General features: G+C 48.4%; 48 protein-coding genes and 7 tRNA genes (1 of these 55 running past the window's edge). 12 read left to right on the forward strand and 43 right to left on the reverse strand.

Going from position 1 to position 57,671, the window contains the following annotated elements; translation table 11 throughout:
- The 4 genes from QNM19_RS10430 to QNM19_RS10445 form a co-directional block, all read right to left on the reverse strand.
- A partial coding sequence (locus tag QNM19_RS10430; protein ID WP_284026674.1) for a FimV/HubP family polar landmark protein occupies positions 1–4,341 on the reverse strand: 4,341 nt, incomplete at its 3' end.
- 325 nt (positions 4,342–4,666) lie between these two features.
- Entirely contained in the window at positions 4,667–5,683 is a 1,017-nt protein-coding gene (locus QNM19_RS10435) for an aspartate-semialdehyde dehydrogenase (RefSeq protein WP_049865004.1), read from the reverse strand.
- A 1-nt stretch (position 5,684) separates the two neighbouring features.
- Complete coding sequence (locus tag QNM19_RS10440; protein ID WP_284026675.1) at positions 5,685–6,818, reverse strand: 4-phosphoerythronate dehydrogenase; 1,134 nt, start codon at positions 6,816–6,818, stop codon at positions 5,685–5,687.
- A 62-nt stretch (positions 6,819–6,880) separates the two neighbouring features.
- Complete coding sequence (locus QNM19_RS10445) at positions 6,881–7,171, reverse strand: DUF6419 family natural product biosynthesis protein (RefSeq protein ID WP_125563472.1); 291 nt, start codon at positions 7,169–7,171, stop codon at positions 6,881–6,883.
- A gap of 209 nt (positions 7,172–7,380) precedes the next feature.
- Here QNM19_RS10445 and fadE point away from each other — a divergent pair, with 209 nt between their 5' ends.
- Positions 7,381–9,831: an acyl-CoA dehydrogenase FadE gene (gene fadE / locus QNM19_RS10450; protein ID WP_049865006.1), complete on the forward strand. Its 2,451-nt coding sequence runs from the start codon at positions 7,381–7,383 to the stop codon at positions 9,829–9,831.
- Positions 9,832–9,892: 61 nt separating this feature from the next.
- Here the strand turns inward: fadE and QNM19_RS10455 are convergent, their stop codons facing one another.
- From QNM19_RS10455 to QNM19_RS10470, 4 genes are all read right to left on the reverse strand, one after another.
- Positions 9,893–10,969 carry a DUF6136 family protein gene (locus QNM19_RS10455; protein WP_049865007.1) on the reverse strand — a complete coding sequence of 359 codons (1,077 nt, stop codon included), beginning with the start codon at positions 10,967–10,969 and terminating at the stop codon, positions 9,893–9,895.
- Positions 10,970–10,976: 7 nt separating this feature from the next.
- Positions 10,977–11,558 carry an ABC transporter ATP-binding protein gene (locus QNM19_RS10460; RefSeq protein ID WP_049865008.1) on the reverse strand — a complete coding sequence of 194 codons (582 nt, stop codon included), beginning with the start codon at positions 11,556–11,558 and terminating at the stop codon, positions 10,977–10,979.
- A 67-nt stretch (positions 11,559–11,625) separates the two neighbouring features.
- Positions 11,626–12,531 (reverse strand): SMP-30/gluconolactonase/LRE family protein, encoded by a 906-nt coding sequence (locus QNM19_RS10465; RefSeq protein WP_082225463.1) that lies wholly within the window; start codon positions 12,529–12,531, stop codon positions 11,626–11,628.
- Between the two features lie 95 nt (positions 12,532–12,626).
- On the reverse strand, positions 12,627–14,894 hold the full coding sequence (locus tag QNM19_RS10470; protein WP_049865013.1) for a DUF5916 domain-containing protein: 2,268 nt from the start codon (positions 14,892–14,894) through the stop codon (positions 12,627–12,629).
- Positions 14,895–15,168: 274 nt separating this feature from the next.
- Here QNM19_RS10470 and QNM19_RS10475 point away from each other — a divergent pair, with 274 nt between their 5' ends.
- Complete coding sequence (locus QNM19_RS10475) at positions 15,169–17,196, forward strand: winged helix-turn-helix domain-containing protein (RefSeq protein WP_049865009.1); 2,028 nt, start codon at positions 15,169–15,171, stop codon at positions 17,194–17,196.
- A 10-nt stretch (positions 17,197–17,206) separates the two neighbouring features.
- On the opposite strand, the gene QNM19_RS10480 is transcribed toward QNM19_RS10475, so the two are convergent.
- The 12 genes from QNM19_RS10480 to dnaQ all read right to left on the reverse strand — a co-directional run bounded on the left by QNM19_RS10480 (position 17,207) and on the right by dnaQ (position 24,044).
- Positions 17,207–17,977, reverse strand: coding sequence for a substrate-binding periplasmic protein (locus QNM19_RS10480; RefSeq protein ID WP_284026676.1), 771 nt, complete (start codon positions 17,975–17,977; stop codon positions 17,207–17,209).
- A gap of 114 nt (positions 17,978–18,091) precedes the next feature.
- Positions 18,092–19,012, reverse strand: a complete 921-nt coding sequence (locus tag QNM19_RS10485; protein ID WP_284026677.1) for a hypothetical protein — start codon at positions 19,010–19,012, stop codon at positions 18,092–18,094.
- The gene (locus tag QNM19_RS10490) at positions 19,009–19,695 is read right to left on the reverse strand and encodes a hypothetical protein (RefSeq protein ID WP_049866157.1); all 687 of its coding nucleotides are present in this window, start codon (positions 19,693–19,695) and stop codon (positions 19,009–19,011) included. The genes QNM19_RS10485 and QNM19_RS10490 overlap by 4 nt, the downstream gene beginning before the upstream one ends.
- Positions 19,696–21,009: 1,314 nt before the next feature.
- Positions 21,010–21,086 (reverse strand) — tRNA-Asp (locus QNM19_RS10495).
- A gap of 32 nt (positions 21,087–21,118) precedes the next feature.
- Positions 21,119–21,195, reverse strand: a tRNA-Asp gene (locus tag QNM19_RS10500).
- Between the two features lie 37 nt (positions 21,196–21,232).
- Positions 21,233–21,309, reverse strand: a tRNA-Asp gene (locus tag QNM19_RS10505).
- An 87-nt stretch (positions 21,310–21,396) separates the two neighbouring features.
- A tRNA-Asp gene (locus QNM19_RS10510) sits at positions 21,397–21,473 on the reverse strand.
- A 35-nt stretch (positions 21,474–21,508) separates the two neighbouring features.
- Positions 21,509–21,585 (reverse strand) — tRNA-Asp (locus tag QNM19_RS10515).
- Positions 21,586–21,612: 27 nt separating this feature from the next.
- A tRNA-Asp gene (locus tag QNM19_RS10520) sits at positions 21,613–21,689 on the reverse strand.
- Positions 21,690–21,716: 27 nt separating this feature from the next.
- Positions 21,717–21,793, reverse strand: a tRNA-Asp gene (locus QNM19_RS10525).
- A gap of 107 nt (positions 21,794–21,900) precedes the next feature.
- Positions 21,901–23,247 (reverse strand): TIGR03503 family protein, encoded by a 1,347-nt coding sequence (locus tag QNM19_RS10530; RefSeq protein WP_284026694.1) that lies wholly within the window; start codon positions 23,245–23,247, stop codon positions 21,901–21,903.
- Positions 23,248–23,333: 86 nt separating this feature from the next.
- Positions 23,334–24,044 (reverse strand): DNA polymerase III subunit epsilon, encoded by a 711-nt coding sequence (gene dnaQ / locus QNM19_RS10535; protein ID WP_049866155.1) that lies wholly within the window; start codon positions 24,042–24,044, stop codon positions 23,334–23,336.
- A 69-nt stretch (positions 24,045–24,113) separates the two neighbouring features.
- On the opposite strand from dnaQ, the gene rnhA reads away from it, so the two are divergent.
- On the forward strand, positions 24,114–24,581 hold the full coding sequence (gene rnhA, locus QNM19_RS10540; RefSeq protein ID WP_010382760.1) for a ribonuclease HI: 468 nt from the start codon (positions 24,114–24,116) through the stop codon (positions 24,579–24,581).
- A gap of 4 nt (positions 24,582–24,585) precedes the next feature.
- On the opposite strand, the gene QNM19_RS10545 is transcribed toward rnhA, so the two are convergent.
- Positions 24,586–25,338 (reverse strand): class I SAM-dependent methyltransferase, encoded by a 753-nt coding sequence (locus QNM19_RS10545; protein ID WP_284026678.1) that lies wholly within the window; start codon positions 25,336–25,338, stop codon positions 24,586–24,588.
- Positions 25,339–25,389: 51 nt separating this feature from the next.
- Here QNM19_RS10545 and gloB point away from each other — a divergent pair, with 51 nt between their 5' ends.
- Positions 25,390–26,169 (forward strand): hydroxyacylglutathione hydrolase, encoded by a 780-nt coding sequence (gene gloB, locus QNM19_RS10550; RefSeq protein WP_284026679.1) that lies wholly within the window; start codon positions 25,390–25,392, stop codon positions 26,167–26,169.
- A gap of 102 nt (positions 26,170–26,271) precedes the next feature.
- On the forward strand, positions 26,272–27,834 hold the full coding sequence (locus tag QNM19_RS10555; RefSeq protein WP_284026680.1) for a lytic transglycosylase: 1,563 nt from the start codon (positions 26,272–26,274) through the stop codon (positions 27,832–27,834).
- Between the two features lie 57 nt (positions 27,835–27,891).
- On the opposite strand, the gene QNM19_RS10560 is transcribed toward QNM19_RS10555, so the two are convergent.
- From QNM19_RS10560 to QNM19_RS10570, 3 genes are read right to left on the reverse strand one after another with little or no spacing between them, the layout of a single operon-like run.
- Positions 27,892–28,335: a flavodoxin domain-containing protein gene (locus QNM19_RS10560; RefSeq protein ID WP_049864920.1), complete on the reverse strand. Its 444-nt coding sequence runs from the start codon at positions 28,333–28,335 to the stop codon at positions 27,892–27,894.
- Positions 28,335–29,069 carry a tRNA pseudouridine(65) synthase TruC gene (gene truC, locus QNM19_RS10565; RefSeq protein ID WP_049864921.1) on the reverse strand — a complete coding sequence of 245 codons (735 nt, stop codon included), beginning with the start codon at positions 29,067–29,069 and terminating at the stop codon, positions 28,335–28,337. Before truC ends, QNM19_RS10560 begins: the two co-directional genes overlap by 1 nt.
- Before the next feature lie 6 nt (positions 29,070–29,075).
- A complete protein-coding gene (locus QNM19_RS10570) occupies positions 29,076–29,387 on the reverse strand; it encodes a YqcC family protein (RefSeq protein ID WP_049864922.1) in 312 nt (103 codons plus the stop codon).
- 134 nt (positions 29,388–29,521) lie between these two features.
- Between QNM19_RS10570 and QNM19_RS10575 the strand changes: the two genes are divergently transcribed.
- Together QNM19_RS10575 and QNM19_RS10580 are read left to right on the forward strand one after the other, a co-directional pair.
- Positions 29,522–30,553 carry a DUF3549 family protein gene (locus QNM19_RS10575; protein ID WP_049864934.1) on the forward strand — a complete coding sequence of 344 codons (1,032 nt, stop codon included), beginning with the start codon at positions 29,522–29,524 and terminating at the stop codon, positions 30,551–30,553.
- Complete coding sequence (locus QNM19_RS10580) at positions 30,550–30,852, forward strand: DUF3301 domain-containing protein (RefSeq protein ID WP_049864923.1); 303 nt, start codon at positions 30,550–30,552, stop codon at positions 30,850–30,852. The genes QNM19_RS10575 and QNM19_RS10580 overlap by 4 nt, the downstream gene beginning before the upstream one ends.
- A gap of 1,197 nt (positions 30,853–32,049) precedes the next feature.
- On the opposite strand, the gene QNM19_RS10585 is transcribed toward QNM19_RS10580, so the two are convergent.
- On the reverse strand, positions 32,050–32,706 hold the full coding sequence (locus QNM19_RS10585) for a GNAT family N-acetyltransferase (RefSeq protein ID WP_010382773.1): 657 nt from the start codon (positions 32,704–32,706) through the stop codon (positions 32,050–32,052).
- Positions 32,707–32,810: 104 nt separating this feature from the next.
- Here QNM19_RS10585 and QNM19_RS10590 point away from each other — a divergent pair, with 104 nt between their 5' ends.
- From QNM19_RS10590 to QNM19_RS10600, 3 genes are all read left to right on the forward strand, one after another.
- Complete coding sequence (locus QNM19_RS10590) at positions 32,811–33,038, forward strand: DUF2789 domain-containing protein (RefSeq protein ID WP_049864924.1); 228 nt, start codon at positions 32,811–32,813, stop codon at positions 33,036–33,038.
- A gap of 160 nt (positions 33,039–33,198) precedes the next feature.
- Positions 33,199–33,474: a hypothetical protein gene (locus QNM19_RS10595; protein ID WP_049864925.1), complete on the forward strand. Its 276-nt coding sequence runs from the start codon at positions 33,199–33,201 to the stop codon at positions 33,472–33,474.
- Position 33,475: 1 nt separating this feature from the next.
- Positions 33,476–34,249 (forward strand): Zn-ribbon-containing protein, encoded by a 774-nt coding sequence (locus tag QNM19_RS10600; protein WP_049864926.1) that lies wholly within the window; start codon positions 33,476–33,478, stop codon positions 34,247–34,249.
- A gap of 38 nt (positions 34,250–34,287) precedes the next feature.
- Here QNM19_RS10600 and syd read toward each other — a convergent pair whose 3' ends face one another.
- Positions 34,288–34,833 (reverse strand): SecY-interacting protein, encoded by a 546-nt coding sequence (gene syd / locus QNM19_RS10605; RefSeq protein ID WP_049864935.1) that lies wholly within the window; start codon positions 34,831–34,833, stop codon positions 34,288–34,290.
- A gap of 61 nt (positions 34,834–34,894) precedes the next feature.
- Here syd and queF point away from each other — a divergent pair, with 61 nt between their 5' ends.
- Positions 34,895–35,740 (forward strand): NADPH-dependent 7-cyano-7-deazaguanine reductase QueF, encoded by an 846-nt coding sequence (gene queF, locus QNM19_RS10610; protein WP_284026681.1) that lies wholly within the window; start codon positions 34,895–34,897, stop codon positions 35,738–35,740.
- Here queF and QNM19_RS10615 read toward each other — a convergent pair.
- Genes QNM19_RS10615 through QNM19_RS10630 form a run of 4 tightly spaced genes read right to left on the reverse strand, consistent with a single transcriptional unit; the run spans position 35,727 to position 42,946 of the window.
- Complete coding sequence (locus QNM19_RS10615; protein ID WP_284026682.1) at positions 35,727–36,620, reverse strand: peptidylprolyl isomerase; 894 nt, start codon at positions 36,618–36,620, stop codon at positions 35,727–35,729. The genes queF and QNM19_RS10615 overlap by 14 nt on opposite strands.
- Entirely contained in the window at positions 36,550–37,491 is a 942-nt protein-coding gene (locus tag QNM19_RS10620; RefSeq protein WP_284026683.1) for a substrate-binding periplasmic protein, read from the reverse strand. The genes QNM19_RS10615 and QNM19_RS10620 overlap by 71 nt, the downstream gene beginning before the upstream one ends.
- On the reverse strand, positions 37,488–41,210 hold the full coding sequence (tamB, locus tag QNM19_RS10625) for an autotransporter assembly complex protein TamB (RefSeq protein WP_284026684.1): 3,723 nt from the start codon (positions 41,208–41,210) through the stop codon (positions 37,488–37,490). Before tamB ends, QNM19_RS10620 begins: the two co-directional genes overlap by 4 nt.
- Entirely contained in the window at positions 41,210–42,946 is a 1,737-nt protein-coding gene (locus QNM19_RS10630) for an autotransporter assembly complex protein TamA (protein ID WP_284026685.1), read from the reverse strand. Before QNM19_RS10630 ends, tamB begins: the two co-directional genes overlap by 1 nt.
- Before the next feature lie 182 nt (positions 42,947–43,128).
- Here QNM19_RS10630 and QNM19_RS10635 point away from each other — a divergent pair, with 182 nt between their 5' ends.
- Positions 43,129–43,455, forward strand: coding sequence for a ribonuclease E inhibitor RraB (locus QNM19_RS10635; RefSeq protein ID WP_049864936.1), 327 nt, complete (start codon positions 43,129–43,131; stop codon positions 43,453–43,455).
- A gap of 39 nt (positions 43,456–43,494) precedes the next feature.
- Here the strand turns inward: QNM19_RS10635 and QNM19_RS10640 are convergent, their stop codons facing one another.
- From QNM19_RS10640 to thrC, 13 genes are all read right to left on the reverse strand, one after another.
- Complete coding sequence (locus QNM19_RS10640) at positions 43,495–45,231, reverse strand: DNA repair helicase RadD (RefSeq protein ID WP_197094308.1); 1,737 nt, start codon at positions 45,229–45,231, stop codon at positions 43,495–43,497.
- A gap of 137 nt (positions 45,232–45,368) precedes the next feature.
- Complete coding sequence (locus QNM19_RS10645) at positions 45,369–45,674, reverse strand: H-NS histone family protein (RefSeq protein ID WP_010382788.1); 306 nt, start codon at positions 45,672–45,674, stop codon at positions 45,369–45,371.
- A 196-nt stretch (positions 45,675–45,870) separates the two neighbouring features.
- Complete coding sequence (locus QNM19_RS10650) at positions 45,871–48,948, reverse strand: diguanylate cyclase domain-containing protein (RefSeq protein ID WP_284026686.1); 3,078 nt, start codon at positions 48,946–48,948, stop codon at positions 45,871–45,873.
- A 28-nt stretch (positions 48,949–48,976) separates the two neighbouring features.
- Positions 48,977–49,462 carry a phosphatidylglycerophosphatase A family protein gene (locus tag QNM19_RS10655; RefSeq protein WP_049866508.1) on the reverse strand — a complete coding sequence of 162 codons (486 nt, stop codon included), beginning with the start codon at positions 49,460–49,462 and terminating at the stop codon, positions 48,977–48,979.
- A 12-nt stretch (positions 49,463–49,474) separates the two neighbouring features.
- Positions 49,475–50,434 carry a thiamine-phosphate kinase gene (gene thiL / locus QNM19_RS10660; RefSeq protein WP_284026687.1) on the reverse strand — a complete coding sequence of 320 codons (960 nt, stop codon included), beginning with the start codon at positions 50,432–50,434 and terminating at the stop codon, positions 49,475–49,477.
- Positions 50,435–50,478: 44 nt separating this feature from the next.
- The gene (nusB, locus tag QNM19_RS10665) at positions 50,479–50,889 is read right to left on the reverse strand and encodes a transcription antitermination factor NusB (RefSeq protein WP_010382792.1); all 411 of its coding nucleotides are present in this window, start codon (positions 50,887–50,889) and stop codon (positions 50,479–50,481) included.
- A gap of 11 nt (positions 50,890–50,900) precedes the next feature.
- Positions 50,901–51,365 carry a 6,7-dimethyl-8-ribityllumazine synthase gene (ribH, locus tag QNM19_RS10670; protein WP_010382793.1) on the reverse strand — a complete coding sequence of 155 codons (465 nt, stop codon included), beginning with the start codon at positions 51,363–51,365 and terminating at the stop codon, positions 50,901–50,903.
- 115 nt (positions 51,366–51,480) lie between these two features.
- Positions 51,481–52,593, reverse strand: a complete 1,113-nt coding sequence (gene ribBA, locus QNM19_RS10675; RefSeq protein ID WP_049865139.1) for a bifunctional 3,4-dihydroxy-2-butanone-4-phosphate synthase/GTP cyclohydrolase II — start codon at positions 52,591–52,593, stop codon at positions 51,481–51,483.
- Positions 52,594–52,625: 32 nt separating this feature from the next.
- On the reverse strand, positions 52,626–53,282 hold the full coding sequence (locus QNM19_RS10680) for a riboflavin synthase (RefSeq protein WP_049865140.1): 657 nt from the start codon (positions 53,280–53,282) through the stop codon (positions 52,626–52,628).
- 6 nt (positions 53,283–53,288) lie between these two features.
- Complete coding sequence (gene ribD / locus QNM19_RS10685) at positions 53,289–54,407, reverse strand: bifunctional diaminohydroxyphosphoribosylaminopyrimidine deaminase/5-amino-6-(5-phosphoribosylamino)uracil reductase RibD (RefSeq protein WP_049865141.1); 1,119 nt, start codon at positions 54,405–54,407, stop codon at positions 53,289–53,291.
- Positions 54,404–54,856: a transcriptional regulator NrdR gene (nrdR, locus tag QNM19_RS10690; protein WP_010382799.1), complete on the reverse strand. Its 453-nt coding sequence runs from the start codon at positions 54,854–54,856 to the stop codon at positions 54,404–54,406. Before nrdR ends, ribD begins: the two co-directional genes overlap by 4 nt.
- A 166-nt stretch (positions 54,857–55,022) precedes the next feature.
- A complete protein-coding gene (gene glyA / locus QNM19_RS10695) occupies positions 55,023–56,279 on the reverse strand; it encodes a serine hydroxymethyltransferase (RefSeq protein ID WP_049865142.1) in 1,257 nt (418 codons plus the stop codon).
- Between the two features lie 255 nt (positions 56,280–56,534).
- On the reverse strand, positions 56,535–57,671 hold the 3' portion of the coding sequence (gene thrC / locus QNM19_RS10700) for a threonine synthase (protein ID WP_049865143.1). 150 nt of this gene lie beyond the right edge of the window; only the last 1,137 of its 1,287 coding nucleotides appear in the window; the start codon falls outside the window, past its right edge — the gene reads right to left on this strand; its stop codon occupies positions 56,535–56,537.

A 57,671-nucleotide genomic window follows, 5' to 3' on the forward strand; every position in this document is an offset into this window, starting at 1 on the left:
CGTCTCGGCGTCTTCTGAAGATACCGCTTCAGCCTCTGGCTCCGCGACTGCCGGCTCCGCCTCCATCGCTTCTAGCGCATCGTCTTCTTTGAACGCGGGGAAGTCTTCATCCGCCAGCGCGTCATCCGCGAGCAACTCTTCTGGTGTCTCGGCGTTTTCTGAAGATATCTCTTCAGCCTCTGGCTCCGCGACTGCCGGCTCCGCCTCCATCGCTTCTAGCGCATCGTCTTCTTCGAACGCCGGAAAGTCTTCGTCTACCAGCGCGTCATCCGCGAGCAACTCTTCTTGTGCTTCGATCTCTTCTGCCGCAGCTGGCTCTGCTTCCATCGCTTCAAGGGCGTCGTCTTCTTCAAATGCCGGGAAGTCTTCGTCTGCCAACGCCTCATCCGTTAAATCGTCGTCCAGGGAGGTTTCTTCCTCTACACTCTCTGCGACTGGCTCTGCGCTCTGCTCAGTATCCCCTTCGAGCTCTATTTCAAAATCAGGCCCATCCAGATCATCAAAGTCACCACCGAAATCCAGTAAATCGTCACCCTCTTCATCCAGTCCATCACCCAGCAAACCAGCGGCTTCATCTTGCTCCAGGCTTTGCGCCAGCGCTCTTTCCGTTTCGCTGATTGCCGACTCAGGATCATCATCCAGGGAGAGCACATCCTCCTCTAATTCGTCCATCTGCAATTCAGGATAACTGCTCAGCTCTTCACTGGGCGTTACAGGGTCAAGTTCTGCAAGCTCTTCATCTTCAGACAGATCTATGTCTTCATCGGCGAGCGGATCATCACCAAGGTCAATCTCAACGTCGTTGTCCAGTGCGGTGTCAAAGTCATCCGTTTCAGCCTCGAGCGCTTCAAGTAGCTCATCGACATTTTGTAACTGAGGCGGCGCCTGCGTTTCAGCTTCTTCTGATGGGTGAACCAGCTCCTCGGCAAACTCATCGAGTAACTCATCTTCTGTTTCGGCTAATGCTGGCTCATCCAACTCTGCAACTGGCTCAGTGACCTCCAGCTCTAGTTCAACAGAGCCCTCGGCCTTATCGTGCAATGACTGAAGATCTTCTTCCTCTTCAAGCATACCGTCCAAGTGGCCTGCACCAGTCGATGAACTAAACTCAGGCTCTTCTTCTAACAAACCGTCCAGGTCGTCCGGTTCTTCTGCCAGTAGTTCGTCTTCCGAAGCTACCTCTGGCTCTTCTTCTAACAAACCATCCAGGTCATCCGGTTCTTCTGCCAGTAGTTCGTCTTCCGGCGCTGCGTCAGGCTCTTCTTCTAACAAACCGTCCAGGTCGTCCGGTTCTTCTGCCAGCAATTCATCTTCCGGCACTGCGTCAGGCTCTTCTTCTAACAAACCATCCAGGTTATCCGGCTCTTCTGCCAGTAGCTCGCCTTCCGAAGCTACCTCTGACTCTTCTTCTAACAAACCGTCCAGGTCATCCGGCTCTTCTGCCAGTAGTTCGTCTTCCGAAGCTACCTCTGGCTCTTCTTCTAACAAACCATCCAGGTCATCCGGCTCTTCTGCCAGTAGCTCGTCTTCCGAAGCTGCCTCAGGCTCTTCTTCTAACAAACCATCCAGGTCATCTTCCGAAGCTACCTCTGACTCTTCTTCTAACAAACCGTCCAGGTCATCCGGTTCTTCTGCCAGTAGGTCATCTTCCGGCGCTGCGTCAGGCTCTTCTTCTAACAAACCGTCCAGGTCGTCCGGTTCTTCTGCCAGTAGGTCGTCTTCCGAAGCTACCTCTGGCTCTTCTTCTAACAAACCATCCAGATCGTCCGGCTCTTCCGTCAGCAGGTCATCTTCCGGCGCTATCTCAGGCGCTTCTTCTAACAAACCATCCAGATCTTCCGGTTCTTCTGCAAGTAACTCGTCTTCCGGTGCTGCTTCAGGCGCTTCTTCCAGCAAACCATCCAGGTCATCCGGCTCTTCTGCCAGTAACTCGTCTTCCGGCGCTATCTCAGGCGCTTCTTCTAACAAACCATCCAGGTCATCCGGCTCTTCCGTCAGCAGGTCATCGGGTTCTTCAACCAGTAGGTCATCTTCCGGCGCTGTCTCAGGCGCTTCTTCTAACAAACCATCCAGATCGTCCGGCTCTTCCGTCAGCAGGTCATCTTCTGGGGCTGTCTCAGACGCTTCTTCCAGCAAACCATCCAGGTCATCCGGCTCTTCTACCAGTAGGTCGTCTTCTGGCTCTGTATCAGGCGCTTCTTCCAGCAAACCATCCAGGTCGTCCAGCTCTTCTGTCAGTAGGTCATCTTCCGAAGCTACCTCATGCGCTTCTTCTAACAAACCGTCCAGGTCGTCCGGCTCTTCCGTCAGCAGGTCATCTTCTGGGGCTGCATCAGGCGCTTCTTCCAGCAAACCATCCAGGTCATCCGGCTCTTCTACCAGTAGGTCGTCTTCTGAGGCTGTATCAGGCGCTTCTTCTAATAAGCTATCAATATCATCTAGCTCTTCAGTCAGCACATTGTCTTCGACGGCTATATCCGCGGCGTCTTCTAATAAGCTGTCGATGTCATCCGGTTCTTGGACCAACACATCGTCTTCGACAACCGAATCTGCGGCTTCTTCAAGTAAGCTGTCAATGTCATCCGGTTCTTGGACCAGTAACTCATCTTCAACGGCTGTCGCTGAGGCTTCTTCTAACAAGCTGTCGATGTCATCTGGCACTTCGGCCTGCAAGTCGCCTTCGGTAGCTGTATCAGCGGCTTCGTCTATTAGGCTATCTATGTCATCAACATCGAAGTCGTCTTCTGCAATATCCGGTTCATCATCCAGCGCACCATCGAGTAAATCATCGATGTCGTCGGCACTCAGAATACCATCGTCTGTTGCTGCTCCCTCAGCCGCTGGGGACTTTGGGGGCGACTCCCCGACTTCGTCAATCAGACTGTCAATGTCATCAAGATCAAAGTCCTCGTCGGTCGCTGTATCTGAACTATCACCTTCTTCGAGACTTTCTTCAGCTAACTCCTCACTCAATGCTGCAAGGGCATCATCGCTGACATCCAGCGTATCATCATCGGCTTCATCCCCGACTTCATTGAACAGATCGTCAATATCATCAGCACTGAGTATGTCGTTGTCATCCTGCGTAGCTTCTGCGTCAACATCCAGCGTAATTTCATCACCCAGGCTGTCATCAGCTTCATCGAAATTCTGTTGCAAGAAATCGTCGAGGTCATCAGCACCGGCTTCTTCATTATTAACATCCGACTCATCGTCAAACACAATGTCGTCATTGAGTAAACTATCCAGCTCATCCTGTTCGAGCGTGTCATTACCCTCTTCAAACGCATCATCTTCGAGGCTGTCAAAAACAATTTCGTCATCAGGCAGAATATCATCATCTAGCTGCACACCTTCGTTTAAGGCGTCTTCAGCACTGTCTTGCGGCATATCCAAATCGAGCGGGTCAACCGCTGCCGTTGCTGCGGCGGCAGCTGCAGCTGGAGCAGGTGATTGAGGTAAGAACTCATCGTCTTCCTCCACTTGCTTAGCCTTGCCTTTGCGCAAGCGCATGACAACCGCACCAATGATCAATAAAGCAGGAATGGTCGCGAGTAAAGCAACCACCAGCGGATTTGCGAATAACTTTGCAATGCTGAATTCGGCTTCTGCCTGTGCCTGCATTTGCTGCTGGGCAATTATCTCATTCTGCATGTCAATCACAGCTTTCAGCTGCTGTTGAATTTCGCTGTCTCTGCCGAGCTGATCCTGTACATTTTTGAGCTCTTCAGAAATATTATTCAGTTTTCTCTCAAGCTCGTTATTTTCTTCAAGAATTTCCTCAACACTACGTACAGAGGTTTTAAACTGGGTTTGCAGTTCATGGAGCCGAGAATCTTGCTCCATCTTGAGCGATTTAAGCTCGTTAGTTAGCGCCTCACGCGCTTCTTCTACATCAACCTTACGCGCCTGCGTGACACGTTTGTCGGCAGCATCTATGGTGGCTTGGTCAAGCTTGCCGCTTTTTTTCAGCTCCCATAGTTCATCATCCTGATCTGACTTTTGTCTTGCCAATTGCGGATTAACACGGCGGATTTCGGCCAGTGTGGGAATTTTAAGGTAAGCGCCGTCGCGCATATGATTAAGGTTGTTGTCGAGAAAAGCCTGGGGGTTTTTCTCATACAAAGCTTGCATGACCTGGTAGATTGAAACCGAATCGCTCGGGCGGATTTTATGCGCGATACGCCACAAAGTATCTGTTGACTTGATTGGGCCAACCGATCGGCCCTGAAGACCAAGATCCACTCCTTTTGGACCTTTAAGAACGGTCCCATCCTGAGTGTGAACGGGCGCTGCAATAAGGGCCATTGCTAAGATACAAATAAAGGCTAAACCGCGCATGCTGTTCCTTTGTATACTCTTCTTGCGTTGCCCTGACGGCAACGCGACTACTGAATTGTGCTTAATAGGGCTTGTGCAAGCTCTGTTCCAATTGCCAACTATAAACCAGATAACAGCGAATATCCATCGCCAAAGTATTGAAAATTAACATTCTTATCATGCTTTTTGGTGAGTTAGTCATGCATTGTTTAAGCCCCTGAATACCCTCAAGGATAGTCGAAATACACCAACTTGGCGGGACAGAAATCAAAAGAGGCAAATTGCTGCCGTTCAGGGACAACCGGGGCGAAGCGGGTCTGCCAGAATAAACAGACCCAGACAAAGATTATAAGTAGTGCGCAATCAACTCTTCAGCGATTTGTACGCTGTTCGTTGCAGCACCTTTGCGCGTATTATCAGATACAACCCATAGGTTTAAACCATGCGGGTGAGAAATATCCGCTCTCAGACGACCTACATAGACAGTGTCATTGCCGCTGGCGTCACTGACCGGCGTAGGGTAATCCTGTTCGTCTTCAATCAGTTCAATACCCGGGGCATCATTTAACAGTTGCTTAATGTGCTCCAGGTCGTAAGGCATACGAGTTTCCAGGTGAATGGCTTCGGCATGGCCATAAAAAACGGGCACACGAACGGCCGTAGGGTTGACCATGACGCTGCTATCACCCAGGATTTTTTGGGTTTCCCACACCATTTTCATTTCTTCTTTGGTGTAGCCATTATCCTGAAACGCATCAATTTGCGGGATCACATTAAATGCGATTTGCTTAGTAAACACCTCGTTTTCTACTGGTCTGGCGTTCATCAGGTTAGCCGTTTGCTTTGCCAGCTCCTCAACCGCTTCTTTACCTGCACCCGATACGGCCTGATAAGTAGACACATTGATACGGTCTATACCATAAGCATCGTAAATCGGTTTTAATGCCACCATCATTTGAATCGTCGAGCAGTTTGGGTTGGCGATGATGTTGCGATTGCGAAAATCTGCCAGACTGGCGCTATTTACTTCAGGCACCACCAGCGGCACGTCATAGTCGTATCTAAAATGTGAGGTGTTATCAATCACAACACAGCCCGCTTCCGCTGCTATCGGAGCATACTGTTCAGACACGCTGCCACCGGCAGAAAATAAACCAATATGGGCCTGGCTAAAATCAAACTCAGCCACATCCAACACTGTGAGTGTTTCGCCGTTAAACTCTATTTCCTCACCCGCACTGCGGCTGCTCGCCAAAGGATACAGGTTGCCAACCGGAAACTTTCGCTCTGCCAGTGTTTCAATAATTTGCTTACCGACCAGCCCGGTTGCCCCGAGCACCGCCACATCGTATTTCTGCGACATATTATTCCTCATTCGAATTAACTACTTTAAAACCAAGCTGCTGTAACTGCTGCCCACATTGGGGTGCGTTTTGTACCGTAAGGGTATTGAACTCGCGGCGAGGTGGATAGTTTTTGCGCAACATATCAAACCCCTGACTGGCTATATTACTGCGCATCAGACCATCGTCTCGACGAATATCATAGACCAGATGCACCAGTCTGCCGAGCTCCTGTTCACTCAGCGTATGCTCTGCATAGCAAGACGTCAGTGCCGGAATAGGTAAAAACGACTCAAGTGATTTACTCGCCTCTACTCCTAACTGATTACACAGCGCCTGATATAACATTTGTGTACCGCGTGCCTTGCCTTCTAAGGTATGACCCGCAATATGTACCGAGGCAAACAAAGTATGTTCTAGCAGCGGCATCAGAATGTCTGGCTCGTTTTCCCAGACATCCAGAACCAGATCAATGTCCTGCCCCGCTTCAAGCGCATTTAACAACGCCTGATTATCAATCACATCGCCACGGCTTGCATTGATGACTAACATGCCTGATTTCAGGGCTGCAATACGCTGCGCATTGAGCAGATGACGAGTCTGATGCCCACCTGTTTTAACCAAAGGCACGTGGAAAGTAACGATGTCTGCCTGCGCCAACAAGTCATCAAGTGGCATATGCTGGTCTAAGCTACCGGTCTCATAACGAAGCGGATCACACAGCAATAACTCAATGCCGCTGGCAGCCAGCTTTTCACGTAAGCATTGACCTATATTGCCCACCCCGACAATACCCAGCTTTTTGCCTTGCAAATTAATCGCTTTGTGTTGTGCGTAGGCATACAATGCACTGATCACATACTCGGCAACGGCAACCGCATTGCAGCCAGGGGCACTGGCGAAACCAATATTACGCTCCGCCAACAAAGGCCTGTCGATATGATCAACACCTATAGTCGCAGTGCCAACAAACTTGAGTTGTGTAGCCTCTGCCAACAGCGCGCTGTTAACCTGAGTCACAGAGCGTGTCAGCAACACATCAGCATCTGCCAGCTGGTGTGGAGTCAGACTGCGGCCATCAAAGCGTTTTACTACCCCAAGATCAGAGAAAAACTCTTCAACCAGGGGCATATTCTGATCTGCAAGGATCTTCATTTATACTTCCCAAACGATACACGGACCTCTTATTGTACCGCAGCCATCGCCCGGACAACAGGCTAACGTTTGCTGACACCAATACTGATAGCCGCAAACATCACACAAAGTAAAAATATCACCAACACTTTAATACTGGGTTGCTCGGTCAGGTTAATCCATGGGCTGACTAAAAATGCCTGTACATTGCACCAGGCTAAAAACATGGCAATGATACTGGCCCCCTGGTAACCATACATAGCGCACAAAACGCAGCTGGCAAGATTAAGAAATACAGCGGGTTGGTAAAGATGTGCTGAAAGCAGCATCGAAAAAAAGGTCGCAGACGCGACGCACAATGTTCCATATTGCATGACTATTCCCTCCTAGAATCATCTCTTCAACTATAGAAGAAAACCTTAAAATTACAAACTCATTACATAAAAACAACACCAAGGTGGCTAACTCGCGTGGCAAATAAATAGCAACTAAAATAAAGATAAGATGCTATTTAGGCTTGAAATCACTGGTCCAACAAGCTAGCCTAGCCAATGTGGTCAGACCTCTTACAAGGAATAACAACATGACACTATTATTTACACTCGCTTTAATCGCATTGGTGAGCGCTGCCTGCTACCACCGTGCGAGCTGGAACACCTGTCTGGGTGTTGCTGCGGCGACGTTGCTGATCGGCACCTTTGCCGGGGCCTTTGGCGCGTTTGCCTGGTTAATATTCTTAGCCATTGCCGTTCCTCTTTCGATGACAAACGTGCGTCAACAGTATATTGTTGCGCCTTTGTTCAAGGCGTTCAAAAAAGTGACGCCAAGCATGTCAGAAACAGAAAAATCGGCGATTGATGCTGGTACAACCTGGTGGGAAGCGGATCTATTCTGTGGTAACCCTAACTGGAATAAGTTGCACCAATATCAGGCTCCGCGTCTTACTGCAGAAGAGCAGGCCTTTATGGATGGCCCAGTTGAAGAAGTCTGTGCGATGCTAAATGACTGGGAAGCAACACATGAGCTAACCGATTTACCGCAAGAAGTATGGCAATATCTGAAAGACAACAAGTTCTTTGCCATGATCATCAAAAAGCAATACGGTGGTCTGGAGTTTTCAGCGTACGCACAGTCTTGCGTATTGCAAAAACTGACCAGTAAGTCGACTTTGCTGTCTTCTATCGTTGGCGTGCCTAATTCATTAGGTCCGGGCGAATTACTACAACACTATGGTACACAAGAACAGAAAGAACATTACCTGCCTCGTCTGGCAAAAGGTGATGAGATCCCTTGTTTTGCACTGACCTCTCCGGAAGCAGGCTCTGATGCGTCATCAATTCCGGATTTTGGTATCGTGTGTAAAGGCGAATGGGAAGGTAAAGAAACCTTAGGTATTCGCCTGACCTGGAACAAGCGCTACATCACACTTGCACCAGTGGCTACCGTGCTTGGCCTGGCGTTCAAAATGCGCGACCCGGATGGTTTGCTGGGTGACAAGAAAGAAATTGGTATTACCTGTGCGTTGATCCCAACTAATACACCGGGTGTTGAAATTGGCCGCCGTCACTTCCCGCTGAACGTGCCATTCCAAAATGGTCCAACGCAAGGCGAAGACGTCTTTGTCCCTCTTGATTTTATCATTGGTGGCCCGAAAATGGCCGGCCAGGGCTGGCGTATGCTGGTTGAGTGTTTGTCAGTGGGTCGCGTGATCACTCTGCCATCTAATTCAACAGGTGGCATTAAGTCTCTGGCGCTGGCCAGTGGTGCGTACAGCCGTATTCGCCGTCAGTTCAAACTGCCGATTGGTAAAATGGAAGGGGTTGAAGAAGCATTGGCTAAGCTCGGTGGCTATGCCTACAGCAGTGATGCTGCCGTGAGCATGTCAACCGGCGCAGTCGACTTAGGTGAAAAACCGTCTGTTATTTCTGCTATTTTGAAATATCACCTGACTGAACAAATGCGTACCTCGACCATGCATGCAATGGATGTACATGGTGGTAAAGGGATCTGCCTGGGTCCAAACAACTACCTGGGCCGTGGTTATCAGGGTGCACCCATTGCTATCACAGTAGAAGGTGCAAACATTCTGACCCGTAATATGATCATTTACGGCCAGGGTGCTATTCGCTGCCATCCTTTTGTTTTGGCAGAGCTTAATGCCTGTACCATCAAAGATAAAGCGGAAGCCCTGAACAGCTTTGATAAAGCCCTGATGGGCCATGTAGGCTTCACCATTTCTAATCTGGTACGCACTAAATGGCTGGCACTGACGGGTGGTCGCTTCAGCAAAGTACCATTTAACGATGAAACAGCCGATTACTATCGTGCAGCCGCCCGTTTCAGTGCGTCACTGGCACTCATGTCCGACATCTGCATGGCAGTATTTGGTGGGTCTCTGAAACGTAAAGAGCGTATTTCTGCGCGTCTTGGCGACTTACTGAGTTACCTATATCTGGTTTCTGCAACGCTGAAACGTTATAACGACGAGGGTCGTCGCAAAGAAGACTTACCGTATGTTCAGTGGGCCTGTCAGGAACATTTATACCTGTGTCAGCGTGCACTGGCAGATCTGATCAACAACATGCCGTCAATGGCATTACGTGGCCTGCTTAAACTAGTCTTATTCCCATTCGGTCGTCCGGTTCGTAAACCAACAGATCAGATGGAGCACAAACTGGCGCAGCTACTGCAAACACCAAGTGCAGCCCGTGACCGTCTTGCCTCGCATATCTATCTGCGTGATGAGCCGCTTAACCTGATTGGTAAACAAGAGCAAACACTGAAAGACATTCTGGAAGTGGAACCGCTGTTCGACAAAGTATGTCGTGCCAAAGGGGAAAAGCTGCCATTTATGCGTCTGGATAAAGTGGCTGAAATGGGTCGTGAATGCGGCGCGCTTAACAACGACGAAGCCGATAAACTGGCCGCCGTTGAAGCGAAGCGACTCGCTGTTATCAATGTGGATGACTTTGACCCCGCTGATCTGCTGGCTGGTAAAGCCAGGGTGGTTGCAAAAGACGCGGACGCCGCATAACTTGTCTCTAACCTAAAGGCCAGCCATGCTGGCCTTTTTTGTATCTGGTCTTTTATCTGCGCTAAATAAATAGCACTTTGAACATCATCAGTGTCACGCTGATGCATCCCCATACGACCGCTAATCGCCGAGGTTGATAAGTTACAGTCCATACCAACAGTGGCGTGCTCACTAGCACTGCCAAATTAAACAGCTCAGCATTGAGCAACACAATAGCACCGAGCCAGCTTGCAAAGCACAAACCGTAAATCAATAATGACTGGCTGCGTACAAGTTGAGGATACATATCAAGGCTGCGCCAGAACTGCCTGCGCCCCGTTACGTGTTTATCGGTATCCAGATACAAACTGCTCCACCACAACTGATTAATCAGCAAGATCACTAACGTATAGTAATGCAGCAAATCAGGGCGTTCTTTGGCCATGATCAACCCTGCCCACAATGTGATCAGTGATGCGCCGGCACGCCACACAATCATCCAGGGAGACGTCTTGATGACGTAATACCAAAAACTAGCAGGGGTCAGCGAGGGCTGCGGCAAAGCAAGCTTTATTTCAGGCCTGAACCAGTCCAATGCCAGCCATAGTGCAATGACAGCCAGATAAATTGGCAGACTTGGCGCCAGCCACACGGCAGTAAAGGCAACCAGCAAGGAACTCACTAAAGCCTGAGGACGGTAAAGCAAAGTTAATGCAAAACACCACTGTAAGAGCATAAATGCAGGCAGCTGTGGTGCCTGCCAGAGCTTGTCAAAGCCAATACTCATAGCCAGGATCAGCGCAGCAACAAAGAGCACATGACACCCCAGCAAGAGTATCCAGTCTGCTGCAATTTGATGTAACCGGCCGCGCAGCAATGTGCTGTGATAAGCGCGATGTGCTGAATCCATGATTGCAGGTTTAAGTGCCTGCAACAGCAAGCTCTGTAGAAGTAAAAAGCCAAATGCCACTTTGATGGCAAGATGATGCGAATCAAACGAGACCAGCTTTCCCAAACCATAAAACACCCCAATGATCAGCTGGGGAATAAAAATAAAAAATAAGGTTATCAACATCATCGAGAACTGTTGCAGTTGCTTCATCAGCACAGCCAGCTGAACACGACATGCCCGATAACGATACTGATAATAATGTAACATTTGTACCTCACCGAAACAGTGGTTGTGTCACAAAGCCAATTTCCATAAAGGGCTGAGGTTCATGGCAGCTGATGATCACTTGTGCCGAATGATGTTTCAGCCAGCCTAACAACACATCCAGGCTGGCCTGATCCAATGCCGCACTCGGCTCATCCAACACCAGATAAGGCGTATTACGCATCATGGCGTTAATGAGCTGACACTTTTTCTGATTGCCGGATGATAACGCGCCGTAACGGGTATCCAGAAACGGGGTAAAGGCCAGTTGGTTTATCATCAGTTCGGGCCAGGGACATGCCCAGCTCTTTACCGTTAATTGCAGTAACTGCCTGGCAGTCAAAAACTCGGGAAAGGGAATGGACTCGCTGGCAAGCGCCACGACTTTCTGGGCTGCTGGCTGGGGTTGGCCGTCAAATAGTACTTCGCCATGAAAGGCGTCGTCCAGACCTGAAATGATCCTAAATAAGGTGCTTTTCCCCAGTCCGTTTGGCGCTTCAAGGCAGAGCTTTTGCTCTGCCAATACGGTACTATAGTCAGAGAAAACCGGGTCGTGCAGATACACTTTCGTCAGGTGTTTTATTTCTATCATACAGGTCCTTGTTCATTGCCTGTTCCGATATTAACAAAACACCCTGGCACCGCATATGCGCTCGTCGTTACAAAGTATGTCGGTTAAAAGCGCGCCCAGCATACTCAGAAATAAAAGTTTCTATAGCGCCACGCTTTTGCATCGTCACAAAGACCTGCTTACCATCTTTCCCACCAAAAGCAATATTGGTCGGATACTGGCCCTTGAGTGCAACCTTGCGCAGCAACTTGCCCTGCGCAGAGAGTATCACCACTTCGCCAGCGCCATAGCGCGCAACATAAAGGTTACCGGCTTCATCACAGCGCATACCGTCCAGGCCATGATCCTCAAACTCATAAAACAGCTCAGGCTTACCTATCATGCCCTGTTCATCGAGCGAAAAAGCCCAGATCCGGCGCTGCACACTCTCATTGACATACAAAGTACGATTATCCGGACTGACTTCGATACCGTTTGTGGTGCCCATATTGGCACGCAGCAACTGAGTCTGTCCGTCTGGTGAGATGCGCCAGAGTTGCCCCTGACCATTTTGCCAATCCGGGTCACTGGCGAAGAGCACGCCATTATCGCTGATCGCCAAATCATTGGGCTGGTGCATTTTCGGATTATGCGCCAGCACAGAAACTGACTTATCGGGGGCCACTTTCAGGACATTGTGACCCGTGTAGTCAGCGATATACATATTGTCCCGGGCGTCAAAGCGGATCCCATTGCCCGTGCTCCCCTCTGGTAAGGTCAGGTATAAATTCGCCTCGTCGCGTCCGCTCACCTGGCCGACAGTGCCCTGTTGCGCAAAATTAACAGCAAATAGTACCCCATTGCGGTTAACTGCCGGACCCTCTACCCCCTCGGTGAATACCCCATCCGCAACCCAGTCCTGTGACTGATATAACGCAGGTCCTGACTGAGAAGAAACACAGGCAGCAAGCAGGCTCAATGTCGCACCCAGGATAAAAACATGTCTTATTGGCATAGCTTTGTCCCTAAATATAAAAGTCTGAGTATGCGGTTTCGTCCACAGGCTGTGAATTGAGAAATATTCACGCAGAACTAAGGGTATAGTGCCCCTCAGAACTTATAGCGCACTTTTAACAATACCGAATCCTGCATTGGGGCTTGCCAGAGCTGCTTTGCACTCTCCAGCCAGGCCTCTGAGCCAATCTGGCTGCGGGGCAACCTGTCACCTGTCGCTGCGCCACGACGATAAACCAGAAACAAATCTGACAGCGCGCCCATCCGGTAACGGAGTTTAAACTGACTGGACAAGCGGCGATCTTCAAAGCTGGTGTCTACCCCATTTAATAACTGTCGCTGGTGGTCCTGTAGCGCAAAAACCTGGTCACTGCGCGCTTCCAGTACCGCCCACTCGAGGGTTGAGGAGAACTCCAACCTATCCGTTATCAAGCCACTGACCTGAATTTTATTAACGAAAAAATCCCGTTCATACTGTGTGACCTGATCCGTGTCGCTTGCCACCAGCCAGCCATCTCCGGTGCGATAAAAGTTATTAAACTTAAGCGTCCAGTTTGGATGTGGTAACCAGGTCAAATCAACAGCATACTGTTGCGCACTCCCCTCAAACCCTTCCTGATCATATTCAAAGCTGGCAGCCCACGAGAATTTACCTATGTAGGGACTGATATACATGACTCGGGTTTCCCAATTACCCGGCACTTCGAAAGCCTGGCTCTGGCGACCTATGTTGTCCTGCCAGCCACCGTTGATCCGGTCAATATGAAAGTCAACCTGACCCCCATTTGCCAGCAACCATTGGCTGAGATAGGCCTGCCGGGCCGGTAATTTCAAACCCTCACTGTCAGCTTCATAACGAACCGTAAGTGAGTGCTTAATACGTGCTAACCAATGACTCTGAGTATTGATTGCATGACTCAACTTCGCCTCACTATACTGCCAATTGTTCCGCTGAGAATATCCTAAATCACTGTTATTAAATCTTTTATTTAGCTTAAGGTAACGCCCTTCCAGACTCGTATTTGGCGAGAACTGATATCCCAGCTGCATCGAGGCCCCATTGCCCGTTTGTTCGCTCACGTGCTCAACCTGGCTTGCGAGTAACGCCCCCTGAAACGACCAGGTTGCACTTTGATATTGGCTGTCCCAGGCCATGGTTAATGCGTTGCGATCCAGCCAGGGTCGATCGGTATAAGTGGCCAGTAATCCTGACTGCCAGTGTTTTTGTCTATATTTAGCCCGGGCGGCATAAAAGCGCTTACCGGCATCACTGTCTAAGTCCTTTTCTTTTACTGCAAAGGCACCCATTTGCAACGTTTCGCCCTGATGCACAAACCGGGTAGCCAGATCTATGGGTGTAATAAACTCACTGCCATCATCGCTGCCCGCACCAATTCGACGGGTGTGGATAAGCTTAGTATCCTGCAACGCCTGAACATTGAATACCGCAATGTCCTGGGTAAAGAATGGTCGCTTGTCACTGCGGAGTGTTTCAACCGCGCTGTAGTTGATATCCACTTCATCACTGTCCACCTGACCAAAATCCGGGTTCACCGCCACCGACAATTTTTGATGATGATTGGGTTTATAAAACAAATCGAAACCCACGTCACTGTCGCTGTTGTCCGGGGCCTGGTCGGCAAAGTGTTGTTGATGACTAAAATACGGCACAAAACTCAACTGACTATGGCTGGGGATCGCCGATGCCAGCTTGGGCATGGCAAGGAAAAAATCGCTATTACTGGTCGTTTGTTTTTGATTTGCATAGATATAATTTTTACTCAGATCATAAAGCTGAATAGATATGCCGATTTCTCCCAGCTCACTGTCCGCATTATGTGCAGGATTATAAAACGACACCGTATGCCACGGGATGAACACCTCTGTGGACCAGTGATCTTCCGCTTCAAATGTTGCCGACTGCCAGTCTCCATCCCAGTCACTGTCCTTAGTCAGCTGCGGCGTGAGCACAGCATCCTGGGTCCCTCCGCCCAGGGTAACGGCAAACTCATACGCGCCACTGCCATCACCGGCAAAATCCACAACAATACGGTTAAACTCGGCCTGCATAAAGGCATCCTGAATATTAAACTGCTTCTGCCGACTTGCCTCATCCTGATAATTAATAATACCTATGTAAACACCTGACTGGTCGCTCAATACACGGGCATGCACCTTATCAGTATGCTCAGTTAAGGTTGCCGGAACCACCTGGTAAAACCGATTAAATTGTCGGGCGGTTTGCCACAATGCTTCGTCCAGACGACCATTAAGCTTGATGTGTGTGTTGTATGTTTGATTTGCCCATAGCGCCTGACTGCTCAATGCCCCACTGATGCACAAGGCGAGATAATACTGCTTCATATGACTGCTCCCGATATGAGTGACTGCACTCATTGCAACAGAAAGGCGCAACAGAAAAGCTGAAAGTTTCCTGAAGAAGCGTGATCAAGCTCTGATGATTATTGACTTTGTTCTGAACTAGGTTAGTTTCTGCTAATAATACGTGACCGGCTTAAGCTAACAGCTGCTGAGTTTTAAAAATAACAATGAATGCAATGAAAAAAGCCAGAGCCCAGAACCCGGTTACAGCGCCGATAAAGACTGCAGGCATGGAATCATCAACAAAGGATCCAATATGGAAACATCCACACGCGCTCAACATTATCACTTCCTGTCCTGGCAGTTTGATGCCAGCCAGGATGAATTGCGCGCGCCTGACAGCCAGGTGGCGGTAAAATTAGAACCTCAGGTTGCCAGGCTACTCGAGCTATTTGTCTCCACGCCGGATCAGGTGCTGTCACGCTCAACGCTGAATGAGGCATTGTGGCCAGACACCATTGTCGAATCTAACAGCCTGTATCAGTTGCTGACTAAATTACGCCGGGTGCTGAATGACAGCGCCAGGCAACCCCGTTTTATCAAAACGGTGCCCAAACGTGGGTACGTGTTTATTGCGCCAGTAGAACGACATCAGCCGACCGCTCAACTGAACGTGCATACTGATACTGAGATCCAGCGCGCCGCCGGGATCAATCCTCATATCAGATTCAAAAAGCGCGCACTGATGGCGGCAATACCAGTCGTCACCGCGTGCTTCAGTGCCATCGCCTACTTTTCCACAGTACCTGAGCCAATCACGCTTCCTCAGTATGAAGTCGAAGATATAACCTATGAACTGGGACTGGAATTTGATGTTGCAGCCCACACCACGCTGCCGCTATTGGCCTATGTTGACGATTTTAAAACCCTGGTCATCTCAGATAAACAAGGCAATGTCACTCAGCGCCTGCATTTTGACGACCGGGTCGCCAAACCAGCCTGGCACCCCACTAAAGACTGGCTGGCATTTTGGCAATATCAGGGAGATGGCTGTACCCTATTGATTGTCAATGCGCATGGGCAACAACTAAATCAGTCGCAGGCCATCCCCTGTTATCATATTCAGGCACCAAGCTGGCAATCAGACACCCTGCTTATTGCCACGGTACGCACCCAAGCAGGGACACTTCCTTATCAGTATAATATTGATAGTAATAAATATATTTCTATTCCACTCAAGCTGAACGACGATGAAAAGCTCATCACAACACTACGAGGCTGGGACAACCAGACCTACTACCTGATCAAAGATGCCAGTCAACACAGCCGCCTGGTTACCCTCGACGGTAAAGTTCAGATGCGCTGGTCTTACCCTGTCTGGTTGATTGCCTACGATCCTAAGCATCACAGCATGATCACCAATGACAACAGCAAGCACCATAATCTGATTGCCACCACCCGCGATGGACATGAATACCCGGTTATTGCCACGCCGCAGGGGATCTTCAGTAGTCTGAGTGTTGATGACGAGGGCAACATCTTTAGTGCCGCAGAAAGCTGGCAGGTGAATATTCGTGACAAAGACAATCTGCCAATTTTCTCGAGCTCAAGCCATGACTATCTGCCAGTTACCAATAGCCTCGGCGAAACCGCCTTTATGTCACGCCGCACTGGCGCCTGCGAGATTTATCTGCACAGTCATGATCGGGTTATTCAGCTCACGCATCACAAAGGCAGTGACTACGTGAACTTTGTCACCTGGAGCCCTGACAACGCTTACATCCTTGCCAATCGCGAAACACGATTAATACTGCTCGACCGCACCGGCGTGCAGAAAACCTTTACGCCTCAGCTTTCACTCCCTCTCAGACACTTTGGCTGGTTGGATACTGACACCCTGTGGGCCACAGATGGCCATGAGGTCGTTATTTACACCAAAAGCGGGCAATTCAAACGCCGTATTGCTATCGCATCCGATCTATTGCTATACGACTACCAAACTCAAAACTGGCTGATTTTTAAAGACTCGATGATTTATCGCACAGCAGATCTGGCAAGCACGTTTGAAAATGACATGCCGCTCACTACGCTTAAGCCTCAGGCTTATCATCAGGTGACGAACCCCAGGCTGAGAGATGGCTTCCTGTACTGGCAAAGTGCCTGGTCAAAGACAGATCATATCTGGCGCTTGTCACTCGATGGCAATACCCAGCCAGAACTCCTGAAAACGCAAAACTTGTTGTGGCACTACGACATCGCAGCGGATGGCACTTTACTGATTGCAAAGATGGAATCTGTCGAAGGAGACATTAAACGGCTGAGCCAAAAACCCGGAGCAAATTAGCACCCACAGCTCAATCCTGCTGAGGAATGAACTCACCATTGATCAGCCGTTGCCACTGACGTTCAACCTCGCCTGACGCTTTGAGCTCTTTCAGGCTGGCATTAAAACGCGTGCGCAACGCGCTGCTGCTCGCAATAGATTTAGGAAACAGTACATGCGCCCGGTAGTTTAAAAAAGGCTTAGGGTGCGCCTGTATCTGGTCTTTCGGCATAGATGGGAAGTGTTCTGCCAGTAAGCTTTGCATCGCTGTATCACTGAGCAAAATCAAATCGACGCGATCATTAAGCAGCATGTTCAGATTAAGTCGGTCATTACTGACCATAATCACATCCAACTCCCCTTTTTGCATCGCCTGGTGAAACTCTGGTACATATTCGTATCCTAAAATCGCGCCTATCCGATAGGGCTTAAGATCGTCAATGCTGTGCCATTGTGGCAACGGCGTGTCAGCCCTGAAATAGAGTAACAGCTGGCCACGATAGAGCTCATCGCTACAATAAAAGTGTTGCTGGTATTCGCGTTCGCAAACCCAGTAAGACGCCATGTCATATTTACCTTGCTGCGCAGCCTGGAAACTGCGCTTCCAGGGCAAATAAGTAAACTCGGCGCTTAGCCCTGCCTCTGCAAGTACCTGGCGTATTAGGTGATTGACAAAACCATCGTCAACAAGATTACTGCCGGTAAATGGCGGATATTCCCCAGTTGCAATGCGAACAGGTTCACTTGCCTGAACCAACTGCAGTAAAAATATCAAAATAAGTAGAGCTATTTTTTGCATCATACCGCGTACATAAACGGGGCTTTGATATAAATATAGGAGGTTGGAGAGTAATGTGTTACTGGCAAATTAATAAAAAAATCGAGCTATGAACAGCTCGATTTTTTACTCAACGAGTTATGAACTCTCGGTTATGTCATCTAACTGAGTGTCATTACAGACTTGAGTGTCGCTAATTTCACTCGCAACAACGCTTGACGGATAGTGAATTATCCACTTTCTCAGGTTCTTCAAAACAGTATAGTCACAGCTCTTCGTTATGATATTTCCGCGAATAAACTGAGTTCTATTCCCCGATTTTATTTTGATTGTTTGCTGTACTGTATTGTTACCATGTGCACCGACAAGATCATCGTGCAGACTCATAATTGCGCGATTTAATATACCAGAAAGTTTTGCTCTTAGCTGTGCTTTGTTGCTCCCCTCACGTATTTGCCTGATCACCTCGTCACTAAGGGGCTCCGCATGGACTTCGATGATGTTCTGATAACGTTTAGTATTCTTTTTGGGCTTACCAGGTACATTAATCCATGACACAAGTTTAAGTGAGACGTGTGATAAATCACCACTAACAAAGAAAATTGGCCTAACATTAACAGCGCTCGAGTTTTCGACTTCGTCACTAACGACTTTCTCAAGGTATTCAGCGCTAAGCAACGTGCCAATACTTACGGCGCCGATTGTGTCCCTGAAAGACTGAATTTCTTTGTTCGCGGCAGTTTGCTGCTGTGATAATTTATTTTCTTGTAGTGAACTGTTTATTGCTGCATGCGCAAAAACCTGTACTAATGCAGCACCCGGTGTCCCTGCATACAGCATAGACCCTTGCTCTATAGATCGGTTGTGAGAGTAAAGACCTCTAATATCCGCATTCATTTCAGGGTTTAGCACAAGTCTTACATCATGTTTGGCGATATAATTGCTTTTATTGAGTTCTACCGCTGCAACATAATCGTCTCTCTTAGCTGACTTACAGCCACTCAGGGCTGTAAGTCCAAGCGCTAAAACGATACAAAGTTTCGCACTTTTTATTATCATAAGAAGATATTACCAAGGCTTAACTTTACCTTTTCCACGGCTTGATAGTATGCATTTGTCACACCCGGGAACTGTTGTTTAGGCTCATCCCACTCTCCTTCAACGAGGATCTTTCTCTCAAATCGCTGAAACTGAATATATTGATTTGTTTCAAGGTCAACAGAATAAAGAACACCTGAAACATACCCTTGCGGATCGGTTACAGGAACATATGCAGAATACATTCTGTATGCACCATGTCTGTGAATATTAAGCAGCACAAGAACATCAATGTTCAATTCACTCTTAAGTGAACGATAATCTTTTTTTGCGAAGCCAAGTTCACCTCTAAACTTTTTAAGCGTACTGAGTTTATCTTTTGAAAGATTCACAAACTCGACATGTGATGTCTTCGACTTATAACCATCATAAACAACTTGCTTTGCCGACTCGATGTCTGACATTGGCAAGCTTTCTAAATGGCTGGTCAAAGAAGAGTTTGCGGCGACTGCTACACCGTAGCACAGTAAACAGTCTGCACCCTGGATACTGGTTGTCGCTGGGCCAATCTCATTTACATATATGCCAATGCGTGTGTTTTCATTGAGAAGCTCAGGCTTAAGTCTAACTGCAGGCTGTGGAGTGGATTTACACCCCGTAAGAAATATTGTGAAGAGCACAATTAAAATAAACACTTTTTTCATTATTTTTAGGTCCATTATCTGTGAAAAACAGGAATATACGAGCTTAAAGACCAGGATTCAACCACAATTGTAAAAATATGTATCAATTCATAAACACAATCTTACATTAAAAGATAATATAAAAGTGCTTCGTCCACGCCAAGATCGAACTTTATAAAAAGCACTTCTACTTTTCAGCTATATTGTAATTTTTCTAACTTTATTTTGGTGGGGCTAGGCATGTTTCTGGCAATCAGTATCTTGATCGAAATGATTTTTTATTTTCTTAGCGGTATTGTTAGTATATGAAGGCTTAAAATTGATCCGCATAGTATCAAAATCCAGCATTGCAACTTCTTATCAGTCCTTTACTGTCGTTCTTTTAACCGCAGTCTATCAGACCAAAATGCGTACATAAAAGCGAGATAGGATATATACAAAAGTAAGCCGAATGTCCCCAGCGAAAACACCAGCTGAATTAAACTAAAGTACTTAATTGTAAATACAACTCCCCGCAAAAAACCAAACTACCCGGAACTAAAATAGTAAGTACGAAAGTTAGGATGGCTATCGCTTTGCTTCCAATTGCCACCTCATAAGCATACATAGGTATTAGTATTGAACAGTACAATATGAGCGATACAAAAGTGTTGAGAGCTATATGCTCTTTAAATAGTAAGCCAATAAACTCAAGTACAGTGATGAAGGCTGTAAAGCCAAATAGCATTTTCCACTTTTTCACAACCCCCCTTAATGCATCACGTCTCAATCAACAGCGAAAAGTAGCAGGCAATACTTTAATCAAAGCGCCACCTGTAATCCCGTATTCCTCACAGCGCTCCAGCTTAGCAATGGCGTCTTTGAGCTATATCACCGTCCGCATCTATTCAGCATTAGCTGCTAGCGAATCAAAGTGACATTTTGCGTCTAGTTCTTTCTGGTGATTTTTAAATACTGTAACTGCTGAATTCAGCAATTCTCTCAACACGGGTTACAACCAAATGTACCTCAAATCATCAGAACATAAACTGACAAAACGCCTATATTATATGATTTTATAGCGCCCGTAAGTTTGTACTTACAAATTGAGTTACAGATTATATATAGAATGTCCAGACAAATTCAGCGGAGATCACAGTGCTATTAAACACAACATCAATAACCGGCCTCACTGAAGACAAATAGCGAACTTATTACAAACTATTTTTTACTAGCCGGGCAAAGCAATATTAAATATTTTGGCTTTGGATCAAATAAGGGTTAAGAAAATGATAAGTTTAAGAGAGGGATATTGTTGGGATGAGAAAACAGAGATTTACTGAACTTTATAAAAAGTGGCGGAGTGGACGGGACTCGAACCCGCGACCCCCGGCGTGACAGGCCGGTATTCTAACCAACTGAACTACCACTCCGCAGTGGTATGACTTTTTATGCTTATATCAAATGGCGGAGTGGACGGGACTCGAACCCGCGACCCCCGGCGTGACAGGCCGGTATTCTAACCAACTGAACTACCACTCCGCAGAGATATAATGCAATTTTTTACTCGTTAAAATGTTGGCGGAGTGGACGGGACTCGAACCCGCGACCCCCGGCGTGACAGGCCGGTATTCTAACCAACTGAACTACCACTCCACGAGTAAATAACGATGTTAGTGACGTCGTTTTGTCATAAATTCAGACTACATTGAATCTGATAATCCAAACTAAACCCTGGCTAGATGGCGGAGTGGACGGGACTCGAACCCGCGACCCCCGGCGTGACAGGCCGGTATTCTAACCAACTGAACTACCACTCCACGGTGGTTTAGCTCGGTGTACTTCTTAAAAATGTTGGCGGAGTGGACGGGACTCGAACCCGCGACCCCCGGCGTGACAGGCCGGTATTCTAACCAACTGAACTACCACTCCAAAGAAGTACTGCACAGAATAAGCGATTGGCGGAGTGGACGGGACTCGAACCCGCGACCCCCGGCGTGACAGGCCGGTATTCTAACCAACTGAACTACCACTCCAGCGTGCGCTTATAGAGAAAAAGTATGTGGCGGAGTGGACGGGACTCGAACCCGCGACCCCCGGCGTGACAGGCCGGTATTCTAACCAACTGAACTACCACTCCGCAGCATCTTGTTCTCTCGCTGTTCAGGTGTGCTCCCTGACAGCGGCGTGAATAATACGAATGCCCCCCTTAAGAGTCAACACCTTTTTTGAAAAAATCGGGGATTTTTAGTCATCCGACATCGAAAGGTTCAAAATATCAGCTGATTTGTCATTTTTTGAGCTTGGTTTGCCAGAGTTTTCTGTATCCGGATCTAACTCTTCCAAATCTAACTGCTTTTTCTTACCGATAAAGGGCAGGCTGATTTTTAATTTGATGGGCTTTTTCTGTACAAAAATGCGCACGGCCAGCCAACCCAGCAGTAGGATCAGCAAATTACCGACAACCACAATGGCGACGATGGCACCTGTGCTGAGACCCGGCTCCGGTTCAGGCGGCGCGACCACACGCTGCGTTGGCCGCTCTGACTCAGGTAACTCCGGTACTTTTTCAATCGGGCGTTCTATTTCAAAGTTATAGTCTGGCAGGCGGGCCATAAACTCTCGGCCGTTGATGTTTTCACCAAAGGCGGACAGCTCCACACTGTATCGACCCCAGTCATAGTTTTTAATTGCCAGCTGGCGGTACAAACGTTCTTCGCCATTGAGGGTGAACATCTGCTCTTCACCATTGGGATATAAGATTTTGCCCTGAAAGATCACAGTTTCCGGTTTCACCACCTCGGACTCCAACCTGATAGTCAACTGGTGCTCAAAGTCTTCCTGCCCTGCCAGCATCAATTCAAAAGAAAAAGGTGGCTCTGCAATAATGATAGGATCTTTCACTACACGACGTTTGAGGATGGGCGTTTCTATATAGAATTCGGGCTGCCACTCACCAGCTGGAAAATTCAGACGAAATTCACCAGTAAAGATGCCATCCAGTGGCCGCTCATCAAATTCCCGACCATCATCTTTAAATTCGGCCACACTTTGCGTGCCCGCGCCAAAGTTAGCGTACTGCTCATTGTTGGTACTAACAAACTCAACATACAGAGTAACGACATCACGGAAGTAGCCAATATCGACGGGCTGGCCATCGTTGGTAACTTGTCCCTGAATTTTCAGCATTTCACCACGAAATATCAAAGGCGGTAAGGGGTCAACCTGCAACTCAATATCCCCCAACACCATAACCCGGCTGTCCTGGCGGATCTGACCTAGTACCTGCCAGGGGCCAGGAATAGGATCGGTCACTATCACCAGGTCATAACTGATCTCGTCATACCATTCGAGCTTTTCGTCAGCAATAGCATGGGTGGCATAGTATTTACTGCCGTCGGGTTTAACCAGCACCACGGCAGGCGTACCAGGGGCGCGAAAGAACAACAACGTAATTTTCTTAACATTGTGGTCAATGCGAAAGCGGTTATCCAGTAAAGGGATTTCATTGACCTTGCCGTCTCGCTCAAGCAGCGTAATTTGCGGTGTGTCGGCCATCATCGTCGCGCTAAACACTGCGCAATATAACAACATCAATCCTGTTAAGCCGATCCGCATGCCACTTTACCTCATCATAAATTAATCGTTCTCTCGCACTACAGGTGCGTGCCTGAGTACAGCTACTGCTGCCACAAACTCTGCCCGCTGGCTTTATTAACCAGCTCCATGCGCGCTTCATGCGCATCCAGTTCTTCTGCCGTCGCCAGCACCACATGCAACGGCGCACGCTCAGCACTCAAGCGACGGATCCCACCGCCACTGCCCTGTTGCGCCTGCTCATTGTGCTGAGCAAGGTTAAGCTTCTTCTGGCCCCCTGTCATAGCCAGGTAGACATCCGATAAGATCTCGGAATCCAGCAAAGCGCCGTGCAATGTTCGTTTTGAGTTATCTATATCATAACGACGACATAAAGCATCAAGGCTGTTCTTCTGACCCGGATGCAAGTCCCGCGCCATCACCAGGGTATCGAGTACCTCACATACCTCATGAGTTTTTGCAAACCCCTGATTAAGCATAGCAAACTCATGATCCATAAAGCCGACGTCGAACGGCGCGTTGTGGATCACCAATTCGGCACCCTGAATATAGTCATAAAACTCTTGCGCAACGTGATGGAAGAAAGGTTTGTCTCGCAGGAACTCATTGGTAATACCGTGAACGTCAATGGCCTCTTCTTCAATACTACGTTGTGGGTTGATGTAGACATGGAAATTGTTGCCAGTCAGGCGACGATTCACTAATTCCACACACCCGATCTCGATGATCCGATGACCTTCTTTGGGGTCAATGCCCGTGGTTTCTGTATCCAGTACTATTTGTCTTTTATGCATATCGTCGATTGCCTAACTTTGCTATGGTTAGCGTCTATTGGAGTATTTTACATAAAAACAGGCAAATTCGTGCAAAAATCCGTAGAGATCTATACCGACGGCTCCTGCTTGGGCAACCCGGGTCCTGGCGGCTATGGTGTGTACCTCAGTTACCAAGGTCATGAAAAGACCCTCAACGCCGGATATCGGCTTACCACAAATAACCGTATGGAGATGCTGGCAGCGATAGTTGCACTCGAAACACTCAAGCGTCCATGCCAGGTGATCCTTTACACCGACAGTCAATATGTGAAACAGGGGATCGAATCCTGGCTGGCCAACTGGAAAAAGCGCAACTGGAAAACAGCCGCTAAGAAACCGGTTAAAAATGTCGATTTATGGCAACGGCTGGACGCTGCAGTTCAGCGCCACACCATTGAGTGGCGTTGGGTTAAGGGCCATGCTGGCAACAAGTACAATGAGTTGGTGGACGACCTGGCACGCGAAGCTGCTGGCGGCGCGGATCTGCAAGAAGATACCGGTTACCAGAGCGAGTAACCGATTAACTTTGCTCCTGATTACGGCTATGTTTCAGTCGCGCGCCTTTTACCGCAGGCGTCCATTTAGGGCGCGCATGCCACTTGGGTTTAATCGGCGTTAAAGGCGCGACCCGTTTTCGGGCCACCAGTAAATAAACACTGCCCATCGGCTTCATGTAATGACGACAAAAACGTCGCCAGGGCGCAAAACGCGACAACCGTGAGCCCCTTGCCAGTGATGCATGGACGAATCGCTCATCGGCAAGAATTTCAAATCCCAACAGGTCCAGCCAGTCCTTAACCCGGGACGGGGTAAAAAAGCGTCCCGACCAGGGCAGCTTTTCTTTGCTAAATGGCAGTAAATGCGCAAGTCCGCACAAACTAAATGGATTAAACCCGCTGATCACAATATACCCGCCCGGGATCAGTGTTCGGTGTGCCTCGCGTAAAATATGATGGGGATCAGAATGATACTCCAGACATTGGCTGAGAATGCAGGCGTCTACGCTGTGTTCATAAAAGGGTAACTCATCGATTTCTGCAAACACGCCAACATGTGCCCCCTCTGGCGCAACACAAATCTGGTGACTGATAGGGCTTTGTGACGTATCCAGCTGACCACTCAGGCAGCCCAGCTTAAGCATATGGTAGCCAAACATTCGGGGTAGCCAATGGGCCATCCGTCTTTCTATGCTTGCGCGCACATAATCTCCATGTGGAAAGTCCTGCCACTGGTAGGGTTTCGGCCCCTGCTGAAAACTTAGAGCTGGTTTCATGATACGCACTCGCTATACTTGTTACACCTTCACTTTATAGAGCAATGAGTTATGGCGCAAGTCGCAGTGCATATCCACCCCATCAAGGCCTACAATGATAATTATATATGGGCAATATGTCCGTCTGATAGCAATTTAATGTGGGTTGTGGATCCCGGACAAAGCGAGCCCGTTATTGAATTCGCCACAGCACAACACAAACAGCTGGCAGGCATCTTAGTCACGCACTATCACTGGGATCATACCGATGGCATCGCACCTTTGCAGGCACACTATGGCAACCTGCCCGTCTATGGCCCCAAAAATACACCATTTGGTGGTATCACACACCCTTTAAACGACGGTGATAAGGTCGTCATTGCCGGACTAGATTTTACCATAGCTCATACTCCGGGACATACACTGGACCACATCTGCTACCTGGGCACTGAGCTGGCATTTACCGGAGATACCTTATTCAGTGCAGGCTGTGGCCGTTTATTTGAAGGCAGTCCGGCACAGATGTGGCGTGCGATGCAAACCCTTGCCCAGCTCCCTCTCGAGTGTAAAATTTACTGCACGCATGAATATACGCAGGCTAATCTAGCTTTTGCCGCTGCGGTAGAGCCAGACAATATCGACATTACTACATGGCAGGAGTGGGGCCAGAAACAACGCGCACAAGCACTACCGACCTTGCCGACCACCATCGCACGTGAGTTAAGCATCAACCCTTTTATGCGGGCAAACCTGCCACATATGCTCGATACTGTACCGTCTGAGTTACAAACTGACTGTGAGGAAGACTGGCAAAGGTTTGCCGTGCTCAGGCAATGGAAGGATAATTTTTAGGCACTGCTTTAATTTTTACAACTAAACAGTTAACATTGACGGGTTTTAGCTGTGGATTTTCTGCGGCACCGTACCCTGACAATGGATCAATGACCGAGTTTTATGAAAAAGCCTCTCTTGCTGCTGTTAGTATCAGCACTGTTGAGCGGTTGTCAAACCACGTTCGACAGCCCCACAATTGAACAAGCCGAACAACTGGATCACGCCAGTCCAGCTGAAATCAGCGACACTCTGATGAGTGCCATTCAGGAACCCGTGGAAGCCGATGAGCCACCACCTGTGTTCGACGACGTCTGGGAGCGGATCCGCTATCAGTTGTCTATTGACGTGCCACAAAACCGCCCCGTTGTGGCAGAACGAAACTACTATCAGCGCCATCAGGCATACCTGGATCGAATTTCGAAGCGTGCCGAACCTTACCTCTACTATATTGTGGAAGAAGTAGAGAAACGCGAAATGCCGATTGAAATTGCACTGCTGCCAATCGTAGAAAGTGCGTTCGATCCGTTCGGTTATTCTCACCGCAGCGCGTCTGGGATCTGGCAGTTTATGCCGCAAACCGGAGAGCGGTTCGACCTTAAGCAAAACTGGTGGTATGACGGTCGTCGCGACATCGTTCAGTCAACTCGCGCCGCGCTGGAATATCTCACCTACCTGCACAAGACACTCGAAGGTGACTGGCTTAATGCCATAGCGGCCTATAACTCAGGAGAGGGACGGTTGCTCAAGGCGATCCGGAAGAATCGTAAGAAGCATTTGCCAACCGATTTCTGGTCGTTAGATTTGCCACGTGAAACCACAGCCTATGTGCCTAAATTGCTTGCTCTGTCAGATCTGTTAAAACGTCAGGATGAGTTTAATGTCAAATGGAACAAGATCATCAATGCGCAAGTGGTTGATACCGTCGAAGTAGGATCACAAATCGATTTGGCGTTAGCCGCCGAAATGGCCGACATGTCGCTCACGGAGCTTTATCGTCTGAACCCAGGTTTTAACCGCTGGGCCACCGATCCGAATGGGCCACATACCCTGTTGCTGCCAGCAGATAAAATCGAAGCATTTCAAACCCGTCTTGCCAGTACACCAGTCAAAGATCGTCTGCGCTGGCAATACTACACCGTTGCGCGCGGTGATAGTTTGTCTGTGATTGCCAAGAAGTTTTCCACCAGCACCAGTGCGATCCGTTCACTGAATAAACTGGATTCACACATGATCCGGGTTGGCCAAAAACTGCTGGTCCCGCTGAGCGACGGCGAGTTACAAAGCGAACATTTACCAGCTGCCGTGCGCAGCGCAGCGAACAAAGCAACACGTAACAAAAAAACCCATACGGTCACCAGTGGCGATACCTTATGGGATATCAGCCGCGAGTATGACGTCACCGTGGCGCAACTTGCCAAATGGAACAAACTCAAAGCCAATGCAGTGCTTAAGCTGGGGCAAAAACTCACCATTTATCAGAGTCAGAGTACCACTCAGCCCGTCGCAAACACGACCGAGCGCACCATTACCTATAAGGTACGTAAAGGAGACTCCCTGGCACGGATAGCAGCCAAGTTTAACCTCACTGTCAGTGAAATCGTAAAGTGGAACAAGCTTGCGGGTCAGAAGTACCTCTACCCAGGTCAAAAGCTGAAACTGACCGTTGATGTAAAACGGTCATAGCGTTAAAAGCCGCTGACAACAGCGGCTTTTTTATTGGCTCTGGGCATCACGCCTTTATCACAGGTGTTGCAACCATTTCTGTAGCCAGGGGGCGACCGCCTCATAAGGCTCAAAATGCTCACACGCATCCACATCCAGCCGCGGCTCTGTCACTGTGGCATTGAGCTCCTGAACTAGCGCATCTATCTGACGCCCGGCACCACAAAAGGTGTCACCGTAACTACTGTCGCCCAACGCAACAACCCCTACGGTTTTCCCCGTCAGCATGGGAAACTGACTTTGCATTTGCAAAACTAAGGATAGCAAATTTTCCGGGATATCGCCTTGCCCGGTTGTTGAAGAAATAAACAGTAAATTATCCGCTGATTTGACCTGCTCGAGCGTAGGTTCTTCAGCAATCACTGCGCTATGCCCTTGCTGTTCAATGTCGTTTTTAACCTCAGAGGCTAAATTTTCTGCATTGCCAAATACTGAACCAACAAAAAGCGTAATGGATGCCATTATAGATAGTCCTTTTCTGTGTCTGGCCAGCCCAGTTGCTTGCATAGGTTCAACATTTCTTCTCCCAGACTGGCGCGAATGGTGATGGGTTGTTGACTATAAGGATGCAAAAACTTTAGCTCAGTTGCAAATAACATCAACCGACGAATACCAAAATGCCCCTGAAAAAAGTGGTTTTGCTTATTATCACCATGATTCACATCACCAATTATCGGATGATTAAGGTGATTAAGGTGGCGGCGGATCTGATGTTTACGACCCGTTTTTGGAAAACACTCGACGAGAGAGTAACGAATACTGGGATATTTCCCCAACGGTATATTGAGCGTTGCCTGATGCAAACAGTTGAACTGAGTTTGTGCTTCCTGTGGCGCTTTATCCTGATCAGCAAACTTATCAGCAATTTTATCAAGCTGCTCTTTCAAAGGTTTATCAACATAAACATCTTGCGGCGCAAAGCCACGCACCAAAGCCAGATAGCGCTTTTGCACCGTGCCGTCGATGAAGATCTGATTCATATCACGCGCTGCCTCGGAGCTCAGCGCAAACAACAAAACACCGGAAGTCGGCCGGTCAAGTCTGTGCACTGGGAACACATGCTGCCCCAGCTGGTCCCTGAGCATCTGCATCGCAAACTGCGTTTCACGTTTGTCTAGAAACGAGCGATGAACCAGTAAACCTGAGGGTTTATTAATGGCCACATAATGTTCATCCTGATAAATGATCTCTAACATTCGGGCCTACTCCGAAACAGCTGAGTCTAGGCGCTGTAAAACACCCAGCAATGCGTTAAACTGGTGGTGTTGCGCTAAGCTGACTTCTGCCATGGGCGCGATGGCCATATTGGCAGGTAAAGGTGCGCCGTTTTGCAATAGAGTACGCATCTTGACGATAAAAACAAACTGTAACCACTGCTCAAACCGTAACGTATCGCAGCAAAATGGCTGAGTAGACTGTAACGCCTGTTCCGAAACGGGCTCTGCCTGCCAAAGTTTAGCCTGGCGCAACGTGTGTTCGAGCTCATCAAGCAGTTGCCATACTGGGTGATCCATAGTGCTTCCTCAGACAAATACAAAAGCCCCATTATACCCGATCTGACCCGGGCGTTTGTATCTTTATGGTCACCCTTATCAGTCACCAAGAATAAAGTTATAATCGCGCTTCAACGCAATTAAGTGAGATGAAAATGACAGCGCAAATTACGACTTTAGGTGAACTACTAACTTCAGCAGGCACGCAATGGCGCGCCTATGATATTGGCCGTCGCATAACCAAAATCGATAAAAAGCAGTTTGCGCAAATAGAAACCACTCAGGTACCCTACCCTTACCCACTTGCTGGCCATGCATTATTAGCGATTCAGTTTTGGGACAACCAGGCAACCCAGGACCCCTATGTGTGGTTTTTGAAGTTACCACTGGATGAACAGAGTAAACTGGTTGCTGCCAGCCGTGACCACTTTGCCTCTATGGTTATCGAGGCCTTAGGCACTCAGCTCACCGGCGAAGCGGCACAAGGTAAACTGGATAACAACCCCTATGTCTATGCACCCAATGCCAATAAACTAGCCGCATTTAATGCGTTACTGAAAACAGAGCTCAAGCGACCTGCCTCGCAATACTATGAATATGCTGAGCTCTATATCGCTGGAAAAATGGGCTTGGATCAGTGGCAAAACCTGGCAGTACAAGGTCTGGCTGACTTTGCCATGCGCCTGGAGCATGGTAACAACCAGAACAATCTCAAGACCCACTGGTCACAATTACCTAAGGAAGTTCAGTCGCCTCTGGCGGCCATGTTAGAACATGTTGCCATTGGTGTTGAGCTAACCGAGCACTTATTAGGTGGCCTGAAACAAGCCGTGAACGATCAAGATTTAACGGCGTGTATCAATCACCTCAGAGCATTATCAGGTAGCCATAGTCTCGGGCTCATCGCTGATGCTGTTGATACTATATTAGACTCGCCACTGGCTGCACAGGCCGATCTGCAACTCACCATTACCGGACGCTGCTGGGAAACACTGACTGACTCAACAAGGCTCATTAAACTCATGGACAGTGCAGCGCATAACACTGAAGTAGATGGCTTATTTGAAAGCATTTTCGCCGACCTGGTTGCAATTCCAACATTACGCCCACATGTCTTAGCTCTACTTAGAACAGAAAATCGCAGTGAAACACTGTCCAGAGCAATAGGCAGGCTATTTAAACGATGATCACTCTTTGGCTTTTTATTCTTATTGGCGCAGTCATTGCGTTCTTTTGGTTTGGCCGTCAGATTGCTGAAGCGGCACAACAACATGCTGTAGGACAAGCAGAAAAGCTCAATGTCCAGTTACTCAGTGTCGCCTGTGTAAAACGTAGACTCGGTGTCCTGAGTAACGGAAAACTGGGAATAAAAAGCCAATTTGCCTTTGAATTCAGTTCAGATCAGCAAAGTGCTTACACCGGCACTATGCACCTTGAGAACCTTCGCCTGAAAAAAATGGATGTTCCACCCCACCGCATGCTGTAACGTCCATAGTCGGGTGACAGATTAAAGTGCGTTTTTTTGGAGGGTCAAAAATGATTACTCTAATATGTGGTGGGAGCTGAAAATAAAAAGTGGTTTTGAAGTGTGCGTTGACAACGCAAAAAAACCAAGGCGTAACCCTTGTGCTACGCCCCAATCTGACGAATTTCCTGGGAGGTATCCAATTCCTCTGCCTACAACAAACTAGCAAGCCGCCAAGCTTCATCATCCCCTGAACGGGTATACATCCCGACATACCCGATCTTCTTCCCTGACTTCATCCGATAGGTTACATCCTGTAGATATCCTTACCGCATCCAAGCACATCCTTTGTCGACTGATGCGCGCTCTGCCACACCGCTCGACTTGTCTTCCCTATTCCTTTTATAAACAACGTCCTTTTTGTGTCCTAAGCCATCCTGACCTTGTCCACTTCGCTTATCCTAAGCGCTCCTGACTTCCTTTGTTAAACATCATCCTGATGTTTCTGAGTCTCCCTTGACTCTGTCCACTTCGCTTATCCTAAGCGCTCCTAACTTCCTTTGTTAAACATCTTCCTGATGTTTCTGAGTCTCCCTTGACTCTGTCCACTTCGCTTATCCTAAGCGCTCCTAACTTCCGCTGTTTAACATCTTCCTGATGTTTCCTGAACCATCCTGACTCTGTCCTCTTCGCTTATCCTAAGCGCTCCTGACTTCCACTGTTAAACATCTTCCTGATGTTTCCTGAGCTATCCTGGCTCTGTCCACTTCGCTTATCCTAAGCGCTCCTGACATCCACTGTTAAACATCTTCCTGATGTTTCCTGAGCCATCCTGACTCTGTCCACTTCGCTTATCCTAAGCGCTCCTGACATCCGCTGTTAAACATCTTCCTGATGTTTCCTGAGCCATCCTGACTCTGTCCACTTCGCTTATCCTAAGCGCTCCTGACTTCCGCTGTTAAACATCTTCCCGATGTTTCCTGAGCCATTCCCGACTCTGTCCGCTTCACCCTTTCCTGGCGCTAATGTCCTTCCGTCCTTGAACACGATTAAGTTTACGCAATCCTGAATAATGGGAAAGACGCTTTTTCTCACACTTTTTTTCGTCACCTTCTTGAAATAATCACAAAAACATTTAATTTCAAATACTTAAACAGAAAGAGAGGGCTAAAACACCGGCGCTAAAACGCCTTGACCTACATTCATGTGAGAAAAGTCTCACAGGCTTTTTTCCATAATGGCGGTTCGAGTCTTAAACAGCAGTTCACCCTGTACTGATTTGAAGGTTAAAACCTGAAGTTTTTCATAACCATGCTGGCTAAAAAAGAAGTTCTGTTCGGCCTCAGACACAAATACCCCGAGACCGCTGGCCAGGGGGTTTTCTTTAACTAATTCGTCCAGTGCATCCAGTAAATGGTGTCCCAGTCCCTGACCCTGATAGTGTGGCTCTACGGCAATAAACGAAAGAAAATAATAGTGTCCACAGTCCGTCAGTGCCTCCCGTATGGTTTTTTCTTTGTCTATTAATTGCTGAGTTTGCAAGTATCCTGCGCTCATCATTAACCGCAAACGCCAGTCCCAGCGTCGCGATGCTTGCAGCTCTGTCTGAGCTTCAAACACACAGGCAATCGCCAGCAAATCTTCTTCCTGGTAAAGACCAATTAGAGGTTGAGCAGACTGACCGAAGCAAGACAACTCCTCACGGATCAAAGCACGTAGTCGTGATTCATAAGTTTGTTCATCCGCACCACCCAGCACATCTTTGAATAACTTGTCATCATGGTAGGCTCTGTATAACAGACTGGCTGCCACCCTGCTGTCTTCCGGGGATAAATGTTTAATGGTTAGCTGCGCACTGGTCGTTGAGTTTGTCATGGTAAGTCCTTGTGTTTTTTGTTGTGATTATCCGACGATTTTTACTTGTCGGTGTGGTAAATCTACTATAGTTATAGCGTACTTTTTAAACAACCAGAGGGCATATGGATACCAGTGCACATAACCTAAAAAACTTATTCGCTCAGCTTGGATTAGACAACAGTGATGCAGGCATAAAAGCATTTTTTAGTCAGAACACACTGCCCAGCGATATGCTTTTGGCTGAAGCCCCGTTTTGGAACCAAGGACAAAAGCACTTTATTGAAGAGTCACTCAGAGAAGATGCTGACTGGAGTGAAATAATCGATGAGCTGGATGCAAGGTTACGTTAAACAAAGTTGGCCATACTGGCGATAACTGGCGCTATACCCTGTACATGCTGTGCTAAACACATGTGTCATCTCACAAATACGAGCTGCATCTTTTTACTGGTGATGTTGTGGCTGCTTAGGTGATACAATGCGCTGAGTTTTAATTTCCAGAGGCCGCTTTATGCACCCCGCAGTTTTGAACGCAATTGCCGCACTCGTTGCGCAAGGCAAAACCCCTACCGTTGCCACCACCAAAGCCAAACTGGCTGAGCCCGTTGCAATGCCCTTGATCATTGCGGGACTGACGGCTTATAAAAATAATCCCGATCTGCTCTCAGCACTAGACGAACAGCCAAAGCAAAGTACCCAGTCGCCTGAACAAGACAGCGCACAGACTCAGTTAGATCGCATCGAAGCGAAACTGGATAAATTACTTGCTCTGCTGGAGTCTCGTTAAGATGTTCGTAGTTGATCTCACTTTTGACTGTTATCAGGACACCACGCTTGAGCAAGCAGAGCAGGCTATCAACCGAGTGGTTAACGCGTTGCGTTTTAATGGCCAAATCATTGGCGATGAATTTCCCACCGTTTTAAAAGAAGGCTTTTTTGTCACCCGGGTGATGTGTCCTCTTGAAGATGCACTGCACCCTCTGCATCACAGCCCATTCGTTAAGCACGCCATTGATCAACTTCAGCAGGCGGGGTTGTTAGCACCTAAAGTCAAAGTGATAGGCCAGGATATTCATGCCAATGGCGCAGATCAATGCCAATCTCCGTCCAGCTATATTCTCTATACAACCTATGTACACACCTGTAGCCCATTGTATTGTGGTGATGATTTTCAGCCTGTGCCTCTGTACAAGATCCCGGCCATTGCCAATGGCGATTATAAAGCACTGATAAAATGGCAAGAAGACTGGCAGGCTTGTGATCAGATCCAAATTAATGGCGCAACACGCTGCGAGTTTGCCGCCCTCAATGAGTTAACCAGCCTGGACAGCGATCTCACCCGCCGGGGCCTGGACCTCAGTAAGCGGATCCGTTATCTCACCAAAAAGCCGGTTTACTATTACTTGTATCGGGTTGGGGGTGAGAGTCTGGCACAGGAAAAAGCTCGTTTGTGTCCGAGCTGCGGCGCACAGTGGACGTTAGATGAGCCCTGGTTTGGCATTTTCGATTTCAAATGTGATGCCTGTGAACTAGTTTCCAATATTTCCTGGGATTTCCAGTAAAGACACAAGAGGTGGCCCTCGCCACCTCCTGATATAGCTTAAAACTGCGAGATCAGCTGAGTCAGAAACGCACTCAGACTGGGCGCCAGCACTGTATGTGGCGCCTTACCCACGCGTTCAAGACATACTTCACCCGTACTGAGTTGCACTGTAATTAAGACATCTTCGTGCGCAGTCAAACCAATAAAAACGGTATCAGCTTGCTTCAGGCGGCGCTTCATTAACACATGCCCGGTGATATTCTGTTGTAAGCGCTCGAAATCTTCTTCATTCCAGGCTTGCAGCAGTTCAACCTCTTCTCCATCCAGCTTAGCCACAATATTGCCACCATACGCTGTACCATAAAACGCATTTAATTCAGGGCTAAACTGAGTTTCCAGCGCACTGGCCAGTGCAGTCAAATCACCGCCCGGATTTCTGGACACGGCTTGCCAGGCAATCAGGCCATCGCCTCTTGGCTCACCGGTTTCACAAGGGCTGGGCCATTGTGCGTCATGTTCGATCAATGGCCAGTGACCGTGGGTCTGCTGTACCGAGTTGGCAAATTTATCATGAAGTTCGAGGATCAAAGTGCTCACGCTCATACTGCTATTTTCGCTCATTATTCGCTATAATCGGGGCCATTGTAACTACTAATGGATCAACATGACAGACTACAATAACGCCCCAGAGTTAAAAGCCTCTGTGCTGGGTAAAACCACCGAATACGCCAGTCAGTATGAGCCAAGCTTGCTTCACCCTATCGCGCGCAAGCTTAATCGTGATCAGATAGCCGTTGATGAGCAGGCATTACCATTTTTTGGTGAAGACATCTGGCATGGTTATGAGCTGTCCTGGCTGAATACAAAAGGTAAACCCCAGGTGGCCATCGCGCGCTTTGTGTTCCCTTGCCAAAGCAGCCATATTATCGAGTCTAAGTCATTCAAACTCTATCTGAACAGCTTCAATCAGAGTCAATTCGCCAGCTTTGACGCGGTACGTGACACATTACAGCAGGATCTCTCCAAAGCGGCCCAGTGCGATGTTACAGTGACTTTATACGGCCCTGACGACCACAATTGCCTGCCATTTTCAGCGCTGCCGGGAGAGTGTATAGATGAATTAGACATTGCCGTGGATGATTACAGCCCACGCGATGGCTTATTAACTCAGGAAAGTGACCAGCACGTGAGTGAAACCCTGCACAGCCACTTGTTAAAGTCCAACTGCCTGATCACCTCTCAGCCAGACTGGGCAAGTATTGTTATCCGCTATGAAGGGGCGAAGATCTGTCGTGAATCTTTGCTACGTTACTTGATCTCATTTCGTGACCACAATGAATTTCATGAACAGTGTGTAGAGCGCATCTACTGCGATCTGCTGCGCGCACTCAACCCCACCAAGCTGGAAGTGTATGCACGTTATACGCGTCGTGGTGGCCTGGACATCAATCCGTTCCGTTCCAGCGAACAAGATAAGACCACCTTTAATGTCCGGATCAATCGTCAGTAAACGTCTCAATCGGCACGCTGACAGCGCAAACATCGGTGTGATTGGCCTGGTGTAAAAACCAGGCTTCAGGGCGATTTTTGCGCGCTGCGATCAAAGCCCGAAATGCCTGGCTATGGGTATTAAACACCCGAAAACGTCGCTTGTCGGTACGCTGAATATCCGCCAATACCTCAACGCCAAGGATCGGGTTAAAAAGCTGGTTTTCTTCAGGTTGTCTGTGCAATCGTTGCACATGTTCCATACCAGCTAACACTCGGCCAAAAACCGTGGTATTTAAATCCAGATACCGCTGTGCCGTTAATGTGAAATAGAACTCACTGCCCCCGCTATCAGCACTATTTTGCCGCGCCATCGCAAAGGTGCCCGGACAATGCGTCTGCCAGGTACGTGTCCCCTTGTCGTTCTGTGCAACAGCAAACCCGTTTAAAAACCCGGTCCGCGGTGCATAACCATCGACCAAGTTTAAGGGTGTGATCTCCTGAGGCTCAGCGGTTGCCAGGAAAAGCTCAGCGGGAATACTTTTTGACCCCTTGAGCGGGCGTTTTTCGTCACTCTGATCGCCGCCCTGTGCAACAAAACCTTCAACAAAGCGATACATAGTCAGGTCACGGTAAAAGTCCTCTCGCGCCAGCGCTTTAATATTTTCCACATGGCCGGGTGCCAGCTGCGGGTTCAGTTCGACATAAACCGGCCCCGTTGGCAAAGTGATCTTAAGGATGTGCTCCAATGGTACTGAGCGCCAATCCGCATCGCTTGCCTGTGCGATGATCTCTGCAGGGACTGGTGTCGCCTGAGGTACATCAACACTATCAGTTTGTGCTAGTTTGTCGGTTGCCTGACAGGCAGTGAGTGCGAGGAGCAACAGCGCTGCTGTGCTCATCCTTGATGTTATTTTGCGTATTATTATTGTCATTGTATGTTCCTGGTTGATACCACAATTCGCTGCGTGACAAAGGCGTCTCGGCAGACAAGGTTGGATTCGGCAAGCGCAGGTGAGTGCGCCCAGCCAAATCGAGTTGTGTTAGCTGATCCGCGAAATGGCGACGAAATAGCTGCTCAAAACAACCATCCGCAATCGCTTGCTCAAGGCCTGCTTGCAGCAAATCACGGAGCTGGGTATTGGCTTTATCGACAAACAGATAAACTGCTGATGGATAACTAATTAGTAGACTGGGTTGCACCATAATATCAGTGCGTGAAGGAAAGTCATTGGCAGCCAGAATATCCAACGGCACGACATCCAGACGTTTGTTGCTGAGCATAGTCATGGCCTTTTCGGTATCGTGGAAAGCCACCACCTGTAACCCGTTGCGTTCGAACACCGCTCTGTCAGGCCAGTCATGCCGCAGTCCAAACAACAAAGGCTGCAACTGCCCCCAATGCTTAATATCCACAAAATCCGCCGCCCGGCTGGCAGCAATGAACAACACGCGATAGCCCAGCAAACCTTTAACCAGGGGGATCCGCACAGCCAGTGCCTGCTGCTCTCGCGCCTTGCTGGTCACAGACCAAAACACATCAATGCCCGATGGTTTGCCGAGCAAACGCAATGCCCGACTCTGTGTCGGGATCCCAACTATCGGCTTAAATGTAACAGGCCTAGGCTGATAAGACAGTGCCAGTGCCAGCAACTCAGTCACATAAGGGTTGGCGCCCGCAGTGACACGGATCTCAAGCGGCGCAATAGCACGAGAAGCCGTGGCAGAGCCACAGATACAGAGCATCAATAGCAACAAAAAACGGCCCATCATTCGTCCCAGTCAAACTTATACAGCAAATCAATACTCTTATATAAACCGCTGGTGGCTTCAATATAAAACTTTGAAAAAATACGATACCGCACTGCCACTTCGCTGAGCGATGCAAACACCCCGACCCGGTAACTGACCTGTACACTGGGTGTCAGATAGCCAGATACTTCAACCTGGGTATCGTCCCCGCTGCCTTTGGCTGTCAGGTTCACATCTTTAATCCCTATCGTTTCTCCCGCTTTAGCGAAGTAACCCTTACTGCGGTCTATACTCTGCGACAATAAAAATTGTGCCAGCATGGTATTGTTATTGCTGTCCCCCTCGCCCAATGGCTGTCCATTAAGCAAATAAGCCAGCGCCTGTGCCTGATCCATCGCTGGCTCTGAGTAAATCACCAGCTCCGGGCTGCGAATGCTGCCTTTTACTTCCACACCAGCAATCACGCCATTGGCTGTGGCATCTGGGTTACGGATCGCACGCACATTGATATAGGGCTTATCCAACGGGCCATTAAAGCCCAGCTGGCCAGTTTCTATGCTCAAATCCTGACCAAAGGCCTTATATTGTCCTTCTCGCAAATTAATCTCGCCACTGGCCAGCATGGCTGAAGCAAGTTGTTTTTCCAGCGATAACTCACCTGCCAGATACGCATCAAGGCCCATCGCCTTGACTCTGACATCATCAAGCAAACTAACATCCAGGTCGAGCCGATAATCCAGTATCTGAGCAGCCTCACTGGCACCGGGCTCAGTGCCATCAATGATGACCTGATCGTCACTCACGGTGACAACCCCTTCCGGCAGTTCTTCTATCTCTATGCGTCCATAAGGGACACTGACCGATCCCAATAGCTCAGCATACTGACCGTTGTAGCTCAGTGACAGATCAGGCGAAATATCCAGTTCGATACCTGGCTGAGGCATCAGCGTCAAGCGCTCACCATTGATCTGCAATTTGGCCGCCATAGCGGCTTGCCAATCGACCTCACCGGTGAATGTAAGCTGACCTCTGGGCAAGGTGTGTAGCTCACCATGGAGCTGAGCCTGTTGACCATTCAGTTGTACATCAAGGTCCAAATCGCTGATGGCCACGGGAATTTCACTGGCTTTTAGTTGAATATCCGTGGCTCTGAGCTGCCCGTTGAGTTGTGGCTGAGACAGTGCACCATCGATGCCTACCTGACCGGCAATAGTGCCAGCCAGTTCCAGATCGGGCCACAATAGGCTGCGGAGCAAAGGTTTGAACTTATCGAGTTCTATGCCTGCTATGTTGACAAAACCGTGCACAGAGTGCGTCTCTGTCTGTAATGGCATCTCCAGCTCACCATTAAAATGACCTAACTTTTTGAGCGCCAGTTGCCAGGTTGTTTTGGCTTGTTGTGCATCACTGTTGAGTGTCAGTGCAAAGCGCTCGATTTCAAGAGGCAAGGTCGGCACAACCTTGTCCTCACCATCATCGAGCTGCTCAGCGACAGCGTCCTGTAAGATAATCTGAGCGTCAGACATATCCAGCTGCCCGTCCAGCGCCTGTAACTGACCTTGTGACCAGTTTGCCCTGGCATGACCCGACAACAGCCCTTTTAGTTGCGCTGCGTTGCTAAGTAACGGATTAAAATGCGCCAGGTCTAGCTGCTGCAACTCTACACTGGCCTGGCCATGAGCCCCCTGCTGAGCCGCGAAACACAGCTGCCCGGGTGCCAGTGTCCAGCATTGACGCCCTACCTCCACTTGCCCGGCTTTAGCCAGAATTGGTGCCGATGACAGCAGTAACAGCTCGCTGCTGTTTATGCGCAACAGGCCCGTATCCAGTTGACCTGCCCAGGCTTGCTGAGCATATTGCCCACTTAATGCCAGCTCAGCGCTGCCACTGCTATTCTCAACCTGTACCCTCAGCTGATGCTGGCTTTGATCACCTTGTGCCGTCACACTGAGTGCTGTTTCGGGTAACGCCCCCTGTGTCACAGCCGGCAAAGAGACACGCAGATCCGTCAGCCAATTTTTAGCCATATCCAGTGTCAGTGCCAACGTACCACCGTCAAGCGCTGTGTCCTCGTAGACCAATTTGTCGAGCTGGCTGTTTAACGAAAATTTGGGCATATCAATCGGTCCGCTCGCCGTAAATTCTCCAGACAGGTGTGCATCCGCAGGCAAAAGCGAATTTCGTTCATGTGCCAGAGTCAGCTTACCTTGCAAGTCTAGTTGTTTATCAGCTTTTCCTGACACCATAATCTGACTTTGCCCGTAACTGAGCTGAGCAGCCTGGATTTCACCATGTAAATCACTATTCACCTTGCCTCGGGCTACCAGCTTCAGTGGCAATGCAGCCAACTGCCCCGAGAGTGTGAGCTCATTTACCTGCGCCAGCCAGCGCTCCCCCTGCTGAGTAAACTCAAGCTGATAAGCGCCCGACAACTGCGTCTCATCGAGTTCAAGCCAGGCGCCCAAAGGCAACCTGTGTAGTTCCCCCTGCAATTGACTACGAAGTCCATCTTGCCAGCTCACCTGAGCACTGAATTGTGTATGAGCGTCTCCTAAAGCCAGTTCAGCCTTTTGCAGCGCCAGTGCGTTAAGACCTCCGTTGGCAGCCAGTTGCACCGTGAGCTGATTATCCAGCAAGGCCAGCTGCTTGCTCAGCGCCACATCGGCATGCGCAGTGAACTGATAGTCATCCGCGGTACCCGAGGCGCTGAACGCTAACTGCTGCAGGGTGTTATCCGCATCGAGCGCAAATTGCCCGGCCCGAATATCCAATGAAAATGGCCAGTTTGGGACTGCCACATTCACACTTAAAGCGACCTTGCCTTGCGCCATACCAGTGATATCCGCTGCCAGTTCAAGGTGCTGCAGGTCGCCATTCAATGACAGCGTACTCTGATAATCCGGATGCTGATAGTCAAGCGTACCCGACACAGCCCAGCTGCTCAGGTCAGCCTGTGCTGTGACTGCCAGCTGATGAGCAAGATAAGCCATCGACAAACGCCGTATCGACAACTCGGACTGCTGAGCAGCTGCGCTCAATGTTAGCTGATTAAGTACCTTAATATCGCCCTCATAGGGTTGATAAGCCAGTTCACCTATAGTCAGTTGTTCAATATCAACGGCCATAGGAAGGCGTATGGCAGGCAAGGATAACGCCGGTATCTGTGTCGGCATAACGAAAGGCGCGGCAGGTGCCGGCGCTTCAGTTTGTTGGATTTGTATGCTGCCCAGTGCAAACTGATCAATCTGCATATCCTGCTTATCAATGCGGGCAGTCAGCATTAGCTCATTAAGATCTATCTGATATCCGGCAGCTTTGATATCTGCAATGCCGATCGTCAGTTGCTCAATGGCAACAGAGAACGGCACAGTCACGGGAGTTGGCTCAGACGCAGGCTCTGTGCCTGTTGCACCGGATTGTGCACTTTCTTGCTCAGTCAGATGCAAGGTCACCTGGTCAGCACGGCCAGAAAGGCACAGGGTTGCACAGCTAAACCAGTCAAGTGACAGGCTTAACTGACGCGCGTCAAAAACAAGTTGTTCGTTTTCAAACCGGATATCCAATACAGCATTGGACAACACACGTGCCTGCGGCGAGCTTACCTGCAAACCAGAAACACTGTGGTTGGCCACCCAGACAACAAACTTATGACCGGGTAACGTAAATAGCAGGCAAAATACCGTCACACATACACCAATGACAGCATAGCTAATACGGCGCAACCAGGTTTTCATTCCCATTACATCTCCGGTCCAATCACAATACTTAAACGGGTACTTTTACTGTCTTTACTCAGTCCCCATGCGTGGTCTAGCCGGATTGGCCCAACCGGTGTCAGATAGCGCAGCCCGAATCCAGCCCCCAATGCCCATTTCTCTTTAAAATCATCCGTTGCCGTACCGCTATCAACAAACAAGGCAACACGCCAGTTAGGCAAAAACTGATAATTATACTCAGCGCTGGCAGTCGCAAGATATTTACCGCCGAGCAATTTGCCGTTCTCATCACGCGGGGCCACCGACTGATAGGCGAACCCTCGTACGCTCTGATCGCCGCCGGCGAAAAAGCGCATATTAAAAGGCACGGCCGCAATGTCCTCTGTCACAATTGCACCGGCTTCCAGGCGCGTCAGAAAAAAATGCCGCTGTTCGAGGTTACGCAACCAGGCATTTTTCCATCGCACTTTAAGTAAAGATGTTGAAGAGATCACTGATTCACTGGCCAGTTCGACCGAGATCAGTCGCTCATTCCCCCAATAAGGCAGCATCCCCCCCAGCGTTTGCTTTTTCGCATAGCTCACCCCCGGGATCAGCATTTCAGTCTTAAGCACCTCACCATCTTGATCACTGGTTTCATGCTCACGTTTCAAAAAAGCAGTACGCACCCAGTTACCGGATGTCAGCCATTGACGCTGAATCTGAATATTCCAGGTTTTGGTATCAACCCCTTCGGTCAGATCATCCTGCAACTGATAGCCGCCAAGGATGCGAAATACATCGCTATTAGGGTCACTCATTGGAATGGTGTAAGCCGCACTGATATCCTGCTGGCGCTGAGAAACATTGAGATCCGAGGTCATGGAGTGTCCCCCGTCAGTGATCCATGGCTTACTCCATTTAAAGCGCGCTTTTGCCCCCAACTCAGTGCTATATCCTCCACCAACTTCATAGCTATTGGCCGGTTTATCGACCAACTCAACACGCACAGGGACCTCACCGCCTTGTCTGGCTTTCAGTAACGGGTAAACACGAACACTTTGAAAATACGGTGTCTCATTCAATGTCAGGTTGTACTCTGACAGTTTATCCGAGACATACAATTCACCTGGCTGAAACGGGCTCAGCGCTCTGGCAAAGTCAATTGCTTTTGAATCAGATGACAAATGCAGCGCACCAAAGCGATAGCGGGGGCCAGCTGAAAGGACTAAAGTAGCAGAAACCTGCTGCAATTCACGCTCTACAGTGATCTGCTTTTTCTGCCACTGAAAATCAAAATAGCCCAGCTCCAGCAGCAGGCTTTCTATTTGCGCTTTGGTAGCTTCGTACTGATCATGTCTGACCTGCTCGCCAGCCTGAATAGCGCCCGCGATTAAGCGGCTGCGCAGTGTTTCATCTGCAATCCCCTGTAAGGAGATCTCAACGTTGTACCAGGACAATGGGTTCCCGGGATCCAGATGTAATGCGACACCGCGAGTCTGGGGGTCAAATGCCACAGAGACTGTATGGCGATAATATCCAAGTGCCTGCAATGCCTTAGTAACATCTTTACTGATGAGCTTTGTTCTGCGCGGCGTAAATGGCTTACCCACATAGGAAGCCATAAATCGAATGACGTTATCCCGAACTTCATCCGTTAACTCAGCGCTATCAGAGGCGCTGTGAATGGTAAACTCTGCAATATCAGATGACGCTATAGCCAAAGAATGAAATGAGAACAGTAGCACAACAAGAACGGTACTAAACGCAGATAAACGCACTAAATAACCCTATAAATCACAGTGGCATTATAATACCACAGCAAGTTGACGCTGACATGGCGTGGTTAGGCTCATCACTGTGTTATTTTTATGCGCTTGCATGCAAATTTTTGCGGTCAGTGCTTTTTATTTTGTGTTGGATAGCGGACAATATCGCCAGCTATATTAACTTGAGTACAATTATGCAATTCCCTGATGATGACAACGGCCAGCTTCTGTCTGAAATTGCTGCAGCCGGTGTAGATCTCACGCAGATGCACAGCATCGATTTTTTTATCTTGTTTGAACAAAAAGCCGACGCCGAACGCTTTATGAGTGCCATATCTGCCGATGAGTTAGCACCTAAAACTAAGCTGGATACCTGTCCGGATACTGGCGTATGGGAAGTGATAACTTCTGTAACTATGGTGCCGGATCACCAGCTTTTAACTCAGACAGAACAATACCTGGAGTCTATGGCGAACGGCCACGAAGGCTACGGTGATGGCTGGGGGATCCTCGCCGAGTAAAGCTCACGTGTTTTCGTCGCGGATAACAGCAAGTTCAGCTTAGCTTTTATCCGCGGTGCGATAACTGCCCTGATAATCAAAAATCTTCTCTGTTATCTGCCAGCCATATTTTTTATGTTGTCGGGCAATCACAAAATCCGGTGCCGATAACACAGTGGCATCCACCTGCGCCGCCTCCGTCCAGGCCTTCACATTAACGCCAGTCCGGCAGTGCTTTTCAAACTGGCGAACAAAATAGTGCCGACTCTTAGGGTTCGCAAAGTCAAACACTTCGCTGACACTTGCGCCATCTTCATCAAAATAGGTGATTTTCAGCACTTGCGCCTTGACCACTTCACCACTTAACCCGCTACAGCGTATCACCATGGCATTTTTTAAATTGAGTGCCGCCCGCAGCTTATCGTCGGGATCTGCCAGCATCACTCCACAACTATGACACTGACGGGCCGCAATGTCGTTCTCGGCACCACAACTGTCGCACTCTTTAAACTTAAAACGATAGTCACATTGTTGCTCATTGCCTTCGTCATCCTGCAACAACCCCTGGCAACGTCTGCCAAAATGCTCAATAACCCGTCCCTGCTCATCATATTTACCCCAAAAGATATTGCCAAAACCGCAGCCGGGACACAGGACCTGAACAGGTTCATTATCTGAGTTAGGCTTTTTACTGCCCACCTCCGGATGGAACAAATCAAATTCATTGGCTGCATAATCGATTACCAGGCAGTCTTTTTTACCTTCACTGAGGCGCAGGCCTCTGCCCACAATTTGCTGATATAAACTAACCGACTCGGTGGGCCTTAGGATCGCAATAACGTCGACATGAGGGGCATCAAACCCCGTAGTTAATACCGATACATTCACCAGATATTTTATTTCTCGACGTTTAAATGCGGCAATGATGTCATCTCGCTCACGATTATCCGTATCGCCAATCACCAGGGCTGTTTGCTCTGTTGGTAAATAACCAATGATCTCTTTGGCATGTAATACTGTCGCAGCAAATATCATTACGCCATGACGCTCTTTGCTGAGTGACACAACGTGGTTAATAATGCTTTTGGTCGCCCGGGTATTACTCTGTAACAGCTGATTCATATCCGCTTCACTGTAACGACCAAATGCGTTGCTATTTAGCGCGGAGAAATCGTAATTTTCTATCGCTGGATCGAGTTTATTAGGCGGTGTGAGATAGCCATGCTTGATCATATAACGCAGCGGTAATTCATAAATACACCGATGGAAAGGGCTATTTTCACTGCCCCGTACAAAGCCATGATAGTGACTACGATACACCCAGCCACTGCCAAGCCTGTATGGCGTTGCCGTCAGTCCCAATAACTTTAAAGCAGGATTAAATTGTCGCAGACGTTCAATAACTGCCATATATTGACTATCTTCATCACCGCTGACACGGTGGCACTCATCAATAATCAGCAAAGAATAAAAGCTATCTATCGCTTCTAAGTTTCGGGCCAGTGACTGAACACTGGCAAACGTTACCTGATGAAGCATTTCCTTTTGCTTTAACCCTGCCGAGTAAATACTCGCGTTTAAACCATAACTTTGGTATTTCTGGGCATTTTGCTCAACCAGTTCTTTTACATGTGTCATCACCAGAATTTTGTGTTTCGCGAGTCGTGCTAACTGGGCAATGACCAAGCTTTTACCAGCACCGGTTGGCAACACAATAACAGCGCTATCATCGGACTTTTTAAAATGTGCGATGGTATTAGCGACCGCTTCTTCTTGATAAGGTCTGAGCGTGTAAATAGGGACACCTGAGAATATTAACGAGTTAAGATAAAGATGAAGTAAGGCAGGATATAGAAAGTGAACCGAATAGTTGTCCACTTAAAAGGCAAGCCAGTCACCTATGAAATACCGTGACTGGCCTTAGAAACGCACAATTAGATTTTGTGCTCTTCTAAATTAACACCAACAAACGCCTTTGGTGTTTTACCGCGACCAGTCCATTCAAATACCTCACCGTCTTTTTCAATTCGGTATTTTGGGCGTACCTTACTACGCTTATCAGTCGCACTTTCCGAAGCAAAATCTTCTAAAGACAATCCTTTTTCTTTAATCAGTGCCAAAACTTCTTTTTTGGCTTCTTCCTGTTTTGCCTGCTCATCAATAGCAGCTTGGATCAGCTCCAGCGCTTTATTCAAATCACTGTAACTTGCAGTCTTTATAAAAGATCTTATTTCACGCATTTGATTACTCTCGTAGATTGTTGAATTTACAATTTTCTAAGTTAATTAAGCTCGATATATAGAGAGTATATTATATTTATCTCATTTCAAATTAAAAGTGATTAAATTTATAATGCCTGTTGATAATTACTCAATATTAGTCACGACATTAAGACATTTTCCACTCTTAGGCACAGCGGTAAAATCGCATACCGAACTAGCGCATCCACACTTTCACTTCTGCCAGGCCATTCGATTGCAGCAATTGTAGCTGCGATTCCACATTCTGGCTTTGTTCGAACTCAAAGGCATCCAGTTGTTCGTCAAAAGTAATGGTCGCTGCGCCATCACCACCGCGTTGTTTTACCTCATGCAATGCGATATCAGCAAGGTTAACCGAGGCCTCCCAGCCTATCACCTGCCCTCCCAGCAAAGGCAGTGGATAGAAGGACCAGCCTACAGAGACACTCAGGTTCAATGACTTGCCATTGGGTAGCTTAAAGTCAAATTGGGCAATTGCTTTACATAATTCGCTAACATACCGCTCAACTTCAGAGCATTTAAAGTCCCGTAGAAGCAGCAAAAACTCATCGCCACTCCAACGTGCCACATAATCTGAACCCTGAGTACGGGTATTAAGCAAGGTTGCAAGCTGCTGCAAACAGCTATCTCCACCAATTGGGCCATACGCATCATTGATTTTACTGAAACTATCGATATTCAGGATCATCAGCACCAGACTCTTATCCTGCTGACGCAGTGACTGTGCATTACGCTGATAATGTTCAATGTCCTTGGGAAGCTGGTCAAATAAGAAGCGGCGACTACGAAGCCCGGTCAACTCATCTGAGTGGCTGACCAGCTTCAGCTGCGTATTCACCTGATTCAGTTTGTCGTTGGCTTTCCTCAGCTCGGTTGTACGCTCCGCAACCAGCGCTTCCAGTGCGGCCTGTTTACGTCGCTCCTGAGTGCGAAACACCCAGAACACCAGATAGAACAAAAACATGAAACCACAGGTGATAATCAAACGAAAAAACACCGTTTCATCAAACCGCTGGGGTAATTGCAGATTCAGTGACAGATTATGTGCCTGTTGCCAGTCCTGACCACGTCGCTTCACCTGTAATAAGAAAGTGAAATCGCCCGGCGGCAAGTTTGTATATATGGCTTCCCGGCGTGACTGTGCATCACGCCACTGGGCATCGTGCCCTTCCAGTTTATAGCGAAACTCTATACTTTGCGGTGCATAAAAATCGATAGCCGTGTAGCGAATCGTCAAATCACGCTCGCTGGTGTCGAGTTCAACCGGGCCCTCAAGTCTGTCTGGTGTCAGGTTTCGGTATGCCGTGGAGATACTCTCAAATTTGGGTGCCAGTTCAGCAGCACTAAACAATTGCACCTTTTTCGGGATCCGCACTATGCCTTGCAGGCTGGGATAGAGAAGATAATCATCCTGCTCAACCACAGCATCATGTCCCAGTCCGGTACAACATTGACTCGGCACCCCATCCAGTTGCCTGTCAAAGGGATTAATAACCTGTTCAACCTGCAGATTCTGTACAGGTTCACTAAACTGTGCCACCGGCATCCGATATACCCCTTTCATGGTACTCACCCAAACGAGTTCCTGGGTTTTATCGAAATGCAATGACAAAATCGGGCCATAAGGTAGCCCGTGTGAGGCATCCAGCTGATGCCAGTCTCCATCCTGGCTTCGGTAATAAAGGCCATCATAAAAGGTCCCTACCAGAGTGGCGCTACCTTCGACGTGTAAGATGCTGGTGACATAAGCAGACTCAAGGGACGTTTGCCCACCTATCTTCTCGATGCCGCGTTCGTTATATTTATAGGCCCCTTTGTCGGTGCCAATAAAACCAAAGCGAGGGAAGTCGACGACATAGGTAATAAACTGGCTACCAAGAAAGGCATTATAAGTGAAGGGTGTCAGTCCACTGTAATCGAGCCGATATAGACCACGCCCGGTACCCAGCCATAATCCGCCTTGATTGGAGGGAGTCAGCGTAAAGACCTGAGTCTGACGAAATTCTCGATTGGGAATGGCCAGTAATTTATCGTCTTCATAAATCACCACCCCCCGGCCGGTACCCAGAAACAAACGTTCGCCAATAAACTCCATATCATGGATCTCGACCCCTTTGAGCTGCTCTGAACTGATCACGGGTTCAAAATTATCGTTGCCGTCCAATCGGCCAACCCCTTCGCGGGTTGCTACCCAAACGTTCCCCTGTAGGTCTTGCGTAATAGCAGAAACGGCCTGCTCTCGTTGTGTCCCCACAGCAAAACGCTCGACTCTGCCAGCATGTGCCAGCCACAAGCCTTCATTGATACTGGCCATCCACACATTTGAGTCGTTGTCGATGAAGATATCGGTAAACCAGATCCCCTGATCCAGCTGTGCCAGTTCAACATATTGCCACTGACCACCACTTTCTTTGTACAGCAGACGTCCATATGTGGAAACCCACATACCGCCTTGCTGATCGCTTAGAAACTTATAGGTCGCGTTATTGCCAATCTCATCATAGCGTCGTAACACCTCATCGAAATCAAGGAAATAAGCACCTAACTGAGAAGCCAGGAAAAGCTTACCGTCTATCCAAGCAAGGTCATGGATATTGGTTTGCGCTAACTGCCGGGGTAATGAAACTTTGCTAGACAGCTCAAGTCGCATATCATTGGAGCCCATAGATTGCGATTCGCTGATCCGCAGTAAATGGCGCTCATTGATCAGCCAAATTCCTTGCGGTGAAGACGTCATTTTGGTTACGGAGCCAACGATTTGGCTGATATGCGTTAGGGAGAGTTTTTTGTTGTCGAGGTTATTTTCAGCCAAAGTAAGACGTTTGGCCGACACATAGTATAAGCCATTTGCAGCGACCCAGATATTGCCATTATGATCTTCGAGAATATCTCTGACTTCGCCCTGGACTTCAAAACGCTCTGCGGCAAGCGTCTGTGGATTTAAACGGGTCACACCCCGGCGGGTACCTATCCACAACATGCCAAACCGGTCTACGAAAATCTTATTGACCGCATTGCTGTCGAGAAACGTGCTGTTTTGGGTCGTATAATTACTAAACTGTAAGCCATCAAAGCGACTTAAGCCGAACTGTGTCCCCAGCCAGATATAGCCCTGCTGATCCTGTACAACGCTTTTTATACTTTGTGACGGCAGCCCGTTTTGCATACTCCACTGTTTAACAACATAATCATTAATTGCCGCATTCACACCGGTGGTGAATATGCACAGCAACAGTAGAAGTATAAATCGCATAGGCTCCCTCTTCGTACCCGTAAAAAAATTAGCCGCCCAGGACCCCTGTTTTAAACAAAGCTTGCAGACAAATCAATGAAAATATCCCGGCAAGCAGGTCATCCGCCATGATCCCAAAGCCACCATGGAGTTTTCTGTCCAATAATCTGATAGGACCAGGCTTTGCGATATCAAAAAAGCGAAACAGCAAGAAGCCAACCAACAAAGACTGCCAGCTAATTGCTGCCCCCACCATGGTAATATAAAATCCGGCAACTTCATCCCATACAATAGCTGGGTGGTCATGCACTCCGACATCACGAGCGGTTTTTCCACAAATCCAAAAGCCAGCCAGGCTGATGACAACCGCCAGGGCTATTTGTAACCACAAGGGCTGTCCCATTGTCAGCAAAATAAATGGCAATGCTGCCAGGGTACCAAAAGTACCCGGCGCTTTGGGCGCCAGTCCTAAACCGAACCCCAAAGCTAAAAAGTGGTGCGGGCGTTTGAGGTTGAATGATAACGGCTTATTCAAACCTGCTCCTCATTAAAAATGTTGATAACCACTGCGTGGCAAAGGGCACTTTTCGCCCGCATTGAACAGCTCAAGCTTACCCGTTGAAGCCGTGACCTGACCGATACAAACAGGCTCAACGCCATACTGGCGCAGTCTTGCTTCGACAGCCCCTTTGTTGCTGTCGTTAACGGTAAATAACAACTCGTAGTCATCGCCATAAGCCAGACTTAGCTCACGCCGCAAAGATTCAGGTTGCAATTGTTTCATAATTGGAGACACAGGCACATCTTCAATATTAATGATGGCCCCGACTGCGGACTTATTCAGGATGTGCTGTAAGTCAGCCAGTAAGCCATCTGAAATATCGATACAGGCTGTTGCCATACCACGTAAAACCTGCCCTGCCGCAACTCTGGGAGTTGGGAAATGCAATTTTTCTTCAAGCCGCTTTACTTGCTTGTCGCCAAGCACAAGCTGGCGTTTACGTGCTTCAATAGCCAGCGCAGCATCGCCCAATTCTCCAGTCACGTAGATCCAGTCACCCACTTTAGCACCAGAACGTGTCAGTGCTTTATCATTGGGAATGATCCCTTTGGCACAAATGGTAATGGTTAGCGGACCCTGTGTCGTATCACCGCCAATCAGCTGAACATTATAGTATTCAGCAATTTCATGCATCCCTTCGGTAAACGCTTCCAGCCAGTCCATATCAACCTCAGGTAAGGTCAGTCCAATGGAGATCCAGGTTGGCTCTGCGCCCATGGCAGCTAAATCACTGAGGTTAACAGCCAATGCACGATGGCCAAGCGCTCTGGGTGGAATGTCTTCGAAAAAGTGGACACCGGCAACCAGGGTGTCTGTCGTAATGGCAAGTTGGTGCTTCTCAGGAACCGTCACTATGGCACAATCATCACCAATGCCAACCTTTACATCACGGCGCGCAATACCACGCCCCTTGAAGTAATGATTGATTAATTCAAATTCCTTCATACAATAAAAAAGCCGGCCTATGCCGGCTCTCCTCACGGTCTCGATTACTTGCGGATTATCTTAACCGCTTTGTCCAGTACGCCGTTGACAAATTTGTGACTGTCTTCGGCACCAAACATTTTCGCCAGCTCAATCCCTTCGTTAATGGCGACTTTATAAGGGACGTCTTCGCGGAATTTTAACTCGTAAATGCTGACGCGTAATACGGCTTTTTCAACCATATCCAGGTCATCAAATGGACGAGATAAATGCGGCGTCATCAATTCATCTAGCTGCTTGCAGTTCACTGCAACACCACGAGCCAGATCCTTGAAGTACTCTACATCAACCTTTGAAACATCGTTTTCGATCAGCATTTGCTGCTCGATATCAGCAATGGGGTTGCCACTTAGCTGCCAAGAATATACTGCCTGAAGGGCAAGGACACGCGCCTTACGTCTAGCTGCTGGTTTCACTGAGATTCCTCTTAAATTTGCTCTAGCACGTTCACCATTTCTAGTGCACCAAGCGCGGCTTCGCCACCCTTATTGCCCATTTTGGTTCCCGCACGTTCGATGGCCTGCTCAATACTTTCGGTGGTCAACACACCAAAGGCAACCGGGATATCGTAGTCCAGAGACACGCTCGCCAGGCCTTTGTTAGACTCATTTGCAACCAGGTCGAAATGAGGCGTACCACCACGGATGATGACACCTAATGCAATGATGGCATCGTGTTCTTTCTTCATTGCAACACGTTTTGCCGCCAAAGGTAATTCTACCGCACCCGGTACATACACAACTGTGATGTCTTCATCCTTTACGCCACCTGTGCGCTTTAACTCATCAACCGCGCCTTCTAACAGGCTGCTGCCGATAAAGTCGTTAAAACGGGAGATGACAATGGCAAATTTCTTGCCTGGTGCGTATTTATTACCTTCGATGATTTTCATTAGATGATTCCTAATCTAGTATAAGCAATTGCCAAATTGAGGCGCATAATAGCATAGAAAAAGACGAAACGCCTACAGGGAAATCCCAACCGGCGCTCGTGCTGCTATTCGTAAATTATTGAGGTTCGACGTAATCGACGACTTCTAAGTGGAAACCTGACAGGGCGTGATATTTTTTCGGTAAGCTCATCAGGCGCATTTTGCTGATCCCCAGATCAGCGAGAATTTGTGAACCAACACCAACGGTTCTGGAAGTGCCCTGGAATTTGCGATAGTTCGGCTTCTCTCCGGCGTCTTCTGCTGCAAATGCCTTGACCAGCTGTTCCAGATCTTCGGTTTTCTCTTGTTTGCCCAGGATAACTAACACACCTTCATTATCGGCGATGTATTTCATCGCTCCATGCAAGGTCCAGCTACGATCGGCACTGCGATCAGAAAGCAGCGTATCATTGAATGTACTCTGTAAATGCACCCGAACTAATGTTGCCTCATCTGCACTGACTTCGCCTTTAAGCAACGCATAGTGCAGCTGGTTATCTATGGTGTCTTTGTAAGTAACCAGGTCAAACTCGCCGTACTCAGTCGGAAGCTTACACTGGGCGACCTTTTCAATCGTGGTCTCATTGAGGTTACGATATTCGATTAAATCAGCAATGGTGCCAATTTTAATGTCATGCTCTTTCGCAAATACTTCCAGCTCAGGGCGTCTCGCCATGGTGCCATCCGGATTAAGGATCTCAACGATCACAGAAGATGCTTCAAGACCGGCTAAGCGCGCTAAATCACAACCTGCTTCAGTGTGACCGGCACGAGTCAAAACGCCGCCAGGCTGTGCCATAATTGGAAAGATATGACCTGGCTGCACAATGTCTTCGGGCACCGCACCTTTGGCTACTGCGGCCTGCACGGTACGGGCACGATCAGCCGCTGAAATACCCGTTGTCACCCCTTTTGCAGCTTCTATCGACATGGTGAAGTTGGTTGAAAACTGAGCGCCGTTATTTTTAACCATCAGCGGTAAGTCAAGCTGTTGGCAACGCTCCTGCGTCATTGTCAGACAGATCAGGCCACGGCCATAGGTCGCCATAAAGTTAATTGCTTCTGGCGTGATATGCTCTGCCGCAATGATCAGATCGCCTTCATTTTCCCGGTCTTCATCATCCATCAGAATGACCATCTTACCGGCTTTGATGTCGTCGATGATTTCTTGTGCGCTGTTTAAGCTCATAATCTTTCCGTTAGTAAGTCGTAATTGGCAAGTTATTTAATAAACCCAGCTTTGGCGAGCAAGCTAGATGTGAGAGTTGATTGCTGCGTGGCAACCGGTTCACCCTGGATCAACCTTTCCAGATAACGTGCTATCTGATCCACTTCCAGGTTGAGTAAGGTTCCCACCTTAAAGTCGACAATGGTAGTTTCCTGTGCGGTGTGTGGCACTATCGTCAACTTGAATTTGTCACCATCCAGGTCATTTACCGTCAGGCTTATGCCATCAATGGCCACGGAGCCTTTATAGGGTATGTACTTCATTAATTGTGCTGGCGCTTTGAGCCAATAATCTGTAGCGCGTGCATTGGGCTGCACGGCGACGACCTCAGCAATGCCGTCGACGTGACCAGATACCAAGTGGCCACCAAGACGAGAGATCGGTTGCAAGGCTTTTTCCAGATTCACTTTTTGTCCAACCCGATATTCACCGAAACGGGTTAACTTCAGCGTTTCATTTGAGACGTCGGCACGAAAGCCGTCAGCAAACTTCTCAACAACGGTCAGACACACCCCATTGGTGGCAATACTGTCGCCCAGTTGCACATCATCCATATCCAGATTTGTGCTGGTAACTCGGACGCTGAGGTCACCTTGTTTAAGCGTTAGCTCTGTCAATGTGCCCGTTGCTTCAATGATGCCTGTAAACATAATGTCTTACTTACCTTGTTGTTTGTTTGCCGTGATGCGAATATCCGTCCCAATCGACACGACCTCAGCAATATGTAGTTCAGTGATCTCGCTCATCGACGCCAGCGGCGCGCTGTTGAACAAGTCTTTGCCATCGGTGCCAATAATTTTGGGTGCCAGATAAATCAGATACTCATCAATCAGGTTTTGCTGATGCATCGCACCTGCCAGTGTTGCACCGGCTTCCAGCCAGATCTGATTGATATTACGCTCAGCTAACATGCTCAGCGCTGCATGCAAATCAATTTTACCAGCATGGGTATTAATTTTAATTTGCTCTACGAAATGTGGCCAGTTGTGCTGATTATCAAGGTCTGAACGCAAAATAACGACTGGCGATGGAATTTTAAACAGCGCTAATTCCGGGTGCAGACGATTTTGCGAGTCAATAATCACCCGAACCGGTTGTCGCCATTGCTCAACAGGACGTTCGATGTCCGTAAGCTCCTGTGCGCGCACATTAAGCCGGGCATCGTCGACCAGCACAGTGTCCGCGCCAGTTAAAATTGCGCAGCTTTGTGCCCGACCAAGCTGAACATCTCGTCGTGCCGCTTCCCCGGTGATCCATTTACTTTCACCATTACCCAGTGCCGTTTTACCGTCCAGGCTTGCAGCCAATTTACAGACAACAAAAGGCAGGCCATGCTCCATGCGCTTTAAGAACCCCTTGTTCAGTGCTCGGGCTTGTTGCTCCAGCAAACCGGAGGCTGTGTCTATCCCGGCCTCATTGAGCATCGCCAATCCCCGCCCGGCCACTTCAGGGTTAGGATCGACCATAGCTGCAATGACTTTGCTTACACCCGCTTCGATCAGGCCTTTTGCACACGGAGGAGTACGGCCGTAATGGCTGCAGGGCTCAAGCGTCACATAGGCTGTTGCACCCCGAGCTCGCGCTTTCGCTTCACGCAGGGCGTGCACTTCTGCATGTGGCTCTCCGGCTCGCAAATGAAATCCTTCACCGACAATCTCACCATTATTAACGATCACGCAGCCTACATTTGGGTTGGGTGTTGTGGTAAAACGGCCTTGCTGAGCCAATTCAATGGCGCGTGCCATATAGGTATGATCGGCCTGTGTAAAACTCATTCATCCCCCAGTCGGGCAATTTCTTCGCCAAACTCTTTCACATCTTCAAAGCAGCGATACACCGACGCAAACCGCACGTAAGCGACTTTGTCGAGTTTTTTCAATGCTTCCATAATACACTCACCAACAAGCTGGCTGGGTACCTCTCGCTCGCCAGTCGCTCGTAACTGAGACTTGATTTGATGAACCACTTCTTCAATCTGCTCGGTGCTCACCGGACGCTTCTCCAGCGCGCGATGCAAACCATTTTGTAACTTGTCTTCGTTAAATGGCTCTCTGGAGCCATCTTGCTTGATGACCCTGGGCATAACCAGCTCTGCACCTTCAAAGGTGGTAAAACGCTCATGACACAAAATACACTCGCGTCGCCTGCGGACCTGATGGCCCGAGCCAACTAATCGTGAATCAATCACTTTGGTTTCTTTTGCCGTACAAAATGGACAGTGCATAAAAGCTCACTATGAAAAACAGACAAAAACCCAAACTGCTTCATTGATTTCAGATAGCACTTTGAGCCAATTGCTGCCAGTATATCAAGATAGTAGCATTTGATGCACATAAAAAAGGCCGCACTTAAGGCGGCCTTTTCTTATCGATTTCGATAATCTTTCAGCTTTACGCGTAAACAGGTAGCTTAGCGCAGATTGCTTTAACCTTTTCTTTTACCTGTGCCTGTACCGCATCATCTTCGATGTTATCAAGTACGTCACAGATCCAGCCTGCCAGCTCGCCCGCTTCAGCTTCTTTAAAGCCACGACGCGTGATAGCCGGTGAACCAATGCGCAGACCAGACGTCACAAACGGAGAACGAGGATCGTTTGGTACAGAGTTCTTGTTCACTGTGATATTAGCACGACCTAGCGCAGCGTCAGCATCTTTACCTGTGATGTCTTTGTCGATCAAATCAAGCAGGAACAGGTGGTTGTCTGTCTTACCAGAGACCACTTTATAACCACGCTCCTGAAGTACTGCGACCATCGCTTGTGCATTTTTAACCACTTGTGTCTGGTAGGCTTTGAACTCTTCTTGCAGCGCTTCTTTGAATGCAACTGCTTTAGCTGCGATCACGTGACATAAAGGACCACCCTGACCACCCGGGAAAACCGCGCTGTTCAGTTTTTTGTAGATATCCGCATCACCACATGCAGACAAGATCAAACCACCGCGAGGACCAGCCAGTGTTTTGTGTGTAGTCGTTGTCACAACGTGTGCGTGTGGAATTGGACTTGGGTAGATACCCGCAGCAACCAGACCCGCTACGTGTGCCATATCAACCAGCAGGTAAGCGCCTACTTTATCAGCAATCTCACGGAATTTAGCCCAGTCAACAATACCTGAGTAAGCAGAGAAACCGCCGATGATCATTTTTGGCTTGTGCTCTAATGCCAGCGCTTCAACCTGTGCGTAATCAATTTCGCCCGTTTCTTCATTCAGACCATATTGAATGGCATTGTAGGTTTTACCAGAAAAGTTCACGTGTGAACCATGCGTCAGGTGACCACCATGCGCCAGGCTCATACCCAGTACAGTGTCATGCGGCTGAAGCAGCGCCTGGAATACCGCAGCGTTAGCCTGAGAACCCGCGTGAGGCTGAACGTTTGCGTAATCACAACCAAACAATTCACAAGCACGGTCAATCGCCAGCTGCTCAACCACGTCAACGTGCTCACAGCCACCGTAGTAACGCTTACCCGGATAACCTTCAGCATATTTGTTAGTTAACTGCGACCCCTGAGCCTCTAGTACGCGTGGGCTACAGTAGTTTTCAGAAGCGATAAGCTCAATGTGCTCTTCCTGACGGGTAGTTTCCGACTGGATCGCTTGAAATAGTTCAGGGTCAAAATCTGCAATATTCATGTTACGTTCTAACATGGTGTCTCCTAGGTACACGTAAGATTGGTTTTTGAAGGCTTGATTGTACGCAAATTGCGGCCATTTGCCTATGAAATCGGTGTGAGCCTATTTAAACAAGGATTGAATTTATTTCACAGTGTTTAGGGGATGATATTTTTTTATTTAAACATTTATATTTTTTATTAAAAAGCGTATTTATATTTCAAATTGAAATCTACTAAATACGCTTTGCTGGCGGCTTACCGCGCCACCAGCAAAACAACAAGCAAACTTTTAACGCACTAAACGTGTCAGTACAGCCTGTTTGAGTGCAGCGTAATCCGCAGACAAAGGTTCTGCCAGACACGGCTTTTCCAGCGCACTTGCCAGTGTCTCAGGCATCTCAATCGCCTGTTCCAGCACAGCTTCCACTGTTTCTCTGAATTTAGCAGGGTGCGCCGTCGCCAGGAAAATACCGGTTTCTTCCGGCTGTCCATCCAGCTGAAGCCCTTCGTAGGCGATGGCGGTATGCGGTTCTGTCACATACCCTCCTTTTGCAACCTGACGCATGACTTCCTGCGTTCGCTCTTCCGATACCGAACGTGAATAAAACTCATACTTTGGAAAGTATCCACTATCCAACATAGATTCCACGCGAGGCCAGTTATTAGGTTTACTCACATCCATCGCATTAGAAATAGATTCCAAAGTCGCATTGGGTTGCCACTGACCAGAATCCAGATAACGAGGCACAGTGTCATTCTGGTTGGTGGTTGCACTGAGGCGCTTCACAGGCAGTCCCAGCGCCGCGGCTATCATAGCCGCACACACATTACCGAAATTACCGCTCGGTACGGAGACATGAACCTGCTCACGCTCTGCGACTGTAAGCTGAGCAAAGGCCTCGAAGTAATAACACACTTGGGCCAGCAGGCGACTGATGTTGATTGAGTTAGCTGAATTCAGTCCCAGCGTTTGCTTAACCTCATCATCCAGGAAAGCCTGTTTTACCAGGGCCTGACAGTCATCGAAACTGCCCTCAACGGCGTAACAATGGATATTTTCTCCGAGTGTGGTAAACAGCTTTTGTTGCGCCAGCGAAATTTTACCCTGCGGATACAGGATCACCACGTCAACGCCTGGCATTTGATAAAACGCATGTGCGACCGCAGCACCAGTGTCACCACTGGTTGCAGTCAATATGGTCACCCGCTCGCCCTGACTAAATGCACCAATACACTGCGCCATAAACCGGCCGCCAAAGTCTTTAAAGGCAAGCGTTGGCCCATGAAAGAGCTCCAGGCAATATTTATTTTCTTCAACTTGTACTAATTGAGCCGGAAAATCAAATGCCTGCTCACACATGCTCTGTAGTGAGTCGAGCGGCAACTCATCACCAATGAGGTGTTTCAGAATCGCGGCACTGCGCTG

The organism is Pseudoalteromonas ardens (assembly GCF_030125445.1).
GTDB lineage: Bacteria > Pseudomonadota > Gammaproteobacteria > Enterobacterales > Alteromonadaceae > Pseudoalteromonas > Pseudoalteromonas ardens.

Bases quoted from the DNA above. Each gene is read 5' to 3' on its own strand.
- QNM19_RS10620 (WP_284026683.1), bottom strand. From the start codon at position 37,491: ATGATGGGCCGTTTTTTGTTGCTATTGATGCTCTGTATCTGTGGCTCT.
- QNM19_RS10575 (WP_049864934.1), top strand. From the start codon at position 29,522: ATGACAGCGCAAATTACGACTTTAGGTGAACTACTAACTTCAGCAGGC.
- QNM19_RS10635 (WP_049864936.1), top strand. From the start codon at position 43,129: ATGCAATTCCCTGATGATGACAACGGCCAGCTTCTGTCTGAAATTGCT.
- QNM19_RS10480 (WP_284026676.1), bottom strand. From the start codon at position 17,977: ATGATGCAAAAAATAGCTCTACTTATTTTGATATTTTTACTGCAGTTG.
- ribD (WP_049865141.1), bottom strand. From the start codon at position 54,407: ATGAGTTTTACACAGGCCGATCATACCTATATGGCACGCGCCATTGAA.
- QNM19_RS10435 (WP_049865004.1), bottom strand. From the start codon at position 5,683: ATGTCGCAGAAATACGATGTGGCGGTGCTCGGGGCAACCGGGCTGGTC.
- QNM19_RS10595 (WP_049864925.1), top strand. From the start codon at position 33,199: ATGCACCCCGCAGTTTTGAACGCAATTGCCGCACTCGTTGCGCAAGGC.
- QNM19_RS10475 (WP_049865009.1), top strand. From the start codon at position 15,169: ATGGAAACATCCACACGCGCTCAACATTATCACTTCCTGTCCTGGCAG.
- QNM19_RS10600 (WP_049864926.1), top strand. From the start codon at position 33,476: ATGTTCGTAGTTGATCTCACTTTTGACTGTTATCAGGACACCACGCTT.
- QNM19_RS10455 (WP_049865007.1), bottom strand. From the start codon at position 10,969: ATGTTACATTATTATCAGTATCGTTATCGGGCATGTCGTGTTCAGCTG.
- QNM19_RS10650 (WP_284026686.1), bottom strand. From the start codon at position 48,948: ATGCGATTTATACTTCTACTGTTGCTGTGCATATTCACCACCGGTGTG.
- QNM19_RS10645 (WP_010382788.1), bottom strand. From the start codon at position 45,674: ATGCGTGAAATAAGATCTTTTATAAAGACTGCAAGTTACAGTGATTTG.
- QNM19_RS10485 (WP_284026677.1), bottom strand. From the start codon at position 19,012: ATGATAATAAAAAGTGCGAAACTTTGTATCGTTTTAGCGCTTGGACTT.
- truC (WP_049864921.1), bottom strand. From the start codon at position 29,069: ATGTTAGAGATCATTTATCAGGATGAACATTATGTGGCCATTAATAAA.
- syd (WP_049864935.1), bottom strand. From the start codon at position 34,833: ATGAGCGTGAGCACTTTGATCCTCGAACTTCATGATAAATTTGCCAAC.
- thiL (WP_284026687.1), bottom strand. From the start codon at position 50,434: ATGAAGGAATTTGAATTAATCAATCATTACTTCAAGGGGCGTGGTATT.
- QNM19_RS10440 (WP_284026675.1), bottom strand. From the start codon at position 6,818: ATGAAGATCCTTGCAGATCAGAATATGCCCCTGGTTGAAGAGTTTTTC.
- tamB (WP_284026684.1), bottom strand. From the start codon at position 41,210: ATGGGAATGAAAACCTGGTTGCGCCGTATTAGCTATGCTGTCATTGGT.
- QNM19_RS10570 (WP_049864922.1), bottom strand. From the start codon at position 29,387: ATGGATCACCCAGTATGGCAACTGCTTGATGAGCTCGAACACACGTTG.
- QNM19_RS10460 (WP_049865008.1), bottom strand. From the start codon at position 11,558: ATGATAGAAATAAAACACCTGACGAAAGTGTATCTGCACGACCCGGTT.
- QNM19_RS10465 (WP_082225463.1), bottom strand. From the start codon at position 12,531: ATGCCAATAAGACATGTTTTTATCCTGGGTGCGACATTGAGCCTGCTT.
- QNM19_RS10445 (WP_125563472.1), bottom strand. From the start codon at position 7,171: ATGCAATATGGAACATTGTGCGTCGCGTCTGCGACCTTTTTTTCGATG.
- QNM19_RS10555 (WP_284026680.1), top strand. From the start codon at position 26,272: ATGAAAAAGCCTCTCTTGCTGCTGTTAGTATCAGCACTGTTGAGCGGT.
- QNM19_RS10560 (WP_049864920.1), bottom strand. From the start codon at position 28,335: ATGGCATCCATTACGCTTTTTGTTGGTTCAGTATTTGGCAATGCAGAA.
- gloB (WP_284026679.1), top strand. From the start codon at position 25,390: ATGGCGCAAGTCGCAGTGCATATCCACCCCATCAAGGCCTACAATGAT.
- dnaQ (WP_049866155.1), bottom strand. From the start codon at position 24,044: ATGCATAAAAGACAAATAGTACTGGATACAGAAACCACGGGCATTGAC.
- ribH (WP_010382793.1), bottom strand. From the start codon at position 51,365: ATGAAAATCATCGAAGGTAATAAATACGCACCAGGCAAGAAATTTGCC.
- QNM19_RS10585 (WP_010382773.1), bottom strand. From the start codon at position 32,706: ATGACAAACTCAACGACCAGTGCGCAGCTAACCATTAAACATTTATCC.
- ribBA (WP_049865139.1), bottom strand. From the start codon at position 52,593: ATGAGCTTAAACAGCGCACAAGAAATCATCGACGACATCAAAGCCGGT.
- QNM19_RS10470 (WP_049865013.1), bottom strand. From the start codon at position 14,894: ATGAAGCAGTATTATCTCGCCTTGTGCATCAGTGGGGCATTGAGCAGT.
- glyA (WP_049865142.1), bottom strand. From the start codon at position 56,279: ATGTTAGAACGTAACATGAATATTGCAGATTTTGACCCTGAACTATTT.
- QNM19_RS10580 (WP_049864923.1), top strand. From the start codon at position 30,550: ATGATCACTCTTTGGCTTTTTATTCTTATTGGCGCAGTCATTGCGTTC.
- QNM19_RS10530 (WP_284026694.1), bottom strand. From the start codon at position 23,247: ATGTTGTTATATTGCGCAGTGTTTAGCGCGACGATGATGGCCGACACA.
- QNM19_RS10680 (WP_049865140.1), bottom strand. From the start codon at position 53,282: ATGTTTACAGGCATCATTGAAGCAACGGGCACATTGACAGAGCTAACG.
- fadE (WP_049865006.1), top strand. From the start codon at position 7,381: ATGACACTATTATTTACACTCGCTTTAATCGCATTGGTGAGCGCTGCC.
- queF (WP_284026681.1), top strand. From the start codon at position 34,895: ATGACAGACTACAATAACGCCCCAGAGTTAAAAGCCTCTGTGCTGGGT.
- QNM19_RS10615 (WP_284026682.1), bottom strand. From the start codon at position 36,620: ATGAGCACAGCAGCGCTGTTGCTCCTCGCACTCACTGCCTGTCAGGCA.
- QNM19_RS10545 (WP_284026678.1), bottom strand. From the start codon at position 25,338: ATGAAACCAGCTCTAAGTTTTCAGCAGGGGCCGAAACCCTACCAGTGG.
- QNM19_RS10490 (WP_049866157.1), bottom strand. From the start codon at position 19,695: ATGAAAAAAGTGTTTATTTTAATTGTGCTCTTCACAATATTTCTTACG.
- nrdR (WP_010382799.1), bottom strand. From the start codon at position 54,856: ATGCACTGTCCATTTTGTACGGCAAAAGAAACCAAAGTGATTGATTCA.
- QNM19_RS10590 (WP_049864924.1), top strand. From the start codon at position 32,811: ATGGATACCAGTGCACATAACCTAAAAAACTTATTCGCTCAGCTTGGA.